At 34.2% G+C, this 57,671-nt stretch carries 47 protein-coding genes; 30 read left to right on the top strand and 17 right to left on the bottom strand.

The window, feature by feature from the left end; translation table 11 throughout:
• Positions 1–158: 158 nt before the first annotated feature.
• From LPB88_RS17945 to LPB88_RS17910, 8 genes are all read left to right on the top strand, one after another.
• The gene (locus LPB88_RS17945; RefSeq protein WP_230717019.1) at positions 159–818 is read left to right on the top strand and encodes a response regulator transcription factor; all 660 of its coding nucleotides are present in this window, start codon (positions 159–161) and stop codon (positions 816–818) included.
• Between the two features lie 164 nt (positions 819–982).
• Positions 983–2,461: a nitrate/nitrite transporter gene (locus LPB88_RS17940; protein WP_230717018.1), complete on the top strand. Its 1,479-nt coding sequence runs from the start codon at positions 983–985 to the stop codon at positions 2,459–2,461.
• Between the two features lie 89 nt (positions 2,462–2,550).
• A complete protein-coding gene (locus LPB88_RS17935) occupies positions 2,551–3,810 on the top strand; it encodes an alginate export family protein (RefSeq protein ID WP_230717017.1) in 1,260 nt (419 codons plus the stop codon).
• 136 nt (positions 3,811–3,946) lie between these two features.
• A complete protein-coding gene (locus tag LPB88_RS17930; RefSeq protein WP_089352575.1) occupies positions 3,947–4,312 on the top strand; it encodes a hypothetical protein in 366 nt (121 codons plus the stop codon).
• 239 nt (positions 4,313–4,551) lie between these two features.
• The gene (locus LPB88_RS17925; protein WP_230717016.1) at positions 4,552–5,265 is read left to right on the top strand and encodes an endonuclease/exonuclease/phosphatase family protein; all 714 of its coding nucleotides are present in this window, start codon (positions 4,552–4,554) and stop codon (positions 5,263–5,265) included.
• A gap of 3 nt (positions 5,266–5,268) precedes the next feature.
• Entirely contained in the window at positions 5,269–5,892 is a 624-nt protein-coding gene (locus tag LPB88_RS17920; protein WP_230717015.1) for a bifunctional 2-polyprenyl-6-hydroxyphenol methylase/3-demethylubiquinol 3-O-methyltransferase UbiG, read from the top strand.
• A gap of 236 nt (positions 5,893–6,128) precedes the next feature.
• On the top strand, positions 6,129–9,647 hold the full coding sequence (locus tag LPB88_RS17915; protein ID WP_230717014.1) for a nitrate reductase: 3,519 nt from the start codon (positions 6,129–6,131) through the stop codon (positions 9,645–9,647).
• Positions 9,648–9,738: 91 nt separating this feature from the next.
• Positions 9,739–11,169 carry a rubredoxin gene (locus LPB88_RS17910; RefSeq protein WP_230717013.1) on the top strand — a complete coding sequence of 477 codons (1,431 nt, stop codon included), beginning with the start codon at positions 9,739–9,741 and terminating at the stop codon, positions 11,167–11,169.
• 55 nt (positions 11,170–11,224) lie between these two features.
• Here LPB88_RS17910 and LPB88_RS17905 read toward each other — a convergent pair whose 3' ends face one another.
• Genes LPB88_RS17905 through LPB88_RS17895 form a run of 3 tightly spaced genes read right to left on the bottom strand, consistent with a single transcriptional unit; the run spans position 11,225 to position 12,560 of the window.
• Positions 11,225–11,683: a MarR family winged helix-turn-helix transcriptional regulator gene (locus LPB88_RS17905; RefSeq protein WP_230717012.1), complete on the bottom strand. Its 459-nt coding sequence runs from the start codon at positions 11,681–11,683 to the stop codon at positions 11,225–11,227.
• A gap of 14 nt (positions 11,684–11,697) precedes the next feature.
• Complete coding sequence (locus LPB88_RS17900; protein WP_230717011.1) at positions 11,698–12,144, bottom strand: EVE domain-containing protein; 447 nt, start codon at positions 12,142–12,144, stop codon at positions 11,698–11,700.
• Positions 12,141–12,560 carry an SRPBCC family protein gene (locus tag LPB88_RS17895; RefSeq protein ID WP_230717010.1) on the bottom strand — a complete coding sequence of 140 codons (420 nt, stop codon included), beginning with the start codon at positions 12,558–12,560 and terminating at the stop codon, positions 12,141–12,143. The genes LPB88_RS17900 and LPB88_RS17895 overlap by 4 nt, the downstream gene beginning before the upstream one ends.
• Before the next feature lie 246 nt (positions 12,561–12,806).
• Between LPB88_RS17895 and LPB88_RS17890 the strand changes: the two genes are divergently transcribed.
• Entirely contained in the window at positions 12,807–13,442 is a 636-nt protein-coding gene (locus LPB88_RS17890; RefSeq protein WP_230717009.1) for a hypothetical protein, read from the top strand.
• A gap of 103 nt (positions 13,443–13,545) precedes the next feature.
• Here the strand turns inward: LPB88_RS17890 and moaA are convergent, their stop codons facing one another.
• The 9 genes from moaA to glp form a co-directional block, all read right to left on the bottom strand.
• On the bottom strand, positions 13,546–14,553 hold the full coding sequence (gene moaA / locus LPB88_RS17885) for a GTP 3',8-cyclase MoaA (RefSeq protein WP_230717008.1): 1,008 nt from the start codon (positions 14,551–14,553) through the stop codon (positions 13,546–13,548).
• Positions 14,540–15,454: a bifunctional molybdenum cofactor biosynthesis protein MoaC/MoaB gene (gene moaCB, locus LPB88_RS17880; protein ID WP_230717007.1), complete on the bottom strand. Its 915-nt coding sequence runs from the start codon at positions 15,452–15,454 to the stop codon at positions 14,540–14,542. Before moaCB ends, moaA begins: the two co-directional genes overlap by 14 nt.
• Complete coding sequence (locus LPB88_RS17875) at positions 15,447–15,884, bottom strand: molybdenum cofactor biosynthesis protein MoaE (protein WP_230717006.1); 438 nt, start codon at positions 15,882–15,884, stop codon at positions 15,447–15,449. Before LPB88_RS17875 ends, moaCB begins: the two co-directional genes overlap by 8 nt.
• Before the next feature lie 197 nt (positions 15,885–16,081).
• Positions 16,082–17,152, bottom strand: a complete 1,071-nt coding sequence (gene moeB, locus LPB88_RS17870; protein WP_230717005.1) for a HesA/MoeB/ThiF family protein — start codon at positions 17,150–17,152, stop codon at positions 16,082–16,084.
• A 10-nt stretch (positions 17,153–17,162) separates the two neighbouring features.
• On the bottom strand, positions 17,163–17,399 hold the full coding sequence (locus LPB88_RS17865) for a MoaD/ThiS family protein (protein WP_230717004.1): 237 nt from the start codon (positions 17,397–17,399) through the stop codon (positions 17,163–17,165).
• Positions 17,399–18,190, bottom strand: a complete 792-nt coding sequence (gene cobA / locus LPB88_RS17860) for a uroporphyrinogen-III C-methyltransferase (RefSeq protein ID WP_230717003.1) — start codon at positions 18,188–18,190, stop codon at positions 17,399–17,401. Before cobA ends, LPB88_RS17865 begins: the two co-directional genes overlap by 1 nt.
• A 5-nt stretch (positions 18,191–18,195) precedes the next feature.
• Positions 18,196–18,768, bottom strand: coding sequence for a molybdenum cofactor guanylyltransferase (locus LPB88_RS17855; protein ID WP_230717002.1), 573 nt, complete (start codon positions 18,766–18,768; stop codon positions 18,196–18,198).
• 216 nt (positions 18,769–18,984) lie between these two features.
• The gene (locus LPB88_RS17850; protein WP_230717001.1) at positions 18,985–19,731 is read right to left on the bottom strand and encodes a sulfite exporter TauE/SafE family protein; all 747 of its coding nucleotides are present in this window, start codon (positions 19,729–19,731) and stop codon (positions 18,985–18,987) included.
• Between the two features lie 164 nt (positions 19,732–19,895).
• Positions 19,896–21,068 (bottom strand): gephyrin-like molybdotransferase Glp, encoded by a 1,173-nt coding sequence (gene glp, locus LPB88_RS17845; protein ID WP_230717000.1) that lies wholly within the window; start codon positions 21,066–21,068, stop codon positions 19,896–19,898.
• Positions 21,069–22,005: 937 nt separating this feature from the next.
• Between glp and LPB88_RS17840 the strand changes: the two genes are divergently transcribed.
• From LPB88_RS17840 to LPB88_RS17795, 10 genes are all read left to right on the top strand, one after another.
• Positions 22,006–25,137, top strand: a complete 3,132-nt coding sequence (locus LPB88_RS17840) for a TonB-dependent receptor (protein ID WP_230716999.1) — start codon at positions 22,006–22,008, stop codon at positions 25,135–25,137.
• A 17-nt stretch (positions 25,138–25,154) separates the two neighbouring features.
• Positions 25,155–26,627, top strand: coding sequence for a RagB/SusD family nutrient uptake outer membrane protein (locus tag LPB88_RS17835; RefSeq protein WP_230716998.1), 1,473 nt, complete (start codon positions 25,155–25,157; stop codon positions 26,625–26,627).
• Between the two features lie 27 nt (positions 26,628–26,654).
• On the top strand, positions 26,655–28,223 hold the full coding sequence (locus LPB88_RS17830) for an arylsulfatase (protein ID WP_230716997.1): 1,569 nt from the start codon (positions 26,655–26,657) through the stop codon (positions 28,221–28,223).
• A 79-nt stretch (positions 28,224–28,302) separates the two neighbouring features.
• The gene (locus tag LPB88_RS17825; RefSeq protein ID WP_230716996.1) at positions 28,303–30,228 is read left to right on the top strand and encodes an arylsulfatase; all 1,926 of its coding nucleotides are present in this window, start codon (positions 28,303–28,305) and stop codon (positions 30,226–30,228) included.
• Between the two features lie 410 nt (positions 30,229–30,638).
• On the top strand, positions 30,639–31,700 hold the full coding sequence (locus tag LPB88_RS17820; protein ID WP_230716995.1) for a sterol desaturase family protein: 1,062 nt from the start codon (positions 30,639–30,641) through the stop codon (positions 31,698–31,700).
• Between the two features lie 5 nt (positions 31,701–31,705).
• Positions 31,706–32,425 (top strand): thioredoxin domain-containing protein, encoded by a 720-nt coding sequence (locus LPB88_RS17815; RefSeq protein ID WP_230716994.1) that lies wholly within the window; start codon positions 31,706–31,708, stop codon positions 32,423–32,425.
• Positions 32,426–32,500: 75 nt separating this feature from the next.
• Positions 32,501–33,763 (top strand): YeiH family protein, encoded by a 1,263-nt coding sequence (locus LPB88_RS17810; protein WP_230716993.1) that lies wholly within the window; start codon positions 32,501–32,503, stop codon positions 33,761–33,763.
• Between the two features lie 174 nt (positions 33,764–33,937).
• Positions 33,938–35,581 (top strand): arylsulfatase, encoded by a 1,644-nt coding sequence (locus LPB88_RS17805; protein WP_230716992.1) that lies wholly within the window; start codon positions 33,938–33,940, stop codon positions 35,579–35,581.
• 181 nt (positions 35,582–35,762) lie between these two features.
• On the top strand, positions 35,763–36,683 hold the full coding sequence (locus tag LPB88_RS17800; protein WP_230716991.1) for a family 2A encapsulin nanocompartment shell protein: 921 nt from the start codon (positions 35,763–35,765) through the stop codon (positions 36,681–36,683).
• Positions 36,667–38,601 (top strand): family 2A encapsulin nanocompartment cargo protein cysteine desulfurase, encoded by a 1,935-nt coding sequence (locus LPB88_RS17795; RefSeq protein WP_230716990.1) that lies wholly within the window; start codon positions 36,667–36,669, stop codon positions 38,599–38,601. The genes LPB88_RS17800 and LPB88_RS17795 overlap by 17 nt, the downstream gene beginning before the upstream one ends.
• Before the next feature lie 148 nt (positions 38,602–38,749).
• Here LPB88_RS17795 and LPB88_RS17790 read toward each other — a convergent pair whose 3' ends face one another.
• Both LPB88_RS17790 and rocD read right to left on the bottom strand, forming a co-directional pair.
• The gene (locus tag LPB88_RS17790; RefSeq protein WP_230716989.1) at positions 38,750–39,754 is read right to left on the bottom strand and encodes a glycosyltransferase; all 1,005 of its coding nucleotides are present in this window, start codon (positions 39,752–39,754) and stop codon (positions 38,750–38,752) included.
• 279 nt (positions 39,755–40,033) lie between these two features.
• On the bottom strand, positions 40,034–41,287 hold the full coding sequence (gene rocD / locus LPB88_RS17785; protein ID WP_230716988.1) for an ornithine--oxo-acid transaminase: 1,254 nt from the start codon (positions 41,285–41,287) through the stop codon (positions 40,034–40,036).
• Positions 41,288–41,488: 201 nt separating this feature from the next.
• Between rocD and LPB88_RS17780 the strand changes: the two genes are divergently transcribed.
• The 4 genes from LPB88_RS17780 to LPB88_RS17765 all read left to right on the top strand — a co-directional run bounded on the left by LPB88_RS17780 (position 41,489) and on the right by LPB88_RS17765 (position 45,051).
• Positions 41,489–41,941, top strand: a complete 453-nt coding sequence (locus tag LPB88_RS17780) for an Lrp/AsnC family transcriptional regulator (protein WP_089352538.1) — start codon at positions 41,489–41,491, stop codon at positions 41,939–41,941.
• 131 nt (positions 41,942–42,072) lie between these two features.
• Complete coding sequence (locus LPB88_RS17775) at positions 42,073–42,846, top strand: dienelactone hydrolase family protein (RefSeq protein WP_230716987.1); 774 nt, start codon at positions 42,073–42,075, stop codon at positions 42,844–42,846.
• A gap of 170 nt (positions 42,847–43,016) precedes the next feature.
• On the top strand, positions 43,017–44,027 hold the full coding sequence (locus LPB88_RS17770) for a DUF3667 domain-containing protein (protein WP_230716986.1): 1,011 nt from the start codon (positions 43,017–43,019) through the stop codon (positions 44,025–44,027).
• Between the two features lie 7 nt (positions 44,028–44,034).
• Positions 44,035–45,051, top strand: a complete 1,017-nt coding sequence (locus LPB88_RS17765) for a M28 family peptidase (protein ID WP_230716985.1) — start codon at positions 44,035–44,037, stop codon at positions 45,049–45,051.
• 166 nt (positions 45,052–45,217) lie between these two features.
• On the opposite strand, the gene rho is transcribed toward LPB88_RS17765, so the two are convergent.
• Positions 45,218–47,089, bottom strand: coding sequence for a transcription termination factor Rho (rho, locus tag LPB88_RS17760; RefSeq protein ID WP_230716984.1), 1,872 nt, complete (start codon positions 47,087–47,089; stop codon positions 45,218–45,220).
• 183 nt (positions 47,090–47,272) lie between these two features.
• Here rho and LPB88_RS17755 point away from each other — a divergent pair, with 183 nt between their 5' ends.
• From LPB88_RS17755 to LPB88_RS17745, 3 genes are all read left to right on the top strand, one after another.
• Complete coding sequence (locus LPB88_RS17755; protein ID WP_230716983.1) at positions 47,273–47,680, top strand: DUF4293 domain-containing protein; 408 nt, start codon at positions 47,273–47,275, stop codon at positions 47,678–47,680.
• A 158-nt stretch (positions 47,681–47,838) separates the two neighbouring features.
• A complete protein-coding gene (locus LPB88_RS17750) occupies positions 47,839–48,501 on the top strand; it encodes a response regulator transcription factor (RefSeq protein ID WP_230716982.1) in 663 nt (220 codons plus the stop codon).
• A gap of 36 nt (positions 48,502–48,537) precedes the next feature.
• A complete protein-coding gene (locus LPB88_RS17745) occupies positions 48,538–49,458 on the top strand; it encodes a sensor histidine kinase (RefSeq protein WP_230716981.1) in 921 nt (306 codons plus the stop codon).
• Between the two features lie 7 nt (positions 49,459–49,465).
• On the opposite strand, the gene LPB88_RS17740 is transcribed toward LPB88_RS17745, so the two are convergent.
• Entirely contained in the window at positions 49,466–49,960 is a 495-nt protein-coding gene (locus LPB88_RS17740) for a metallophosphoesterase (RefSeq protein WP_230716980.1), read from the bottom strand.
• A 274-nt stretch (positions 49,961–50,234) separates the two neighbouring features.
• Positions 50,235–52,151: an SPFH domain-containing protein gene (locus LPB88_RS17735; protein WP_230716979.1), complete on the bottom strand. Its 1,917-nt coding sequence runs from the start codon at positions 52,149–52,151 to the stop codon at positions 50,235–50,237.
• A gap of 407 nt (positions 52,152–52,558) precedes the next feature.
• On the opposite strand from LPB88_RS17735, the gene truA reads away from it, so the two are divergent.
• The 4 genes from truA to lpdA all read left to right on the top strand — a co-directional run bounded on the left by truA (position 52,559) and on the right by lpdA (position 57,483).
• Positions 52,559–53,293 (top strand): tRNA pseudouridine(38-40) synthase TruA, encoded by a 735-nt coding sequence (truA, locus tag LPB88_RS17730; protein WP_230716978.1) that lies wholly within the window; start codon positions 52,559–52,561, stop codon positions 53,291–53,293.
• A gap of 69 nt (positions 53,294–53,362) precedes the next feature.
• A complete protein-coding gene (locus LPB88_RS17725) occupies positions 53,363–55,117 on the top strand; it encodes an ABC transporter ATP-binding protein (protein WP_230716977.1) in 1,755 nt (584 codons plus the stop codon).
• Between the two features lie 143 nt (positions 55,118–55,260).
• Positions 55,261–55,845, top strand: coding sequence for an NUMOD4 domain-containing protein (locus LPB88_RS17720; RefSeq protein WP_230716976.1), 585 nt, complete (start codon positions 55,261–55,263; stop codon positions 55,843–55,845).
• Between the two features lie 249 nt (positions 55,846–56,094).
• Complete coding sequence (gene lpdA / locus LPB88_RS17715; RefSeq protein ID WP_230716975.1) at positions 56,095–57,483, top strand: dihydrolipoyl dehydrogenase; 1,389 nt, start codon at positions 56,095–56,097, stop codon at positions 57,481–57,483.
• The last annotated feature ends 188 nt before the right edge of the window (positions 57,484–57,671 follow it).

Genomic DNA, 57,671 nt, shown 5'->3' with positions numbered 1-57,671 from the left:
AATTCCAAATTATCTAATTTTCTAATTCACTCATTATCTAATTGACAGATTATCTAATTTTCTAATTGACAAATTATCTAATTTAAAAAATTACGTATCTTAGCCTAATCTTTTTAGATGAATATACGTAAAAATTGAGAATCAAAATTAAGTAAAATATGAGTAATACTATTCGAGTAGTTCTGGCAGATGATCACGTTTTTGTAAGAGATGGAATTAAATCTTTACTGGAAAACGAAGCAAACATAGAGGTTGTAGGCGAAGCTATTGACGGAGCCGACGCTCTTGAAGTAGTTGCAACCAGCAAACCTGATTTACTTATAGTAGATATTCGTATGCCCAACTTAACCGGTATCGAGGTAGTAGAAAAACTTAGAAGCGAAAATAATACTGTAAAAATTATTATGCTTTCTATGCATGAATCTGAAGAATACGTATTAAAATCTATTAAGGCTGGAGCCGATGGATATTTACTAAAAGGTTCCAGTAAAGAAGAGTTCCTGAAAGCATTGCATACTGTGGCTGCCGGCGGAAAATATTTCAGCGGAGATATTTCTTCGATATTAATCAGTCAGCTCACTAATGCTTCAAATGCTTTAGAACCTAAGCAAAATTTAAGCGAAGAAATGATGATTACCAAAAGAGAAAAAGAAATTCTAACACTTTTATTATCAGGAAAAGGTAATAAAGAAATCGCTGAAGCTCTGGAAATTAGCAAACGTACTGCCGAAGTGCACCGTTTTAACCTGATGAAAAAGCTGAAAGTGAAAAATTTAATGGAACTTTCGAACAAAGCAACAGAATATTCACTTTTATAATTCTGTCTAAACGATAAAAATCGCCTTTTAAAATAGTATTTTAATAAAATAGAGAATCAATTTTGTGATGTTGGTAAATCTACTTCTTAAACACAAAATACTTAGTCACGATTACGTATTAATACTTATAAGTATTTATATTTGGTAAAACAAATCTAAGTACTATGAAAAATACAAACTCTTTATCACAATCACACAAGATTTTATTTTTGAATACTTTAGCCTTCACCGTATGTTTTGCTTGTTGGACATTAAACGGTGTATTGGTAACTTTTTTAGTTGACAATGGCATTTTTCATTGGAGCGTTGTACAAGTTGGCTGGCTATTAGGGATTCCTATTTTGACAGGTTCAATTATGCGTTTACCAATTGGTATTCTCACCGACAAATTTGGCGGCAAATATGTTTTTTCGCTTTTACTCTTACTCTGTTCTATTCCATTATTCTTATTACCTTATGCCGATAGCTTTTTAACGTTTGCAATACTTAGTTTTCTGTTTGGAATGGTTGGAACTAGTTTTGCTGTCGGAATTGGTTATACTTCAATTTGGTATCCAAAAGAATGGCAGGGGCGCGCTTTAGGAATTTTCGGAATAGGAAATGCAGGAGCTGCAATCACAACTTTTTTAGCACCGTCGTTATTAAACTATTTTTCTTTAGAAGACCCTCAAAATGGCTGGAAAACACTTCCTGTAATTTATGCAATTGCCTTAGTTATTATTGGAATTGCTTTTTTAATCTTTGCAAAAAACAAAAAGCTGGAGAACGATACCAGAACCGTTTCTCAAATGCTTCAATCTTTAAAATGTGCCAGAGTATGGCGTTTTGGAGCGTATTACTTTTTAGTTTTCGGATGTTTTGTAGCTTATTCACAATGGCTTTTGCCGAATTTCATGAATGTTTATCAAACCAGTCTGGTAATGGGCGGATTGTTTGCAACGCTTTTTAGTTTGCCATCTGGCGTGATCAGAGCTTTTGGCGGTTATTTATCAGATAAATTCGGAGCCAGAAAAGTAATGTATTGGGTTTTAAGCTCTTCTGTAATTTTAAGCGCTTTATTGATGATTCCGAAAATGGAAATTACAACGACAGGACCAGGAGTTTTAGCTACCAAAAAAGGTACAATAACTGCTGTCACCAATAATAATATTAAAATTGGAGAAACCGAATTTCCTATTGCACAAAAAAAAGAAAATGAAGCCGAAAATGCAATTTTCCCAACCAGCACATCCTGGCAGCAAGTTGTTGTTAATCAAAATCAAACTGTAAAGAAAAAAGAACTTCTTGCTAAAGGAATTACGGTAATTAAATTTGATGCAAACATGTGGGTATTTCTCACCTTAGTAATACTGATAGGAATTTCATGGGGAATTGGAAAAGCTGCTGTCTATAAACACATTCCGGAATATTTTCCAAAAGATGTTGGTGTTGTTGGCGGCATGGTTGGTATGATTGGCGGTCTTGGCGGATTCTTTGGCCCAATTATTTTTAGCTACTTATTGACCGCAACCGGAATCTGGTCGAGTTCATGGATCTTCATTCTCGTATTATCAGCTATTTGCCTGATTTGGATGCATTATACGATAACAAAAATCATGAACGAAAAGCAACCTATTTTGTCCAAAGTAATTGACAGAAATTAAAATTAAAAAAAATGGAGAATATGGTTTTTATCACAAAAACTTAAGTCTTTTTCCTATATTTTTACCTCGTTATTTAAATAAAACAAAATATGAAAAATCTAAAAATAATTCTTTTATTACTATTAGCAGGAATTGGCGTTGATAGTCAGGCCCAGGAATTAGATGTCAATTTACAAATAAGACCGCGTTTCGAATACAGAAATGGATACAAAACGCTTTTACCGGAAGGTCAGGAAGGAACATCGCAAATCTCGCAACGTTCAAGACTGAATTTTAACTATAAACAAGATGAGTTAACTGTAAAATTGACTTTTCAAAACACCAGAACCTGGGGAGATGTAGCAACAACTGCGCCTGCAGACAAAAATGGAGTGGCAGTTTTTGAAGCTTGGGCACAATACGATTTAACCAAAAAATGGAGCGCAAGAATGGGACGTCAGGTACTTTCATATGATAACCAACGTATTATGGGCGAAATGGACTGGGCGCAACAAGGACAAAGCCACGATGCATTAATAGTATCTTTTCATCCAGAAAACCATCAGCTTGATATGGGATTAGCGTATAACTCTAATGCCGAAAACACTTTTCAAACTCCTTATACTGTAGCAAATTATAAAGCTATGCAATATGCTTGGTATCATACCACATTTGATAAAATTGGAGCAAGTTTATTGTTCTTAAATACAGGTTATGAATATGCAAATACCGATGCTAAATTATTAGTAGATTACAAGCAAACCTTCGGAACTTACTTAACCTACAAAACAGGAAAAATTGACAGTAACTTAAGTTTTTATGGACAAACCGGAAAAAGTGCAGACAAACAGGTTAGCGCCTGGGATGCTGCCATAAACTTTGGATATAACATAACTGATTCTTTTAAAGCTGGTTTAGGTTATGAATTTTTATCAGGAAAAGATACAAATGATCAAAGTACCGTTATCAAATCATTCAACCCAATATTTGGAACTAATCATGGTTTCAATGGTTACATGGATTATTTTTATGTGGGTAATCACTTAAACAGTGTAGGATTACAAGATGCTTTTCTTAAATTTAACTATAACGTAAAAAAATGGCAATTTGCTTTGATTCCGCACGTATTCTTAGCTGCAGCTGATGTCGTAACGCCACTTAATGGAAAACTAGATTCTTATTTAGGAACTGAGGTTGACTTTACTGCTGGTTTCAATTTCAAAAAAGATATTACACTTACAGGAGGATATTCTCAAATGTTTGGAACTAAAACTTTAGAATTTATAAAAACTGGAGACGCTAGTCACACCAACAATTGGGCTTGGTTAATGATTTCTGTGAATCCTAGAATTTTTAGCTGGAAAAAATAGTTTTTCTTCAAATTTTACCTTTATATTTTACCCTTTTCCTATTTCGGAAAAGGGTATTTTTTTTATCCTTCCGAAAACTTGTTTTATGCTTTAATTAGCTATATTTGAATCGAATATGAACCCCAATTCTATCCCCATGAAACAACTTTTAAAATTATCGATGCTAACTTTTATTGTTACTCAAACAGGTTTTTCGCAAAAATATAATGACACCTTAATCTCGAAAGATTCAGAAATAAATTTTGCAAAAACACAAAAAAGAGGAATTAAAAAAAACAACATTATTTACTTTGTCGAAAATGACTTACAGACAATATCTGCTTACAAGAAAAACAAACTAAAATGGCAGACGAATGTAGTTTCTATCTGTGGAAAACCAAAAAACGGTGAACCTGAAATAAGATATGTCGGATTTAATACAAACAAACTACTTGTTGTTATGGGAAAGCATAATTTTGCAGAAGTTGACATAAATAATGGTTTAACAAGACTTGTTGGTTAAGATTAAAATTCTCGGCTAACGGGAACGGAATTGAAATAATAAAAAAGATATTTCTCCAAATCAAAAAATCCGGAGAAATATGATGCTCAATTCATGTTTAAAATTAAAACTGAATTAGAAAATAATACAGAAAATATACCAATCTCTGAAATGCAGAAATTAAAAAAATGAAAGTAACTTTAAACAAAATTTAAGTACGCTTAAACCATGTATCAAAATTTTGTTTAAAACTTCATTCAATGAAAATCATAGCTTGGAATTGCAATATGGCTTTTAGAAAAAAGGCAGAATTTATTCTGGCCTTTGATCCGGATATTGCCGTTATTTCTGAGTGCGAAAATCCCGAAAAATTAAAATTCGACATTGATACCAAATTACCCACAGATATACTTTGGTACGGTACAAATCCACACAAAGGATTAGGGGTTTTCTCTTATAGTGATTATAGATTTCAATTGTTGGATTGCCATAATCCAAGTTTCAAAAATATACTTCCAATTGCTGTAACTGGCGGAAAAATTGATTTTACCTTATTTGCCGTTTGGGCTAATAATCCCGAAGATAAAGACGGACAATACGTTACTCAGGTTTGGAAAGCTATTAATTATTACGAAGATCTAATCCAGGAAAATAAAACAGTTTTAATTGGAGATTTTAACAGCAATACTATTTGGGATAAGCCCAGAAGAGAAGGAAATCACTCGACTGTTGTAAACAAACTGGAAGCCAAAAAAATCTTTAGCACTTATCACAAATACTACAATCAAGTACAAGGCAAAGAAGAACATCCAACTTTGCATTTGTATCGTCACGAAAACAAACCCTATCATCTTGATTATTGCTTCGCTTCAAATGATTTCATTGAAATTATGGAAAGCGTCGAAATTGGAAATTATCAAGACTGGACTTTACACAGCGATCACACACCTTTAATAATTAATTTTAATATATAAACAATGAACAATTCCTGGACTGAAAGATGGAACGATCGCTACAGCAATGAAGAATTTGCGTATGGCGAAGAACCCAACAATTACTTTAAAGAACAAATAGAAAAATTAAACACCGGAACAATTCTTTTTCCTGCCGAAGGCGAAGGTCGAAATGCAATTTATGCCGCCAAACTAGGCTGGAAAGTCTCGGCTTTTGATATCAGCGAAGAAGGAAAAAACAAAGCCTTAAAACTTGCCAAAGCCAACAATGTAACTATTGATTATCAGGTTGGAGAATTAGAAACATTAGATTATCACACCGAACAATTTGATGCAATTGCATTAATTTATGCTCATTTTCCGGCAGAAATAAAATCAGCCATTCATACAACTCTTGAAACTTATTTACGCAAAGATGGAATCATCATTTTTGAAGCTTTCAGCAAAAAACATTTAGAATATCTTGCCATAAACGATAAAGTTGGCGGACCAAAAGATATTGAATCCTTATTTTCTATCGAAGAAATCCAAGCTGATTTTCCAAATTATGAAATCATTGAATTAACAGAAAAAGAAATCGAATTGAACGAAGGTTTATTCCATAACGGAAAAGGTTCAGTAATTCGATTTATTGGAAGAAAAAAATAAAATATAAATACCCATTGTAGAGACGCACTGCTGTGCGTCTCTACAGAACTGCACCAATACAATACTCCTCCATTTTACCTTTCACAATCCTCTTTTTACTTTTTATACAAAAACTTAAAATAAAATTTCAAAAATTACGTATTTATACGTAAAAATACTTATTTTTGTACTACATCAATATACGTGAATCATCTTAGACTAAGTAAATTCATATTGCGTATTCAAAAAAAGTTGTAATGCAAAATACCAAAATCAAAACTACTTGTTCCTACTGTGGCGTTGGCTGCGGAATTATTGTAACCAATGATGCTAAAAATGGCGTGATGGTTACGGGCGACAAAGATCATCCTGTCAATAAAGGAATGTTATGTTCTAAGGGAATGAATTTGCATTACGTAGTCAATGATACTTCAGACAGAATTCTATATCCCGAAATGCGCGGCAGTAAATCTTATCCGCTCGAGCGTGTGAGTTGGGATGCTGCACTTGATCGTGCTGCTGCAGTTTTCACTTCCATTATAAAAAAACATGGTCCGGATAGTGTCGGTTTCTATATTTCAGGACAATGTTTGACAGAAGAATATTATCTGGTAAACAAATTGGTAAAAGGCTTTTTGAAAACCAATAATATCGATACCAACTCCAGACTTTGCATGAGTTCGGCGGTTGTGGGTTATAAAAAGACTTTTGGTGAAGATTCTGTTCCAATTGCTTATGACGATATCGAACTCGCAGATACTCTCCTGATTACCGGAGCAAATCCGGCTTGGTGCCATCCTATTTTGTTTAGAAGAATTGAAAAACACAAAGAGAAAAATCCGAAAATAAAAATTATTGTAATAGATCCAAGGCGAACAGATACGGCAGCTTTCGCTGATTTACATCTGCAAATTATTCCCGGATCTGATATTATCCTATATCATGCAATCGCAAAACGCATTATCGAAAAAGGTTATGCAGATCATGATTTTGTAAAGAATAATGCGGAGAATTTCAAAGAATATAAAAACCTGGTTTTAGGAACTTCATTAGAAAAAGCCTCAAAACTATGCGGAATTTCGGTAAACGATATAAAACTTGCCGCAGATATTATTGGTAAAGCCAAAGGATTTATTTCGCTTTGGGCGATGGGATTAAATCAAAGTGCTGTTGGTGTTGATAAAAACACCGCTTTACTGAATTTATCTTTATTAACGGGACAAATTGGAAAACCGGGTTCAGGACCTTTTTCATTAACCGGACAACCCAACGCAATGGGCGGACGAGAAGTGGGCGGAATGGCAACTTTACTCGCTGCACACAAAGACATTGCAAATCCGGAACATCGAAAAGAAGTCGCCGATTTTTGGGGCATAGATTCTATTTCAGACAAACCCGGTCTAACGGCAACCGAAATGTTTGAAGCATTAGAATCCGGAAAAATGAAAGCTGTCTGGATTATTTGCACTAATCCGATGGTGAGTTTACCGGACTCTCGTCGTATCGAAAAAGCTTTGCAAAATGCTAAATTTGTAGTTGTTCAGGATATTTCGCATAATGCAGATACTTCAAAATATGCAGATTTATTATTGCCCGCCGCTGGTTGGTTAGAAAAAGAAGGCACAATGACCAATTCTGAGCGCCGAATTTCTTATTTGCCTAAAGGAATTAATGCGCCCGGAGAGGCTCTTCCCGATATTGAGATTTTAATTCGCTTTGCTAAAAAAATGAATTTCCATGGTTTTAATTTTAATAGCGCCGAAGAAATTTACAAAGAACATTGCGCGCTGACCAAAAACACCAATATAGATATCTCCTTCTTAAATTATCATCGTTTAAAAACCGAAGGAACTTTTCAATGGCCTGTTCCAGATTACGGACATCCCGGAACTCCCCGCCTTTTTACTGATAAAAAATTCTATACGCCATCGCAAAAAGCAATTTTCAATTTACCTACAGCGATCGAAAATACATCAGAACAACCAAGTCCGCAATTTCCCTTTATATTAACAACAGGAAGAGTTCGTGATCAATGGCATACGATGACCAAAACCGGAAAAGTGTCGAGATTAATGACGCATACACCTAGTCCTGTTTTAGAAATTAACCCGATTGACGCTTATAAAAACGATATTAAAAATGGTGATATCGTTGTTGTTTCCAGCAAAAATGGAGAAGTTCGCGTAAAAGCAAAAGTAACAGATTCTATCAAAGAAAAAGTCGTTTTCCTGCCAATGCATTGGGGGAAGCAACTCGAAAATGATTTAAATAGAACCAATAATTTAACGAATACAGTTGTTGATCCTGTATCAAAGGAACCTGATTTTAAATACACTACGGTTTCAATTACCAAATATATAAAACCTTTTCAAAAAATTGCCATTATTGGTGCCGGAGCAGCTTCTTTCAGATTCATTCAAAATTATCGTGAATTTAATTCGACTGATGAAATTATTGTTTTTTCTAATGAAATGAATCCGTTTTACAATCGCGTTTTGCTTCCGGAATACATGACAGGCGAATTTACGTGGGAACAGCTTTTGAAAGTTAAAGATGGTGAAGCATTAAATAAGCTAAAAATCACCATGAAAGCCGGCGTGGCGATTGATAAAATAAATGCTAATGAAAAAACGATAACTGATAGTTTTGGTGAAATACATACTTACGATTCATTAATTATGGCAACCGGAAGCCGCCCTTTTGTTCCTGAAAACGCTCAGCTTCATTTACCCGGACGATTTACAGTGAGACGAAAAGAAGATGCTGACCGTTTAAAAAAACATCTTGATAGTACTAATTTACCGCCCGAAGAGCAACATGTTGTAATTATTGGCGGAGGTTTGTTAGGTTTGGAATTAGCCGCTGCATTAAAACATAAAAAAGTAAAAACTACCATCGTTCAAAGAGCTTCCCGACTGATGGAGCGTCAGTTGGATTTAATTTCGAGTAAATTATTGGCCGAGGAAGTTCAGCTTCGTGATATTCAGATTTATTTTGATAATGAAGTTAGTACCGTTTTTGAAACTGATAATCCGAATGAGGTCGAAATCGCCTTGAAAAGTGGCAGAATAATTACTGCAAATGCGATTGTTTATACTATCGGAACAATTCCGAATATTGAAATTGCACGCGAAACAGGACTTGCCTGCGGTCGTGGCGTAAAAGTAAATCAGTATTTACAATCATCAAATCCAGATATTTATGCTATTGGCGAAATAGCAGAATTCAACAATAAATTATTCGGAATCACATCTGCCGCCGAAGAACAAGCCGATATTCTGGCCAATTTTATTGCAGGCGATATTAGCAGTTATTACAAAGGTTCAATTTTAATGAATATTCTAAAATTAGAAGATATTAACCTGTGTAGTATTGGCGATATTGAAATCCCGGAAAATGATGATTCTTACGAAGAAATTGTCTTTGCCGATCTGAAAAAACGCTATTACAAGAAATGTATTGTAAAAGATGATTTGCTTGTTGGAGCAATTTTAATGGGAGACAAAAATGAGTTTGCCGAATTTAAAACGATGATCGAAAGCAAAATCGAATTATCGGACAAACGAAATTCATTGTTAAGAGGAAGCTCAAATGCAAAACCTGTTTTAGGAAAATTAGTTTGTTCCTGTAGTCAGGTTGGAGTCGGAAATATTGAAGAAACCATTAAAAGCGGCGTAAACAATTTTACGGATTTATGTAAAAACACCGGTGCCGGACTAGGCTGTGGAAGCTGTAAAACTGAGGTCAAAGAGATACTTGCGAAATGTAAAATTTAGTTTCAAGTTTCAAGTTTTTTTTGTTTCAAGTTTTAAACACGATCCAAAGAAACTTGAAACTTGAAACCTGAAACTAAAAAAACTAAATGAAATGGAGTTAACGAGATTAATAGTAAAAGGAGGCGTTATTTCGCCGGGAGAATTACGAGAAGTAGTTAATATCGCTATGGATCAGGGTTTAGATTCTATTTCTTTTGGTTCAAGACAAGATATTATTTTCCCAAAAGGGTTAAAATCTTTAGATAAAGAAAAAATAGGCAAGCATCATTTTGTGTTTCCTGATCAAAAAAGCGGTAATAATATCGTTTCTTCTTATGTTTCAACTGATATTTTTAGAAATACGAATTGGTTAACCGGAAACAAATTTTTATACGTTTTAGAGCAGTTTAAAGAACAGCCAAAACTAAAAGTCAATATAAACGACCCAAAGCAGCAGTTGGTTCCAATGTTTACAGGGCATTTAAATTTTATAGCTTCAGAACATGAAGACTATTGGTATTTGTACATTCGTTTACCAAAATGGGATCGTATGGAAGTTTATCCTGTTTTAATTTATAGCTGGGATATTGCCAAGTTTTATTATGAAATCGAGAAAATTACAAATGAGGAATCTCTTGATATTGAGGTACTTTTTAGTTTAGTCAGTGAAAATTTAGATACTAATAACAGAACAATTGACAAACCATTAAATATTCCGTTTTATCCGTTTCCATATTATGAAGGTATGAACAGAATGGGAATTGATCAATATTGGCTTGGATTATACTGGAGAAATAATCTGTATGATTTAGATTTTCTGAAAGAAATGTGCGATTTATGTTTTGATTGCAAAATTGGAAAAATATGCATCACGCCTTGGAAATCGTTTATTATAAAAGGAATCCCAAAGGATCGAAAACTGGAATGGGAAAAATTTCTGGGTAAAAAAGGAATCAATGTTCGCCATTCTTTGTTAGAACTGAATTGGCATTTACCTGTTGCAATGGAATGGGCTTTGAATCTTAAAACTTTTCTGGTTCGTACACTTGATCAATTTGACATTAGTACATACGGATTAACTTTTGGAATATCTGAATACAATCGTGACGGACATTACTTTACATCGGTTGTTGTGGAGAAAAATGAGTTACCGGCTGCTCTTGAATCCATAAAAATCAGAGATACTTATAATGTTTTATTTGCGAAGAATTTCGACCCAAATACGAGAGAATACATTGTTCATTCGCAAGACATTGATAAACTAGAATTACCAAGTATTTTAATTGAATTGAGTCGGAAATATTTTGATGAACTCGGAAACTCTATTCCAGAAACAACAGAAAATTCACAGAAAAAAGAAAAGCCGCAGCTGGATATTTACCAATGTCTGGAATGTTTGACGCTTTATAAATCAGAATACGGAGATGAAAGTCAAGGTATACCTAAAGGAATTTCATTTACAGATTTACCAGAAACCTACTGCTGTTCTTTGTGCGAATCTCCGAAGAGTAATTTTAAAATTTTAGAAATCTTAGTAAATTAGTTTCGATTTCGCCCAGCATGAAAATATAATTATGTTGGGTAGAATTGATAAAAATTTACTTCTGATCTAATAATTCGATCAAATTTTGATTCAAATCTTTTGTTTTTACTCCGATAACTGAGAAGAATTTTTTATCAAAGCTTTCGACAGTTACAATAGCCTTTTTCGTAATTTCTTTTCCTTCATTGGTAAGTACAACAACTTTCGCCCTCGTGTCTGTGGGATGTTCTTTTCTTTGTATCAGTTTTTTTTGTTGCAAAGTTCTTAAAACCGTCGAAGTTGTCATTGGGTCAATTTTAGTATGTGCCGAAAGTATGATTTGTGTAACTTCTTGTTTATGAAGCGTAAGCCAGTGTATACTTGCCATCAAGACAAACTGTGAATGCGTTAAATTGTATTGCTCCAATGCTTTTTTGATTTCGCGCTGCCAAAGATTGGTTACTTGCCACAACAAAAAACCAGAACTTTCTTCTGGTTTTTCAACACTAAATGTATTATCTTCTGATGTACTCATTTTTACTTTCTTTATTATGAATTGCCAACAATGCTTGCTTTACAAATCATTTTTGAAGTTATAAAGTTAAAATCATTTTCGTTGATTTCAAAGAAACCATAACGAAACGGATATCCCCAAGACTTTTTATTGGGTATAAATTCAAGATTTTCGATTAACGGAATTATTGAAACCTCATTGCATTCTACAAATTGAATATTTCTTCTAAAAGGTACAAAATTTTCGGTCATCTGAAAGGAGTAAACCTCATCATCTATGACTTTTCCCAGAGCCGTAAAAGCCTGACACTTTTCATTTCCTTCCATAGTTATTTTTGAAGAGTATATTAATAAACAATCTTCCTTTTGCATTCGTTTTAAAGGAGCTTCTTTTCCATGACAAACCTGAATAAATCCGCCATTTACTCCTCTTTGTGTATGTTCTTTTGAGATTGTTGCTATCCAATACTTTTTTGCTCTCATAACTTAGAAGCTGCTTTAATCTGTTCCTGAACATCAATTGGTAAATTATCAACGATTTTTTTCGCTACTAATTTCACCCAAAGAAAACCCAATAATCCTTTTACAGTTATACTATTTGTAATTTTTAATCCATCAGGAGTTTCTTCAAATAGATGTTCATCATACATTTTGGCTAAAGGGAAATTCGTTACATCAAGAAATCTTTTATTTTCGAGAACTTCCAGTAATTCTACTTTTACATTTGGACCACCTTTTGGTCTAAGTAAAAAGTGATTTCCTTTTTCAAATTTACCTTCTAATTTGGCATATTCAATACCAGTATCCCAAGTATGCCAATTATTTACATCTGCAAAGAGATTCCACATTTGTTCTTTGGTTACAGATTTTGTTGTTACAGAATGAGATTTCGACCACATATTCTTTTAAATTAAAATTAATAAGTACAAATATAATAAGTACACATATAATAAATAAAAAAACTTATGTTTTTTTTCAGAATATTTTTATTTCCTTAATATCAGTCATAGAAAAACTTAACATTGGAATAGTTTTAAATTACTTACATTTACGTAACCGACAGTTAACAATTTATTAACCTCCTAATCTGACTTCATGGAGATTAACTAAATGTCGAATGTTTTATTAATAAAAAATTGTAAGATATGACACAACCAACATCAGAAAACAGTCCTGAACAAACTCCTGTAACTACGCCTGTAGAACCAGTTACTCCAACAGAGCCGACTGCAAAAAAAACTGCACCAGTAAAAAGAACTCCTGCTGCAACCGTAAAAAAAACTGCAACACCAGCAGTTAAAAAAACACCTGCGCCTGCAGTACAAAAGACTCCGGTTGCTACAGTAAAAAGTGTCACAACTACTCCGGTTAAAAGAACAAGGACTGCACCGGCAAGAAAAGTTACTCCTGCTGCTACTGAAAAACCAAAAGAAATAACCACTCCAAAAGTTATTATCGGAGAAAAAGGAGAAAAAAAGGAAGACGCAGCATCAGAAATCAAAACTGACGAAGTAACTGACGCTAAAAAAGATAAATCAACAGATAAAAAGAAGAAAAAAGTGAAAGACAAAGACAAGGACAAAGAGAAAAAGAAATTAGCTAAGAAAAAAGAAAAAGCTAAAAACGACAAAAAGAAAGAAAAAGCTAAAAAAGCAAAACAAAAAGCCGCCGCTAAGAAAAAAGAAAAAGCGAAAAAAGCTAAGGATAAAGCGAAAGCGAAAAAAATAGCAAAAAAGAAAGCTAAGTCTCAGAAAAAGGCAAAAGCTAAAAAGAAAAAATAATATCAAAGAAAGGTTTGACTTAGAATTAAGTTGAACCTTTTTTTTATGATTTAGTTTTTAGTTTGTCATTTCGAGGAACGAGAAATCACAAGATTGAGCAAACTTAACCTCCAATCGCAATCATACTTCGATTGCCTAAATGCAGTTCCGGATTGTCAATTTCAGAAACCGTAACCATTCCGGCTCTGACTTTCTTTTTATTTTTGATTGATTCTGAAATCAAATCTGTAATAGATTCTCCGTTTCTAAAAGGCGTTAGCAGATCCGTCTCAAAATTAGAGAAAAGACAGTTTTTTATTTTTCCGTTTGCCGTCAAGCGGATTCGGTTGCAGCCATCACAAAACGGATTTGTAATAGAACTTATAATTCCAAAATCGCCTTGAAAACCTTTTATTTTATACGTTCTGGCTGTGAAGTGTTTTTCGTCTTCCAGCTTTTGAATTTTATCCAAAGAAAAACTTTCTTCTACTTGCGATAATATCTCGTTTTGTGATACCATTTTACTTCTGTCCCACTCGTTTCCGGCAAAGGGCATAAACTCAATAAAACGAATTGAAAGCGGAAGAAATTCGGTTAGTTTAATAAAATCAATTATCTCGTTTTCATTAAAGCCTTTCATCAAAACCACATTTACTTTTACCTGAAAATTGTTATTCAGCAATAAATGTAAATTATCAATTACTTTTTCAAACTGATTTCTAAGTGTTATCGAATGAAATTTAGAAGCAATTAAAGTGTCTAAACTCAAATTAATTTTTTTGATATTAGATTGCTTCAAAATATCGATATGACGGTCAATTAAAATACCGTTTGTCGTTATTGAAAGAGAGATTTCTAAAGTTGATAATTTAGAAACAATCTCTGGAAAATCCTTTCTTAATAAAGGTTCTCCTCCGGTTAGTCTTATTTTATCAACCCCATTTTCTACGAAAGTCTGAGCCAAAGCAAAAATCTCATCTGCCGTCATTAAGCTGGCTTTTGGAGACAATGCGATTCCGTCAGCAGGCATGCAATATGTACAACGCAAATTGCATTTCTCCAGTAACGAAATACGCAAATAATTGTGTTTTCGCCCAAAATCATCCGTTAAAATGGTTTTAGAGGGTGTCATGATTTTTTCCTTTTAAAATATGAAAAACGTGCAATAAATGTGGAAAAACCGCATCCATAGATTCTCTGGCTCCGTTTGTTGATCCAGGCAAAGCCAAAATTAAACTTTTACCCAATGTTCCCGCAACCGTTCTGGATAACATGGCATACGGCATACGCTGTTGCCCGTAATTACGAATCGCTTCTTCAATTCCCGGGATTCTACTTTCTAACAATGGTGACAAAGCTTCCGGTGTAACATCTCTTGGCGATAATCCCGTTCCTCCAGTAAAAATAACCAACTGATTATCTTTGGCAAAAGCCTTAGTTCTTTCCTGAATAATATCAATTTCATCAGGAATAATTTCGTAATGCGTTGTTTCGACGCCACAGGCATCTAATTTTTCTACTATTACTTTTCCGGAACGATCTTCTTTATCACCTGCAAAAATAGAATCAGAACAAACAAAAACTGCGGCTTTTATCGTATTCGGAAATTTATTTTTGAAAGACGATTTCCCGCCTTCTTTATTGATCAATTTAATTGTCGAAATTTCAATTTCTTTATCAATTGGTTTCAACATATCGTACATTGTCAACGCTACAATCGAAGCGCCGTGCATAGCCTCAACCTCAACTCCGGTTTTGTAAACGGTCTTTACATTGAAAATAATTTCAATAGTTAAACCTTCAATTTTATATTCTACCGAAGTAAATTCAATTGGAATTGGATGACAATCCGGAATTGATAAATGCGTGTTTTTTACCGCAAACAATCCGGCAGTTTTTGCCATTTCAAGCACATTTCCTTTTGGAACCAAATTATTCACCACAGCATCAATTGTTTCCTGCTTACTTACTTTGACAATTGCTGTTGCCGTTGCGGCTCTTAATGTGTTTATTTTATGCGTAATATCAACCATTATTATTTTGTTTCCAAGTGAATGTATCGTTCTCAAACATTTCTTTACCAAAAATTGGCACGTCAGTTTTTATCCAGTTTACAATAGCTTCTGTGGCTTCATAAACTTGTTTGCGTCGTGTTGCCGAAACAAATACGAACAAACAAATTTCACCCGCTTTTACCACGCCCAAACTATGATAAATATGCATACAAGTCAGGTCGAATTTAGCGAAAGCTTTTTCACGAATTGCATACAAAGCTTCGTTCGCCATATCCGTATATGCCGAATAATCAATTGCTACAACCGTATTGTCATGAATAACATCAGCACGAACCTGACCCAGAAAAATATTATGCGCACCAATTGTATGTTTTGATTGGTGTTTAGCGATCGACTCAGCTATAAATTCAGGAGAAATTGGTCCTTCTACAAATACATTTTTACTCATTGTTTATGTTTTTTTTGCCACAGATTATATTCATTAAAATGATTTTTCTTTTGCCACGAATTACACGAATTTTCACTAATTTTTTATCTTGGTTACAAAAATTCAAACTTTATAATTAGTGAAAATTCGTATGATTCGTGGCGAACATTTTTTTGCACAATCTTCAAAAAAATCATTTTAATCTGTGCAATCTGTGGCTATACTTTTTCTTTTACTAATTGCATTAATGCTAAAGCACCGCCAGTAATACTTTTTGTATTTTTAAATTGATGCTTTTGTAATAATTCAACAGCTATTTTGCTTCTGATTCCCGATTGACAATACACATAAATAGTTTGATTTGGATTCAATTTTTTGATTTCATTTTCTAAATGCAACAATGAAATCTGAAATCCATTTTTGAAATTAATCTTTGGAACTTCTTCTGCATTTCTAACATCCAGAAAAAGAACCTCATCATTATCAATTTCATTTAAAATTTCTTCAATCGCAACTTCTTCAATCTGATTTTCAACTGCATTATATTTTTTCTGAAAAGCTTCTAAATTCATTACAATATTAGTGTTCTTCTCAAAATCATATTTTTGCTGTTCATTATTCAAAATATTATAAACTAGTATTTTACCACTTAGCACCTCTCCTATTTCCAGAATCATTTTGATAACTTCATTCGCCTGAAGCATTCCAATAATTCCAACTGAAATCCCTATTACTCCTGCATCTTCACAATTGGCAGATTGTGTGTTTTCATCCGGATATAAACACCTGTATGTTGGTCCGTTTTGATAATTAAAAACCGATACCTGACCCTGAAATCTAAAAACAGATCCATAAACCATTGGTTTATTTGTAATTATACAGGCATCGTTAATCAGATATTTTATGGCAATATTATCTGTTGCATCAACAATAATATCATATTGTTCAAATAATGAAATGGCATTTTTTCCTGATAATTTTTCTGCAATTGTCTCAACTTTTATAGTTGGATTCAATTCGGTAATCATCAATTTAGCTTCGTCAACTTTATGTTTTCCAATTGCCGAACTTTTATAAATTACCTGACGATGCAAATTCGAAACTTCAATAACATCATCGTCAACAATTGCAATTTCTCCCACTCCGGCCGCAGCCAAATAAGGCAAAATAGCAGCGCCCAAACCGCCTGCGCCAATTACTAAAACTTTTGCTTTTAATAATTTTTGCTGACCGTTTTCTCCTATTTCCGGAAGAATTATTTGTCGATTATAACGTATTGAATCATTCATAAAAATTCATTTATCCTCCTGCAAAAGGAGGCAATAAAGCTACAACATCGCTTGTTTGCAATTTATAGTCTGTTGTTTTTGGCACTATTTTCTGGTTGACCGCAACGCTAAAAGAAAGTGATTCAAATTGGTATTTTATCTCAAGATCCCGCAATAATTTTTGCAGTGAAACCTCAGAAGAAGATACTTTTTCGAAAGCGCATTTTGTCTTTTCTGCGACAGCTCCAAAATATTTAATCTCAATCATTATTTTAAATTTAAATTCTGAAAAATAAATTCATCATCAAAATGCTCCTGAAAATAAGAAGTTAATCTTGAAGTATTTTTTACGACTTCTCCAATCACAATAATTGCCGGAGATGATATTTTATTTTCGGATACTAATTTAGTAATCGAACTTATAGTTCCAACTACTTTTTGTTCTGTATTTTTTGTTCCGTTTTGAATAATTGCAATAGGCAAATCATCCGTGCGGTTCTCCTGATAAATAGCGATAATTTCATCCAATTTATGCATACCCATTAAAATAACAACGGTCGCAGCCGATTTTGATGCTAAACGAATATCTTTAGACAATTCATGATTAGATGTTGTTCCGGTAATTACCCAAAAACTCTCTGCAATCTGGCGTTGTGTCAAACTAATTCCAACCGAAGCCGGAACGCCTAAAGCAGATGAAATTCCAGGAACAATAGCAGTTTCTACACCGTATTGTTCTACATATTCAATTTCTTCACTTCCTCTTCCAAAAATAAAAGGATCACCACCTTTTAAACGCACTACATGACCGTACCGATTGGCCATCGAAACTATCAATTCGTTGATCTGATCTTGTGTGTAAGCATGACATCCTAAACGTTTGCCCACAAAAACAATTTCTGCGTTTGTCGCATATTGCAATAATTCTTCGTTGACTAATGCATCGTATAAAACAACATCTGCAGCTTCTAATGCTTTTATTGCTTTTAAGGTAATCAATTCAACATCACCCGGACCTGCGCCTACAATCGTTAATTTTGGTGTTTTAAAATTTCGCATAACTTTTAACTTAAATTGATATTCAGGTCATTTAATTCGTCAACCGAATTAATATTGGTTAAATGAAAGTTTTCACTTTCGTCAATATTGATGATTTGATGGGGAATTTTCGCCAGTAAATCTATCATTTTTAGTTCGTCGTTATCAATTGCGCTTTTGATAACTGGTATTACTTTTTTAGAATAAATTCCAATTAAAGGATGTAATCTGCTTTCTGAAGCAAAAACCGTAATTTCGGCTACGTCATTATGTTTTGAAATTAACTCTGATAATAATCCAGTTGAAATTAACGGAATATCACAACTCAAAATCAAATTAAACTCGGTTTCAGAAGATGTCAATGCCGTATAAATTCCTCCCAACGGACCTTTATGTGAAACAATATCGGGTATTTTCTGATACGGTAAATAATCATATTCTTTAGTCGCCGTTATCAATTTTATTTTATCTGTAATAGGCAAAATTGCCTGTATAATATGTTCTATAAAAGGTTTATCCTGAAACAGAACCAATCCTTTTTCTGATTGCATTCGGGAGCTTTTTCCGCCGCAAAGAATAAATACTGTTAGTGTTTCCATGATTAAACTTTTTTGTTTCAGGTTTTCTTTGTTTCAGGTTTAAATGAGAAAAAATTTTACCGCAAAGTGCGCTAAGTTTTTTTCTCATTTGGTGTGTTTTAAATTAAGTTCGCAAAGCTGAATAAATACAAAGCTTTGCGAACTTTACTTTGCTATTTCTATAAACTGCTTTTACAAAACCTTGCGTACTTTGCGGTTAATTCAAATTTATTACTTTCAAGGAAAAATCAATTTTATGCTTGCCATTAAAATCACGGTTCCCAAAACAATTTTCAGTGTTTTATTAGAGAAATAACCGCTGCCATAATATCCTCCCAAAACACCGCCTAAAACAGCAATCGGAACCAAGTAAAAACTTTCTGTCGGAACTGTTTTTCCTCCTAAAAAGAATCCCATGATTCCGGCAAATGAATTCACAAAAATGAATAAACTCGAAATCGCCGCTGATTCCTTGATTGAAGCCCATCCTAAAAACAATAGAATCGGACTCAAAATAATTCCTCCGCCAATACCCAACATTCCGGATAATAATCCAATAATAAATCCTATTGTCAAGGCAAACGGAATGTTTATTACAACTGCTTCTTTTTCTTTAAAATTAAATATTCCGAACAATCGAAGCGCCGCAAAAACCAAGACTATTCCTAAAATAATTTTATAAATCGTGTTATCTAATGTAATAAAACCGCCAATAAATGCTGCCGGAATTGAGGCTATTGCAAAAGGATAAAACAATTTAGGCTTGAAATAATTCATCTTATAATAAAAAAAAAATGAAATGCTCGAAACAAACAAATTCAGTAATAAGGCCGATGGTTTCATTACCGAAATTGGAAATGCAAAAATGGTCATCAAAGCCAAATATCCCGATGCTCCGCCGTGTCCAACACTCGAATACAAGAAGGCTATCACTACTAAAGCGATACTGAATAAAAGAATATTTTCGGAACTAAGTAATTGCATTTTTTTTGTTTCAGGTTTATTTTGTTTCAAGTTTCAAGTTTATACTGTCTGTTTCATGTTTTGTTTGTTTCGAGTTTATGCTGTGTGTTTAATTTTACATACCGCATTTTACATTTCATTTTCAAATTATCTAATTTCCTAATTGACTAATTTTCTAATTATCTCTAATCAATTGGTAATAATGTTACTAGTTGACCTTTTTTAATTGTTTCGGTGTCATTTGGAACGATTAATAAACTATTGGCCATTGCAAATGTATTGAGCATTGCTGAGCTTTGTCCGTCTAAAACCGTTACATGCGTTTCGTCATATATTGCTTTTAAAAACAATGTTTTTCCCGTTGTATTGGTAAAACCTGAATTTATTTTTCGGACCAGTTTTGGCAAATGTGTATCAGAAAATCCCATTCTGTTTTTAATAGCCGGATAAACATAAACATAAAAATTAGTTAGTGACGAAGCTGGATTTCCTGGCAATGCAAAAACTAAAGTATCCTTTTTAGATCCAAAAAACATTGGCTTCCCTGGTTTTTGATTGATTTTATAAAACAGTTCTTCCACTCCGTTTTCTAATAAAGCTTCTTTTACAAAATCATAATCTCCAACAGAAATTCCACCGGAAATTAAAACTATATCATATTTTTTTAAAATGCTCTTAAGTGCCTTTTTAGTCGCTTTCAGACTATCTTTTACTTTATTAACTTTTATTTTTTTAATTCCGATTGTTTGAAGCGCTGCCTCCAGCATAAGTGAATTACTTTCGTAAATTTTTCCTTTACCCAGTTTTTTACCAGGTTTTACCAATTCATTTCCGGTTACTAAAATGGCAACTTTAGGCTTTTTATAAACTTCAATTTCGGTAATTCCTAAACAAGCTAAAAAACCAATTGCGGCAGGTGTAATTAAGGTATTAGCCTCAAAGACAACATCTTCTTTTCCTATTTGTTCTCCTTTATTTCGAACATTAGTAAACTGTTTTGGCATGTTAGTAATCAAAATCGATTTATCATTTGCCATAACATGTTCCTGCATTACTACAGTATCAGCATTATGAGGCACAAAAGCACCTGTAAAAATGCGGACAGCTTCGTTTGGATTCAGGTTTACATTAGAATGATCACCGGCTTGCGAAATACCAACAATATCATACTGATGTCTTTCGCTGTGAATAAAAGCATATCCATCCATTGCCGATTGACGGAACGGCGGCATATCAATTGGAGAATACAGCGTTTCTGCCAAAACAAATCCCAGTGCTTTACGAACTAGTATTTTTTGAACGGGCATATTCGAACTGTTTTCGGCCACAATCTTTAAAGCTTCACTAACTTGTATCATTTTTAAAAATATAAACTAAGTAAAAATACTTATTACAAATATAAGTATTTACTAATAGGATGAATAAAAAATTTCAATTTATTTTAATATCTATAAAATTAGTCTAATTTCTTCAAAATCAACTTTAAAAAGGAATGTAGTTTTGGATTAAAATTCATCTTTATAATTTAAAATTGAACTTCTCTAGACGTTTTAGGCTCCATTTTACTTTTCTCAAAGCAATTAACAAATAAAAAACCAAGTAAAAAATACTACATTTTAATGTTTTTCAGCAATGCTTTTTTAACAATTATTCAAATAGAACTAAAACATTTAATTGATTAATAATCAGCAATATAAATACTTGAAATTCAGTTTAAAATGTACCAGAAGCCTCCCTCTGAAAAAAAAACTTCTGAAATTTTTGGATTTTATTATATTAAAATTAACTTTGTCTATAGGATTAGTAGAGTTTAAAATAATATTTGAAACCAAAAAAACTAAATTTTGAAAACAACCACAAGCATATCGTATAACAATCTTCCTGAAAACTATACTTATAACACTTTATGTTATATGTGCTTCTGTTGCTAATTCCCACCACAATTTATTCGTTATCTGATTTCCTTATTTACAAATCAGATTTAAAAATCGAATCTCTTATATATCAAAAATACCTTATTACTGAAAATAACAAAAGTCTGTTTAATGCATTAATCTGTATTAAAAAGATACTTGAAACCATACCTATACAATTAAAAGAAAATGACTAATAACTAAAACAAAACTAAAATGAAAAAGATGCAAAGCTGCTGCTGTAAATAAAAAAAGCCATTTCTGCGGCAACAGAAATGGCAAGGCTTAAAGAACATTTATCACTAAATCAAGAATACCATTAGAGAGTTGAAAATTCAACTTTCAAGGCGCCTTGTTAATTACTTAAAACCATTACAAAGAAATGAAAAAAAAATTAAACATATACTCATTGCTTTTTCTCCTTCTGCTGTCAGCAGGAATTAATGCCCAAGATACCACTCCGCTTATACAATCTAAACTTGACGGAACTGTTGTTGATGATGTTACAAATCAACCCGTTATAGGTGCTTCTGTTATTATTAAAGGTACAACACACGGAGTTCAGACAGATGCTGAAGGAAAATTTTATTTTCAAACAGGTCAAAAATTTCCTTACACTTTAATAGTAACTTACATTGGATATAAAAAAACCGAAATAATTGTTGACAAAAACCCTGTTACGATCAACTTAAAAGAAGAACGTCAGGAACTGGATGAATTAGTAGTTGTAGGTTATGGTTCTCAAAAGAGAAAAGATATTACTGGCTCTGTAGCATCGGTTCCAAAAGCTAATTTATCGCAAGTTACCTCATCTGCAGATAATCTGTTGCGTGGTGCTATTCCTGGAGTGGTAGTTACACAAAGTTCCGGGCGTCCGGGAGCTTCGTCAAGTGTACGTATTCGAGGCGGAAACTCTATTACAGCCGGTAACGAACCGCTGTATGTTGTAGATGGAGTTTTAATTTATAATGACAATAGCAACAGTACTGCGGGAGTTTCTTTTGCAGGTGCGACTGTCAATGTTTTATCGACTATAAATCCGGGTGATATTGAATCTATTGAAGTTTTGAAAGATGCTTCGGCAACTGCAATTTATGGCTCTCGTGGTGCAAATGGTGTTGTACTTATTACGACTAAAAAAGGAACTAAAGGACAGGATAATATCTCGTATCAAGGCTATTTTGGAGTGCAATCAGTTTCAAAAAAACTGGATATCATGAATGCTTCGCAATGGGCTAGTTTACGTAATGATGTTCAGGCAAGCATTGGTCAGGCACCGTCGTTTACTCCGGCTCAAATTGAGACTTTTAAAACTTCGGGAAGTTATGACTGGCAGGATGCACTTTTTAGAACTGCAGCACCGGTTCAAAATCATCAATTGACCTTCTCGGGCGGAGATGATCGTTCAAGATACGCAGTTTCGGCAGGATATTTTGATCAGGAAGGTGTTGTGATTGGATCTGATTTTAAGCGTATTTCGCTTCGTGCCAATTACGAAAGAAACTATTCTCAAGCATTTAAATTTGGTGTAAATGCCAATTACAGTAATTCAGTAGCAAATGGAATAGGAACAAATGGCGGAGGAAGTTCCGGCAGACAGCCAAATCCTATTGTTACGGCTTTATTAACGGCCCCCGTAGTATCTATTAAAAATGCTGACGGAAGTTATAATGTAACAAACAATCCTTACGCAACATCGGTTAATGGCTATATTCCCAACCCAGTTAATGATTTGGAAAACACAACCAATGAAACTAAAATCAATAGAATCCTGACGAGTTTATTTGGAGAATACAAAATCACTAAAAAACTGGTTGCAAAAATTGCCGTTAGCGGTGACGTTATCAACACCAAACAAAATTATTATGCTCCGGCAAATACCACAAACGGTGCGGGAACAAAAGGTTTAGCATCTGTTGGAGACAGATTGGTAAGTTCTGTATTGAATGAAAATACGTTGAACTACAATACCAACTTTGGTGAAAATCATAAATTCTCGGCTTTGGGTGGATATACGCTTCAGTACACACAAGGTGAAGTTGTTAATGCAGGTGCTCAAACATTTGTTAATGATTCTAATACCTACAATGCTTTGCAAGATGGTGTACCGGTGAAACCTTATAGCGATGCATTCGAAAGTGTTTTGAAATCGTGGTTGGCCAGAGTAAATTATTCTTATAAAGGGAAATACAATTTTACATTATCAACTCGCGCCGATGGTTCGTCAAGATTTGGATCTGAGTCACTTTGGGGTTATTTCCCGTCAGCAGGTTTCTCATGGAATATTACCGATGAAGAGTTTGCAAACCACATTAAAGGTGTAACCGAAGCTAAACTTAGAATTACCGCGGGAACAACCGGAAATCAGGAAATTGGAAATTACCTTTCTCTTGCTCAAATGGGTTCTGTAAACTACGCTTTTGGAGGAACTTTACAAACTGGATTAGCTCCTACCCGATTGGCAAATCCTGATTTGAAATGGGAAAAAACCAATCAATATAATATTGGTTTAGACTTATCCTTATTAGATCGAAAAATCAATTTTGTTTTTGATGTCTATTATAAAAAAACAAAAGATTTGTTAATCAATGTTCCAATTCCGTTGACTTCTGGATATGCCACAGTGCTTCAAAACATTGGAGGTGTTGAGAATAAAGGGATCGAAATTGGTTTGATTACGGAAAACATCAAAACAGAAAACTTTTCATGGAATTCTAACTTTGTTTTCTCTGCCAATAAAAATAAAGTAGTTTCTATAGGAAACGGAGTTGACCAATTTTTTCCGGTAGTTCCTAATGGTTCATTATTACAGCAACAACCTGTAACTGTAAAAGTAGGATTGCCTTTGGGAACTTTCTGGGGATACAGAACCGCGGGTATTTTCCAGACTCAGGAAGAAGTTAATACACAACCAAAAATAAACAGTCTTGCCAATACTAAAGTTGGGGACAGAAAATATGTTGATACTAACGGTGATGGTGTAATTACAGCACTTGACAAAGGAAATCTTGGAAGCTCTCAGCCAAAATTTGTTGGAAGTTTCAGCAACACAATTTCTTACCATGATTTTGATCTTAATTTTTCTTTTCAGGGATCTTATGGCGGAAAAGTATTTAATGCACTAAATCAGCAATTAGAAATTTCAACTCTTGGTACAAATGCTGCATCAACGCTTAATGATCGCTGGACACCAACAAATCCAAGCAATGAAATCCCAAGAGCCTCAAGTTCTCCTTTAGGAATCGTTTCTGAACGTTATGTCGAAGATGCTTCTTTCTTGAGATTAAAGCTAATCACTCTTGGTTATACACTGCCTAAAAGCCTTTCGTCTAAACTGGGAACTAAAAGTATCAAATTCTATGTATCGGCGGAAAACCTGATTACATGGACAAAATATACAGGCTTTGATCCAGAGGTGAGCTCTTATGAACAAAACAACTTATATCCGGGAATTGACTTTGGTTCTTATCCAAATTCCAAAACATTCATTTCGGGCTTGAACGTAACTTTCTAAGTAAAAAAATATACACAATGAAAAAGATTATAATAACAATCATACTAAGTGCCGGTTTATTTGGATCGTGCACTGATCTGGAGGTAACACCAACCTCTTTTGTAACCGAAGATAAATTCTTCAACACGCAGGATGACGCAATTGCAAGTGTAAATGCTGTTTATGCTTCGCTGAGTTTAGATCCGGGAGAGCAAAGTTTATTTGGACGAAATCTATATTTCCTTACCGATATGGGATCTGATTATGCAGCAGCGGGAGTTTCGGCAACGAATCCTCAGGTAAGAGCAATGAGCAGTTTGACACATGATGCGACTAATGATCGTGTTCAGGTTGCTTGGCGCCAAATTTACAACGGTATAAACAGAGCCAATGTCTCAATCGATAACGTTCCTAAAGTAACCGGAAACGATGTTATAAAAACAAGATTGATTAATGAATCAAAATTCATCAGGGCATTATTATACTTCCAAGCTGTTCGTCTTTGGGGAGGAGTTCCAATTGTTTTGCACGAGCCAACTTCTATTCAATTAGAAAGTTTAAAAACAAAAAGAGCCACTGTAGACGAAGTTTACGCACAAATAATTTCTGATTTGAAAGATGCCGAAAACCTGCCTGCTACCTATCCTGCAACTGATGCCGGACGTGCCACTTCAGGAGCTGCAAAAGCTATTTTAGCCAAAGTATATCTGACTAGAAAAGATTGGCCAAATGCAATTCTGAAGGCTCGTGAAGTTATTAATGGAGGTTATGGTTATGCTCTTTTTGAAAATTTTCAGGACATCTTCACTAAAACAAAAAAGAATGGAAAAGAACATATTTTCTCTGTTCAGTTTGAGCCAAATCAAGCCGGAAACGGATCTAGCGGAAGTACTTTTCAAGGGACATCTTTTACAGGATTTACAGCTACAGAACCAGCAGATATAATCTCTGATGTTGCTTTATTCTACGATATATATGCCGCAGGAGATACAAGAAGAGATGTAAGTTATGCTAAACAATTACTTAACCCAACGACTGGAACGCTTTATACTTTTCCGAAACCGATCTTCAAGAAATACTTAGACTTAACCAATCTCGCTACTCCAGGAAATGTGGCAATTAACTTTCCTCTAATTCGCTATGCTGATATTTTATTGTCTTTAGCGGAAGCGATAAATGAGCAGGGAGCACCAACACCGGAAGCTTATGAATTGATCAATCAGGTAAGAAGAAGAGCTTTTGCAAAACCAATCAATACCCCAGATCCAACAATAGATTTAGTAGGATTAACGCAAACAACTTTCAGAGCTGCCATTCAGGAAGAACGCAAAAAAGAGTTTGTTCAGGAAGGACAACGCTGGTTTGACTTAGTACGTTGGGGAACTCTTGTTACCGAGGTAAAAAAAGTAACCGCTAAGAATTCGGTTTCAGAAAGAAACAATCTGTATCCAATTCCGCAAAGCGAAAGAAACATTAACCCGGACGGCTTACCGCAGAATCCTGGCTATTAATAAAAAGCTTACATACAAGTAAATAAAATGATTAAAAAACTGCTCATTATTGCCCTACTGGTTGTTGTACAATCTCAGCTATTTGCACAGAAAAAACAACCTAACATTATCGTCATTTTGGCGGATGATTTAGGTTTCTCAGATATTGGTGCTTTTGGTTCAGAAATTAAAACGCCAAACTTAGATAAGCTCGCTAAAAACGGGCTTATTCTAAAGCAGTTTTATAATGCAGGGCGTTGCTGTCCTTCTCGGGCTTCATTGCTCACGGGTTTGTATCCGCATCAGGCAGGCGTTGGCGATATGGTTCAGGACAAGGGATTTCCAGCCTATCAGGGATATTTAAACGACCATTGTATCACAATTGCGCAAGCACTCAAACAGGCAGGATACAATACTATTGTTTCCGGAAAATGGCACGTTGGTTTAGTACCATCAGCTTTGGCGGTTAATAGAGGGTTTGATGATTCTTTTACTTTACAAAACAATGGAAGCAGTTATTTCAACTCGGAACCTTTGTATAACGACGGTAGAAAAATTACTTTTTTGAAAGGAGATAAAGAAATTATTCGCACGGATACTTCGTCTTATCTGACTCAGGAAATTACCAATTTTGCTCTTAGTTCTTTAGAAAAACAGCGCAATCAGCAACATCCTTTTTTTCTATATTTTGCTTATAATGCTCCACATTGGCCCATTCAGGCATTACCGGAAGATATTGTAAAATACAAAGGCAAATACTTAGAAGGCTGGGATAAATTGAGAGCAAGCCGTTTTAAAAAATTAAAAGAACAAAACATCATTGATAAAAATTGGGACCTATCAAATCGTTTTGAAAAAGTACCGGATTGGGAAAAACTAAGTACTGAAGAAAAAGACAAATGGGATACCCGAATGGCAATTTACGCCGCAATGATCGACCGAATGGATGCCGGAATTGGAGAAATCCTGCAGAAAGTAAAATCTTTGGGGGAAGAAGATAATACGCTTATTCTTTTTCTTTCGGATAATGGAGGAAGTGCTGATGATGTGAAAAACTGGAATTATGTTACACAAAAAAATGGAACACCAGGTTCAGTTGCTTCGATTGATAGTTACGAAAGTCCGTGGGGAAATGTGAGCAACACGCCTTTTCAATTATTCAAAAAGAACACCCACGAAGGCGGTATTGCTTCCCCTTTTATTGCTTATTATCCCAAGCATATTAAGGCAGGAACAGTAAGTAACAGAGTAAGTCATTTGATTGATATTTTTCCAACTTTTCTGGAGTATGCCGGGTTTCAATATCCCGATTCTTTTCAAGGAAAAAAGCTAACACCCTTAGAAGGTATTAGCTTAAAAAAGGAATTTGAAGGACAACAATCTAATGCACATGAAGCTTTGTTTTGGGAACATGAAGGCAGTAAAGCAATACGAAAAGGCCAGTGGAAAGCGGTAGCCGAAAACAATCAGCCTTGGGAATTATACAATCTTGCTACAGACCGAACAGAAACAAAAAATCTGGCAAAATTAGAACCAAAATTGCTACAATCGCTGATTGAATTACATCAGCAATGGTCAGCAAAAGTAGGTGTCGAAGATTGGAATAAGATAAAATAACATACAGTTAAGTAAACAAGTTTAATCTAATATTTATTGCAGAAATTCTATAACTAATGATAATAAAAAAATAATAATTATGAAAAATTTCAAATACAATGGTAAAATCAAAAGCGCTAATAAAGGGCTTTTGATTACTGCATTACTTGTTGCACAATTTGGTTTTGCACAAGAAAAGCAAGAAGAATTTAAAGGTGTAATCGGTAAAACATTAGCCGATTCTAAAGAGTATTGGCCAGAGCCGGTAAAAGCTCCGGCCGGCGCACCAAATGTTGTCTGGATTCTGTTGGATGATGTAGGATTTGGCGCTTCAAGTGCTTTTGGAGGTTTGATCGAAACACCAACTTTTGACGCTTTATCCAACAATGGTTTACGTTATACTAATTTTCATACCACCGCTATTTGTGCTCCTACCCGAGCTGCATTATTAACCGGAAGAAATTCAGGAAGAGTACATGTAAGCGGATTTTCGCATACTATTTTATCTGCAGGTTTTCCTGGTTGGGACGGAAAAATTCCATCAGATAAAGGAACAATTGCAGAGATTTTGCGTGATAATGGTTATAACACCTTTGCAGTTGGTAAATATGGCGTAACTCCAGACGAAGATGCTACAGATGCAGGACCGTTTGACAGATGGCCAACCGGAAAAGGATTTGATCATTTCTATGGTTTCTTAGGATCACAAACAGATCAATACAATCCTGATTTAGTAGAAGATCAGGTACATATAAAACCAGATGGAAGACATTTAAGTGAACTTATTACAGACAAAGCGATTAGTTACATTCAAAGACAGCAAAAAGCAGCGCCTGGAAAACCATTCTTTTTGTACTATGCACCAGGAGCAGCGCATGCACCACATCAGGTAGCTACAAAATGGAGCGATCCATACAAAGGAAAATTTGATGAAGGTTGGGATGCTTACCGCGAAAAAGTAATTGCAAACCAAAAGAAATTAGGTGTAATTCCAGCCAATGCTGTTTTACCGGAACGTAATCCATTAATCACAGATTGGAAAAAACTGACTCCGGACCAAAAGAAAGTATATGCACGTTTTATGGAAGTTTACGCAGGATTCCTGACCTATACAGATTACGAAGTGGGAAGAGTTGTGAATTATCTAAAAGAAACAAATCAATTGGATAATACCGTAATTTTTGTAGCCATTGGAGACAACGGTGCCAGTAAAGAAGGAACTACTGAAGGAACAATTAATCAAAGTTTGTTTTCTCAAGGAACTTCTGACGATGAAAACCTGAAGAAAAACTTAGCAAATATCGACGAAATTGGAACCCCAAAAGGTCTTAATACCAATTATCCTTTAGGATGGGCACAGGCAACAAACGTACCTTTTAAAAACTGGAAACAAGACGCTCAATCTGAAGGAGGAACACACAACCCGCTGATTGTTTTTTATCCAAAAGGAATTAAAGAAAAAGGCGGAATTAGAAATCAATACAGCCATGTAACAGATTTATTGCCTACAACTTTGGATATTGCAGGAATTAAAGCGCCGGAATATATCAAAAATGTGAAACAGGATATTATTCAGGGTTCGTCATTATACGCTTCATTGAATGACGCTAAAGCGGAATCTTTACACAAAGTTCAATACTACTATATTTTTGGAAACAGAGCGATTTATAAAGATGGCTGGAAAGCCGGAGCTGCACATTTACCGGATGCATTTGCTGTAAAAAAAGCATTGGGTAAAAATGAAAAACCTGTTGAAAGTAATTTTGATACAGATGTTTGGGAACTATATAATCTAAACGAAGACTTTAACGAACGCAATAATCTGGCAAAAAAATATCCTGAAAAATTAGCAGAACTTAAAAAAGTATTTGATGAGCAAGCCAAAGAAAACAATGTTTATCCGCTTATCGACTGGCAAGATGTATACAACAGAAGAATACACAATACCGGAGCCGACAAAGGAAAAACGCTTCAGGATTTGATAAAACAAGTAACAAAACCAGGAAGTGCAGGAAGTTCTAACTAATAAAGTTTTCAACCTTCAAGATTGGCAGCACATTTTAAAAACAACGTGTTCACAAGAAAAATAAATAAAAGTTTTCGGGCTATTATACAAGCGCCAAAAGTGTTCTTAATAGCCCGGATCTTAAATTCAAAAATAAAAACTGTAAACTATTGTAACAAAATTCTACAATAATATTAAATTAAACTCTACTAATTTTATAGAATTAATAGTTTTATTTTTAAATTTACGACTTAAAATAATTCAAAGAGTTTTAAAAAACATACAACCATATAATATACATTAAGATGAAAAGAGTAGACTATGAAATTATAGGGAAAAAAATCATCGTGGGAGCGACCGTTTTTTTAGTTCCGCTAGTCATATTAGCGGGAGGTTTAGCATTAATTAATCAATTTTTAAAATAAGAAATCATGGCAATAGTTCAAAGAGAAAAACTTACAAGAGATCTAATTATCAGTCTTTTTATTTACAGTTTGCCTGTAGTGGCAATTTTCCTTTATTTTAAACTAACAAATGGTGTTGTAGCAGAATCGCATATTACATTACCATCATTTTTAGAATTTTCGAAACCCGCATTCGAACACATCAGAACTTGGGGATTAACCGTTTTTATGTTGGTTTTGGGTATTATCGAATTTGGCGCAGGTTTATATGATGATCAATGGACCGGTCAGGAACGCAAAGTAGATATCATTTGTTTCCTTGCTCCAAAATTGCTTTTACCACCGGTAATTGCTTTTTTCAGCTTAACAGCTTTACCATATTTAATCCCAAATTTGGCTAACACGCTTTCATGGGTTCCGTTTTGGGGAGGTTTTTTCCTTATCGCAATTGCTGATGATTTAACGCAATACTGGTACCACCGTTTACATCATCAGGTACCGTTTTTATGGCGTTTTCATAGAACACATCACTCGGCTCCATACATGGGAATGGCAATGGCTTCAAGACAAAACTTTATTTATACAGTATTCTTTTCGCAAATTTACTTAACAGCAACTTTAACGTATTTAGGTTTAGGATTACCGGCATTATTTGTTTTAGTAATTAAAAGTTTTATCACTTTGGGAGCGCACTCAAGTATTGCTTGGGACAAACCGTTTTACAAATACAAAGTTTTGCATCCTATTGCGTGGGTTTTAGAACGCCTAATTTCAACTCCTGCAACGCATCACGCACACCATGCTGATACAAGTGGTGACGGTGTTGGGCACTTTAAAGGCAACTTCGGAAACATGTTTTTCCTTTGGGATGTTATCTTCGGAACCGGGTTAATCACCCGCAAATTCCCGAAATCATACGGCACTAAATCATACAAACAAGAAGAATGGTATGCTCAGTTTTTATGGCCAATATTCAAATCTAAAAAAGAAGGAAGTCCACTTGCCGAAGGTGTATTATCATTGCCAATAAAAGCAAGATCAGAGAATGTTACACCAAGTCCGGTTTATTACGAACAGGCTCAATCTTAAAAATCATGAAGAAAAATAAAACAATCAAAAACAGTATTACAATGTTAATACTGTTTTTATCTATAATTGGTTTTGCTCAAAATGAAAAATCAAACACCGTTTCGCTTGAGGTTTTTTACACGAAAATTCAGAGTCAAAAAAATCCGCAGGTAATTGATGCCAGAGGTCCCGAAGAATTTGCTTTAAACCATATCATTGGGTCTATAAATTTTAACTCACAATCAGCCGATTACAACAAACAAATTGCTAAATTAGATCAGTCAAAACCAGTATTTATCTATTCGATTGGAGCAGGAAGAAGTGTACAGCTTGAAAAAGAATTACTGAAAATCGGTTTTTCAGAAGCATATACTTTAGAAGGTGGAATTGCCAATTGGATTGGTGGCGGGAAACCATTTTTTGCCAATTCGAAAAGTAAATTAACTTTAGCCGAATACAAAAAAATCATTTCTGAAAATAATGATGTTCTGGTTGATATTGGTTCTAAATATTGTGGCGCCTGCAAAAAAGTAAAACCAGTTTTAGAAACCATCAAGGCACAATATGGAGATAATTTAAAAATCGTAGAAATTGATTTGGAAGATAATCCGCAAGTAATCGCTGATTTAAAAACAGTGAAGGTTTTCCCCACTTTAATTTTGTATAAAAAAGGAAAAATAGTATTTAAAAAAGATGGCTTAGGTGACTTGAAAAATGATGTTGATGTGGCTTTAGCTTCAAAATAACAATTTAAAATCATTGATTTAATCTCCTGCAAGGTTTTGAAAACCTTGCAGGAAAACAAACTAATAAACATAAAAATGTCGACCCAAACAAAACAATTTACCCTTCACGAAGATTGGACAGTCGTTATTCTGGGTTTTATCATAATCGGAATTTCTCTTTTTATTTTTCTTCCTGAAATCCCCATATTCAAATGGTCAACCGGAACAGATTTACGTAATGATGTCTTTGATTCCATAAATCTAAAAATCATTCTATTACAATTTATATATTTCATTTCTATTGGAACAATCGGTGCTTTTTTAGTTGGAAAATCGGTTAAAAACTTCCTGTTCGTTTTCCCTATAATCTATATACTAACAATTCTTGCTTTAATTATTGCAGGAAACACAACCATAAAAGGGCTCAATCTCGAAGCCGTAATTTTTAGTTTGATTATCGGTTTGGCAATTGGTAATTTTTTCAAACTTCCTCAGTGGTTTCGCTCAGCACTTTCCACAGAAGTATTTGTAAAAATCGGATTGGTTTTATTGGGAACCAGTGTTATTTTTTCAGACATTCTAAAAGCTGGTTCTTTGGGATTATTTCAGGCTTTGATTGTGGTTTTATCCGTTTGGTATTTTGCTTTTTGGTTGTGCAAAAAACTAAAAGTCGACGACGAATTGACAATGATGATTTCCAGCGCTGTTTCTATCTGTGGAGTTTCTGCAGCAATCGCAACATCTGGAGCAATTAAAGGAGATTCTAAAAAACTATCGTATGTTATTTCGATTGTCTTGGTAACCGCAATTCCCATGATGACTTTAATGCCCATAATTGCTAAATATTTCAACTTTCCAGAAGAAGTTACCGGAGCCTGGTTGGGCGGAAGTATTGATACTTCGGGCGCAGTTGTCGCATCTGGAACTTTGGTTGGCGAAACAGCATTGAAAATTAGTACCATTGTAAAATTCTCTCAAAATGTATTGTTAGGATTAGCCGCTTTTGCCATTTCCGTTTATTGGACTTATACCCATAATAAATCGGTAGAAGCTGTTGAATCAAAACCAACTCTCGGTGTGATTTGGGAACGTTTTCCAAAATTTGTACTTGGATTTATCGCTGCTTCATTAATTTTCTCTTTTCTACTTACGCCAGAAGTTAGAGATGAAGTAAAAGACAGTTTAAAGAATATTCAGGGAATTTGGTTTGCTTTAGCTTTTACGAGCATAGGTTTAGAAACCAATTTTAAAGATTTATTGAGTAACAACAGCCGAAAACCTTTATACGCCTTTTTGATCGCACAATTATTCAATGTAATTATCACGCTGATTATTGCCTTTTTGCTGTTTGGTAAATAATCATATCTATAATCTTTGTCATCCTGAACGAAGGACGGATTAAAATCCATCCCTACAATATAATCCGTTCCTCCGGAACTCTTTATAAAATTCCGGAGAAATGATAAATTTTGTAGCAAGGGATTTTAATCCCTTGAAACGCAATGATTTCGACAAATTAAAATATCAATCATAATGAAAAAAACACTTATTACATTCAACCTTTTATTAGCCTTAAGCTTTACAATTCATTCGCAAAATCAAACAAAACCCAACATTGTTTTAATTATGGTGGATGATATGGGTTATTCTGATTTAGGGAATTATGGCTCGGAAATCAAAACTCCTAATCTGGATAAATTGGCTCAGGAAGGTTTGCGCTTACGCGAATTTTACAATAATTCGATCTGTGCGCCTACAAGAGGGTCTTTGTTAACAGGACAATATCAACACAAAGCCGGAATGGGATTTTTTGATGTAAATCTGGGATTGCCAGCCTATCAGGGATATTTAAATAAAGAATCATTGACCTTAGGTGAAGTTTTTCGTTCTGGTGGTTACAGCACTTTGCTTTCGGGAAAATGGCATGTTGGGTCTGAAGATCAGGCGCAATGGCCGAATCAGAGAGGTTTTGATAAATTTTATGGCATTTTAAAAGGAGCTGCAAACTATTTTGACACTAAACCTTTGCCTTTCGGAAAAACACCTTATCCGGTAAAACTAATCAGAAACAATGAAGAACTGCATCCAAAAGATGATTCGTATTATTTTACAGATGAGATTGGAAACAATGCAGTGACTTTCCTGGACGAACAAAACAAAGAAAATAAACCATTCTTTTTGTATTTAGCATTTACGGCTCCGCATTGGCCCTTGCAGGCAAAACCTGTTGACATTGCCAAATACAGAGGGAAATTTGATGAAGGCTGGGATGTTTTAAGAGAAAAAAGAATTGAAAAACTAAAAGCAAGCGGCATTTTACCTGCTGACCAAACTATAGCGCCAAGAGATCCTGAAGTGCCGGAATGGAGTAAATTGACTTATGACGAAAAACAATTCTGGAAAGCAAAAATGGAAGTTTACGCTGCAATGGTCGACAACATGGATCAAAATGTGGGGAAGGTTTTGGAGAAATTAAAAGCGCTGAAAAAAGACAAAAATACATTGATTATTTTCATTTCAGACAATGGTGCGCAAGGAGGTTTTAATACTTATAATCCGCTAAATCGTGGTTTGGTTCGAAATGACGGACCTGTTGGAACTTCGGGATCATTTGATTATCAAGAACAAAACTGGGCTTATTTATCAAATACTCCCCTTCAGCAGTATAAAAATAATATGCACGAAGGTGGCTTCAGTTCTCCTTTTATTGCTTGGTTTCCCTCTAAAATTAAAGCGGGCAGAATCGATAAAGGAACCGGACATATCATTGACCTCGCTCCTACTTTCTATGAATTGGCCGGAATTGAATACCCAAAAGAATATAATGGTGTGACGACAAACCCCTTGGTTGGAAGCAGTTTGTTGCCTGTTTTATTTAATAATGTTTCGCAGGTCGATAGAGGCGCACCATTATTTTGGGAAAGAGCCGGAAACAGAGCCGTAAGAGATGGTAAATGGAAATTAGTATCGACATATCCATCCTACGAATGGGAACTTTATAATATAGAAACGGACAGAGGTGAAACCACAAATGTGGCACAGCAAAATCCCGGAATTGTAAACAAACTTTCGGCTGCTTATTTTGATTGGGCAGATAAAACCGGAGTTGTAGAATACAGTAAATTCAAATTAAAAACGGAAGTAATGCCTGGTGGAGCACTTTTAAAAAGACAATAAGTAAAGACTCTTTAATTCTAACTATCAATAACTTATAAATTATTTAAAGTAAATTAAACCTCATTTATTTTTGAGCGCTTTTATTTTTAACATAAATTTACTTATAGCATAAAATAGGACTTTGTCACTTGAAACCTATTAACATCTTAAAACAAAAAAATAACCTTTAAAGCATTAAATCATGGCTGAATCAAAACAACAACAGACCGCATTAGGCGATGTAGCGGCAAGACAATTAGCAATTGCAACACGTACAGTTCCTCAAATTGGAACCATATCTCCACGTTGGCTAACGCATCTTTTGCATTGGACACCGGTAGAATCTGGTGTATTTCGTTTGAATAAAGTAAAAGATGCAAGTCACATAGAAGTAGATTGTTCTACAAGAGACGAAAAAGTTTTACCAAACACTTTTGTCGATTATATTGATAATCCACGAGAATACAATCTAGCTGCAGTTCAAACAATTGTAGAAGTTCATACACGTGTTTCTGATTTGTACAGTAAACCATACAATCAAATTTCAGAACAGCTTCGTCTGGCAATTGAAACCATCAAAGAACGTCAGGAAAGCGAATTAATAAACAATAAAGATTATGGCTTGTTGAGCAACGTTGCTCCTTCGCAAATTATAAAAACAAGAACTGGTGCACCAACTCCAGACGATTTAGACGAATTACTGACTAAAGTTTGGAAAGAACCGGGTTTCTTTTTGTTACATCCTTTGGCAATTGCTGCTTTTGGCCGTGAGTGTACACGTCGTGGAGTTCCGCCTCCAACAACTTCTTTATTTGGATCACAGTTTTTAACATGGAGAGGAATTCCGCTAATCCCATCAGATAAATTGCCAATCGTAAAAGGAAAATCAAAAATCATTCTTTTAAGAACAGGCGAAAGCCGTCAGGGTGTAATCGGGCTTATTCAACCTGGATTACAAGGGGAACAATCTCCTGGATTATCGGTTCGTTTTATGGGAATAAATGAAAAAGCTATTGCTTCTTACCTTGTATCTCTATATTGCTCATTGGCAATTTTAGTAGATGATGCCATCGCTGTTCTTGAAGATGTAGAAATAGGAAAGTATCATGAGTACAAATACTAACAACAACGGTTTACCAAACATTGACGATTTGCAAAATTTAGCAAACGAGCTGTTCAGGACTTTACCCAATGAGTTTCCGAAAGAAATTTCGTTGACTCCAGATAAAAGTGAACATCCTCGTGCGACTAAAATTGCAGAAACGTTATTGCAGTCCGGAAATGTAGGTAATACAATTCCGATTTCTGCACAAGATCCGTTGAATATTCAGCCAACCCAAAATTCATTTAGCGGTTTTGGAGCGACTCCAACTGTTGCTAATTATAGCAATACGGGAGCCTCGGCTTTATATCCAAATGCCGGAGCCGGATTTAATCCCCAAAGCGGCGTTACAACATCAGGAGTTCAGGAAGATTATAATGTTAATATGAATAATCCGCATACCGGTTTTCATGATTCTAATTTAAAAAATGGAGAATCGCTACAATTGAACGAAGACTCGTTTTTCTCTCAATTATTGTTGAACAACCAATATTTGCCATTTCAAACGGAGAATTCTTCTTTTGAAATTGAATTACAAACGGCTTTAGCAACAGTTGATACACAATTTAAAAGACGCGACATTTCTCCATTAAATGGAAATGGACTAGGAAACAACTATTATTTCTTAGATCAGAATCCTTTTGCTTTTGATAAAAAAAGTCCAAATGCAATCGTAGGAAGTACTTTTGGTTCTAAAGAAATCAGTGGTGCTACAGGTTCTCATTTTAATGCAGAATTAATCAAAAAAGATTTCCCGATTCTAAGAGAAACCGTAAATGGAAAACCTCTGGTTTGGTTTGATAATGCAGCAACAACTCAAAAGCCACAATCGGTAATTGATCGTATTGCGTATTTCTACGAACATGAAAATTCAAATATTCATCGTGCAGCGCATGAATTAGCGGCACGAGCTTCTGACGCTTATGAAGACGCACGCGAAAAGGTAAAAACCTTTTTGAATGCAGGTTCTGTAAATGAAATTGTATTTGTTCGCGGCGCAACTGAAGGAATTAATTTGGTAGCACAAAGTTGGGGCGATCAGAATTTAGTTGCTGGAGACGAAATCATTGTGAGTAATCTGGAACATCATGCGAATATTGTTCCGTGGAAACGATTGGCTGATAAAAAAGGATTGAAACTAAGAGTGATTCCGGTTGATGACGACGGTCAGATTCTGCTTGATGAATATGCGAAACTGCTGAATCCGAAAACACGTTTGGTTGCTTTTACCCAAGTTTCAAATGCATTAGGAACTGTAACTCCTGCTAAAAAAATTGTCGAAATGGCACATTCCGCTGGAGCGAAAGTTTTAATCGACGGCGCACAATCCGTTTCTCACATGAAAGTGGATGTTCAGGATTTAAATCCGGATTGGCTTGTTTTTTCGGGACATAAATTATTTGGTCCAACAGGAATTGGCGCATTATACGGAAAAGAAGATTTACTAAACGAAATGCAACCATATCAAGCTGGCGGAAATATGATTCAGGATGTGACTTTTGAGGAAATCAAATACCACAAAGCACCCAATCGTTTTGAAGCAGGAACAGGAAATATCGCTGATGCAATTGGTCTTGGAGCTGCTATTGATTATGTGACAAAATTAGGAATTGACGCAATCGGGCAATACGAACATTATTTGTTAGAATATGCCACAAACCTCTTAAAAGAAATTCCTGGCGTAAGATTAATTGGAACTGCAAAAGATAAAGCAAGTGTACTTTCTTTTAATCTTCAAGGTTATTCAAATGACCAGGTTGGTCAAGCGCTTAACAAAGAAGGTGTTGCCGTAAGAACCGGACATCATTGTGCACAGCCAATTTTACGACGAATGGGTGTTGAAACAACTGTTCGTCCTTCGCTGGCATTTTACAATACCACTCAAGATGTAGATACGTTTATTAAAACCTTGTGGGAACTTAAAAAAGTTAGGTTTTAAAATAAAAAAAGAGTCAATGCTTTATAAACATTGACTCTAAAGAAATAGTTACTTTTTTTGATATTTTAAGTAATTATAACCAGAAGGCGTTCGCTGTGGCGAACGCCTTTTTATAGTATAAATATAACGATTTAAACTTTCAATATATTTAATGTTTATACTCTTTATAAAAAAAATCTTTAGATCTTTCCTTATTAAAAAATTCACGATTATGTAGAACCGATTCATGTTTATCTTTAAATTTCCCTGCCATTTCATTATAGTAAACAGCTTTTTCAATATCACCATTATTGTAATAACAAACTGCTAACTCTATAGCAGGAACAAAGTTCCAAGAGTCAACCATAATTATACTAGCATCATTAGGAATTTTCAACGTTAATATATGTTCATACAAATAAATGGCTTTTCGATAATCTTGATTTTCTTTATAAATAGCTGCTATTTCACAGCAAGATTCTGCTCTGGGAATATCATAAGAAAAACTTTGGAAAAAATATTTCAAGGCATTATCATTATCCCCTAATACCTTATAAATTTTACCAATTTCTAAACAAGCATTTATATTATCACCAGGGGCACCTTGTTTTGTATCTAGAAATTTATTAAAGTATTCAATTGCTTCTATATGTTTGTTGTGATCTCTTAATTCTCTTGCATAATAGTATAATGATCTTGAAGAAAAAGGTATTTTTTTACGAAGCTGTTCTTCATAAATTTTTAAATTTCTATCTGAAAAGACATCTATTTTTTTATGTGTTACAGCAATTTCAGATATTAAGTAATTGTCACGATATTCAATGTATTCATGAACAGGATCATTCCATTGATAATTATTAAGTCTCTTTAGTAATCTTTCTCTATGAAAAGAATATATCGGATTATTATTGTTGTCAACGACATAGTTATATTTCATCAAAACTATATCAATTTCTGGGCTAAGTGTCTTCTTTAAATCCAAAAATGCTGCTTTATCCTTTTCAATTATAATATCGTCTGCATCTAACCACAACTGATAATCCATTGTGGCTTTAGAAAAGGCAAAATTTCGTGCTGCAAAATCATTTATCCACTCAAAGTCATAGACTTTATCAGTAAATGAATAAGCTATTTCTTTCGTTCGATCATTAGAACCCGTATCAACAAATTTCATCAACAATTTCCTTTACAGAATTAAGGCAATTTGCTAATGTATCTTCTTCATTTTTTACGATCATACAAAGACTTATTGTTACCATATCTTATCCGAATAAATTAATAATTTGCTTATTTGTGATTTTTTTTTGCAAAATTAATTCACCTAACAAGTTCTTAATAGCCTTCAAAAGGTTTAATTATGTTAAAATAGTACTATTGTTTTAAAGCAAAAAAAAAAACATATTCGACGTTCCGAATATGTTTTTTAAAGTTTTATAAACTATGCATTTATTAGTTAATCTCTAAAATCGTTCAGTGATTTCTCGATAATTTCAAGACATTCCTGAATTTGTTCTTCTGTCATTACTAATGGCGGTGCCAAACGAATTTTATTCCCGTGAGTTGGTTTTGCTAATAATCCGTTATCTCTGAATTTTAAGCAAATTTCCCAAGCCAAATCAGAATCCTCTCCACAGTTAATTACAATAGCGTTCAATAAACCTTTTCCTCTAACTAAAGTAATTAAGTTATTGCGTTCTTTAATTTCGTTTAATCCTTTTCTTAAAATAATTCCTAAACGTTCAGCGTTTTCTGCTAAATTTTCTTCTTTAACCACTTCAAGAGCCGCAATTGCAACAGCTGCAGCAACAGGATTTCCTCCAAAAGTAGATCCGTGTTGTCCAGGTTTAATTACATTCATGATTTCGTTATTTGCCAAAACTGCCGAAACTGGATAAACTCCACCAGAAATTGCTTTTCCTAAAATCAAGATATCCGGTTGTACATTTTCGTGATGAACGGCTAATAATTTTCCGGTACGCGCAATTCCCGTCTGAACCTCATCTGCAATAAACAATACATTATGTTTCTCACACAACGCTTTTGCTTTCGCCAAATATCCTTCTGATGGTACATAAACTCCTGCTTCACCCTGAATTGGTTCTACTAGGAATCCTGCTATATTTTTTGATGATTCTAAAACTTTTTCAAGAGCTTGAAGATTATCATATTCTATTTTTATAAATCCTTCTGTAAATGGACCAAAGCTTTTACGGGCAGTTTCATCATTCGAAAAAGAAATAATTGTAGTTGTTCTTCCGTGAAAATTATTCTCGCAAACAATAATTTGTGCTAGATTTTCGTGGATTCCTTTTACTTCATAAGCCCATTTTCTACAAAGTTTCAAAGCCGTTTCAACCGCTTCTGCACCAGTATTCATTGGTAATACTTTATCAAAACCAAAATAATTGGTTACAAATTCTTCGTAGTTTCCTAATTTATCATTGTAAAAAGCACGAGAAGTCAAAGACAATTTCATTGCCTGATCCGTCATTGCTTTTACAATTTTTGGATGGCAGTGACCTTGATTTACTGCAGAATAAGCCGATAAAAAATCATAATACTTTTTTCCGTCAACATCCCAAACATATACTCCTTCTCCTCTTTCTAACACAACTGGAAGTGGATGATAATTGTGAGCTCCGTATTTGTTTTCTTTTTCGATCAAAACCTCAGACTTTGATGAAAGTACTTCTTGCTTATGTCCCATGATAATTTATTTTTATTGAAGCAAAAATATAAAATTTATTTATTTAAATGCAATAATCAACATGTTTTAACTCAGTAATAGCTTTTATAAAAACAAAATCACTTATTTTAACACAATTACAAGTCATTTTACCTTTCATATTTAAACAACAAATGATAGTTATTTTTATCTTTACATAAATTAAACGAAAAAAAATATTGCATGGATATCTTAGACGAGTTTGACATTAAAATTATAAAGGAATTAGAAAAAGATGGGCGAATTGCATATTCTACCATTGCTACTAATTTAAAAATTTCAAATACTATGGTCCACCAACGTATTAACCGTTTATTTGAACAAGGAATCATAACAGGCATCAAGCCTATTTTGAACGAAAAACAAATTGGTTACGATTGGGCTTCTTTTACGGGTATTACACTAAATAAGGATTCCGATTCAGAGCGAATTATAGAAGCGTTAAAAGAAATACCTGAAATTACAGAATGTTATTTTGTAACAGGATCTTTTACACTTTACCTTAAAATTACAGCAAAAAACCACGAACACATGCGTAGAATATTATATGAAAAAATTGATAATATTCCTGGAATTGCTAAAACAGATTCAATGATTGAATTAGGTTGCGCTTTTAAACGAAATATCACTTTATAAGCATTCACAATAATTTAAATTTCAATAGATTATTAATTCCGAAAGCCAAATGTTAGAAACCTCAGAAGAAATGACTTTTGAGGTTTTTTTGTAACATATTATTTCTGATATTTGTTAAAAATTGTGAAAACATGAAAAATTCTGCCCTACTCATTTTTGCTACTATATTGTTTTCTAACACTATAGATGCGCAATTAAAACCTGTAAAATATGCCGATGGTACTCAGGTATTAAACGGTTTATCAATAAAATCAGCTAAGAAAAGCACTAACAATCCTGGTATTCTGCTTATACCTGCGTGGCTTGGAATCGATAAAGCTTCAAAAGATATTGCCGAGAATTTATCAAAGCTGGGCTATACCGTTTTTATCGCTGATATTTATGGCGAAGGAAACTATCCAAAAAATACAACAGAAGCGGGAAAAATATCCGGTCACTATAAAACTAATTATGCCGAATATCAAAAACGTATCAATCTGGCTTTACAACAATTGATAAAATCTGGCGCAAATGCTGATAATATTGTAGCTATTGGATATTGTTTTGGAGGGACAGGAGTTCTTGAAGCAGCCCGCGGACATTTGAATCTAAAAGGTGTTGTTTCATTTCATGGAAGTTTAGCCAGAGATGCAAGTCGCCCTGTAGAACCAATTACTACAAAAGTTTTAGTTTGTCATGGTGCTGATGACCCATACGAATCTAAGGAAGAAATTACTGCTTTTCAGCAAGAAATGCGTGATTCAAAAGCCGATTGGCAAATGATTTATTACGCAAATGCTGTTCACTCTTTTACAAATCCCGAAGCAGGAAACGATAATTCTAAAGGCGCTGCCTATAATGCTGTAGCTGCAAAAAGATCATTCGAACACTTACAGCTTTTCCTAAATGAAGTTTTAAAAAAATAAAGTTTAAGCCCACAGGTTTAACGGGTTAAACGGATTTACACAGATTATTTTAAAAAAGTGATCCCACAGGCTAAAAAGAAACCAGCGTAAACCCGTTTAATCCGCATCATCCGTGGTCAAAAAAAACATAAAAACTAAACCATAAACCACATCAATCAATAAAATAACCAATGTCACACAGTCCGATTAGAAAAGACAAAACCTGCTTAAATTGCAGACATGTTGTCGAACAAAAATTTTGTCCAAATTGCGGACAAGAAAATACAGATAGCAGAAAAACATTTCATCACTTATTTATCCATTTCTTTGAAGATTTGACGCATTATGAAAATGCTTTTTGGAAAACCATCAAAAACTTACTTTTCAAGCCTTCTACTTTAACCAAAGAATATCTGTCAGGAAAACGATTGTCTTATCTGGCTCCTGTCCGTTTGTATATTTTTATAAGCTTTATTACTTTTCTTTTAATTGCCTTATTTCCAAATAAAGTAACTGAGAATCTTAACAAAAGTGAAAAAGAAATCAGCTCACAAATTGCCAAATCCAGCAAAGACGAAACTAAAAGTCACAGTGATAAAAACTACTTGCAGGAAAAAACGATGAAACAACTCGATAAAAAATACTTTAAACTAAAGTCGATGAAAGAAATCGATTCGATTCAAAAGTATGGCAAGGAAAGTGAAAAACTTACAGAATTTCAATATTGGATTTATGAAAAAGCTACACATGTCACTGAACATAATACTAAAAGGGAAATTATTGAAAAATTTATAGAATCTTTTATTCATAATATTCCAAAAATTCTATTTATTATAATGCCATTCTTTGCCTTCTTTTTATGGATTTTTCACAACAAAAAGAAATGGTTCTATTTTGATCACGGGATTTTCACGTTACATTATTTTTCATTTTTACTTTTAATTTTTCTGATTTTATTTATTATCACCAAAGTAATTGGCTTATTTGGAGAAGACACTCCACTTACTGCGGTAGGTAATATTATTAATTTCGTAGGTATTCTCTGGATGTCATATTATTTTTATCCAGCACATCATCGTTTTTATGGAGAAAGCAGAATCGTTTCATTTGTTAAAAGTTTTATCTTATTTTTTATAAACTTCTTTTTTATCCTATTTTTACTCGTTTTTTATATGCTATATATATTTATCAACTTACACTAACTAATCAATGAAAAAAATTTTAGTTCTATTATTAATTGCGTCTGCATTTTCATGTTCGACTACGAAAGACGCAATCCCTAAAGACAACTCAGATCCAACAAAATATGTGAAATCTATTTCGGAAAAAGATCTAAAAAAAATGCTTTATATTGTAGCTTCTGACGAAATGGAAGGCCGCGAAACAGGGTCAAAAGGTCAGAAAAAAGCAGGTTTGTATATGATCGACCAATACAAAAAAAATGGTATTTCGTTTCCTAAAGGAGCAACTGATTATTACCAACATGTTCCTGCCGCATTCTTAAATGCAAAACGCAATGAAAACTTACCAGATTCTGAAAACATTTGGGCTTATATAGAAGGTTCTGAAAAACCGAATGAAGTTTTAGTAATTTCAGCACATTACGATCACGTTGGAGTTAAAAATGGAGATATTTATAACGGAGCTGATGATGACGGATCTGGAACTGTAGCAGTTATGGAAATAGCAAAAGCATTTGCAAAAGCTAAAAAGGAGGGTCATGGTCCAAAACGTTCTATTTTATTCCTTCATGTAACTGGTGAAGAGCACGGTTTACACGGATCTCGTTATTATTCTGAAAATCCATTATTTCCAATTGCTAATACCATTACAGATATCAATATTGATATGATTGGTCGTCGCGATGTAGAACACGCTAAAACAAACAATTATGTTTACGTAATTGGTGCCGATAGATTATCTACTGATTTGCATAATATTGTGGTGGCTCAAAATGATAAATACACCAAACTAGATTTAGATTTTAAATTTAATGATCCTAAAGATCCAAACCATTTTTACGAGCGTTCTGATCATTATAACTTCGCAAAAAACGGTATTCCGGCAGTTTTCCTTTTCAACGGAGTTCACGAAGATTACCACGGTAAAGGCGACGAACCTCAAAAAATTGAATACGACGCTTTGACAAAAAGAGCACAACTGGCTTTTGTCATTGCCTGGGATTTAGCAAATAGAGAGAATAGACCGGTAGTTGATAAAAAATAGGCTCAAAGGTTCAAGTAGCAAAGGTTCAAAGTTTTTTTTATAGATAAAGTCTATTTAGAGCAAAACAAAAAGGGATGAGTTATTAAAACTCATCCCTTTTTTTATTTTTATAGATTTCCAAAGGAAACCTAAGAACCTTTGCTACTCTGAGCCTTTGTCCCTTTCTCTAGTCATTCATAGAAATCAAAAACTCTTCGTTGTTTCTGGTTTTTTTGAAACGGTCGTTTACAAAATCCATAGATTCTACCGGGTTCATATCTGATAGATACTTACGCATAATCCACATCCTTTGTAAAGTTTTTTCGTCTAATAATAAATCATCACGACGTGTACTTGACGAAGTAAGATCGATTGCAGGGAAAATACGTTTATTAGCGATTTTACGATCCAATTGAAGTTCCATATTACCGGTACCTTTAAATTCTTCAAAGATAACCTCATCCATTTTAGAACCTGTTTCAGTCAATGCAGTTGCGATAATACTTAATGAACCACCGTTTTCTACATTTCTTGCAGCTCCAAAGAAACGTTTTGGTTTTTGTAATGCATTTGCATCAACACCCCCACTTAATACTTTACCAGAAGCTGGCTGAACAGTATTATAGGCTCTTGCCAAACGTGTAATAGAATCTAATAAGATTACAACATCATGCCCACATTCTACCAAACGTTTTGCTTTTTCAAGAACAATATTAGCAATTTTTACGTGCTCTTGTGGCTCTCTGTCAAAAGTCGAAGCAATAACTTCACCACGCACGCTGCGTTGCATATCTGTAACCTCCTCAGGACGCTCATCAATCAAAAGAACAATAAGGTAAACTTCAGGGTGATTTGCAGCAATTGCATTTGCAATGTCTTTTAACAACATTGTTTTACCCGTTTTAGGCTGAGCGACAATCATACCACGTTGTCCTTTTCCTATTGGAGAGAATAAATCGATAATACGAGTTGAAACTGAACTGCCTTTTTCGGCTAATTTGAATTTTTCAGAAGGAAAAACTGGTGTCAAGTGTTCAAAAGAAACTCTGTCGCGAACAACTTGCGGATCGTGACCATTGATTTTAAGTACACGAACTAAAGGGAAAAATTTCTCGCCTTCTTTTGGAGGACGAACCACTCCTTTTACAGTATCTCCGGTTTTAAGACCGAATAATCTGATTTGTGAAGTTGATAAATAAATATCATCCGGAGAAGCTAAATAATTATAATCTGATGAACGTAAAAATCCGTATCCGTCGGGCATCATTTCAAGAACACCTTCACTTTCAATAATTCCGTCAAATTCAAAGTCTGAATCTCTGAAATTACTCTTTTTATTTTTATGATTTGGGTTCTGATTTCCGCTACTCACATTTCCATTTCCATTTGGATTTTGGTTTGGGTTTTGGTTCGGATTCGGGTTTTGGTTTGGATTCTGATTTTTATTCTGGTTCGGATTTATCTTTTTTACCGGAGCAGTACCTTCTGTTTTTTCTGCGAATTCTTTCTTTTCTTCTACTGGAGCCTGAGCCTCAGGAGCTGTTTCTCCAACTTCTTCAGAACCTACTTCTTTTGCAGCTTCTTTTTCTTTTTGCAAAGCAACCTTTTTCTCGTAAGCTGATTTATTAAACTTAACAATTTTAGGCCCTTTTTTCTGTATTTCTTTATTTTCAGAATCTTCCTGAACTTCTTGTGTTTCTTCTTCCTTTGAAACTTCTTCTGCTTTTGGGGCTTGTTGAGCCTTTGGATTTGCTTTTGAAATCACAGGAGTTTTAGGTTTTTCAGGAGCTTCCTCTACCTTATCAAATTCTAAAACAGGAGCATCTTTTGAAACTGCTGTTTTTTTTGCCGGAACAATTCTTGCTCTTTTCGGTTTATCATCCTCCACTTTTTCGGCCACAGCATTAACCGGCGGCGCTACAGTCGATTCCTGATGTGCTAAAATCTGACTTATTAAGGTCTCTTTTTTAACGCCATTAAACTTTATAGTTTTAGCTAACTTAGCTATTTCTTGAAGCTCAGAAAGCTTCATTTCTTTTAATGCAGAAATATCAAACATGAATGTTCTATGAATTTAATTATTTTAAAGGAAATACTGTAAAAAGAATAGGTAGATATTTTATTTCAATTGCCCGCAGTATGAAGTGCTTACGGTATTATGATGCAATAATACGAATAAAATTTAATCATACAATAGTATTTTAAAAAAAGAAAATATATTTTTGTAAAACAATTTTAGATCATGATACAAAGAATTCAAACTATATATTTACTTCTTGCATTTTTAGTGACAGGAGTTTTAATGTTTTTTATTCCGCTTTGGACATTAAACGGTAAAGCATTTTATTTTATGCAGGACCAATTTTTCACCATTTTATTAGGTCTAAGTACGATGCTTACTATTGTTAGTATCATTTCATTCAAAAAAAGACAAAATCAGTTTGTGATGAACAGACTGAACATAATATTAAATTTAATTTTATTAGGATTATTTGTATATCGCTCTCTAAATTTATCTGGAGAAACTAACGTTTCTGAGAAAGGTATTGGGATGTTTCTTCCTATTGTTGCTATCGTGTTATTAGTTTTAGCTAATAAAGCCATCAAGAAAGACGAAGATCTCGTAAAATCTGTAGACCGTTTGAGGTAAACCTATAAACTTAATTTTTTTGTGCGAAGAGAACCCGAATTTTATATTCGGGTTTTTTTGTGCCTTTTTTATACCTTATAAAGACATAAATTAATCCTATAAGGCAATTCTACAGGAGAATTCCTTTCTAAATTTGCCCATTATTTCCACAAGTACCAATGAAACATAAAATAAGGATACATCTTGCCGATGATCATCAAGTACTTATTGATGGGTTAACCAACTTATTATGTACAGTCGATAACTTTGAAGTTGTAGGTAATTCTAAAGATGGAACCACTATTTATGAAGATGTTGTACAAAATAATGCTGATATTTTGGTTTTGGATATAAGCATGCCCAAAAAAGACGGTATCGAAGTCTTAAAAGAATTTAGCCAAAAGAGATTTCCTTGCAAAGTAATTATTCTGTCCAGTTATGATGATTTAAAAATCATAAAAGAAGTAATGAAATTAGGCGCTAATGGGTATCTCACAAAAAAATGTGCCGGCGAAAATATCATCGAAGCAATTGAAGCTGTTTATCAGGGGCAAGAATACTTTTGTGATGCTGTAAGAGAAAAAATATTCAACACATTTACTCAAAACAATCCCAAATTAAATAAAAACATCTATACTGAGAATCAGATTTTAAGTCCTAGAGAAATTGAAATTATTACACTGATTTCGCTTGAATACAGCGGAAAAGAAATTAGCGAGCAACTTTTCATAAGTATCAATACCGTTGAAACCCACCGAAAAAATATCATGAAAAAATTACAAACCAAAAATACCATTGGTCTTGTAAAATATGCTTTAAAAAACAACTTGATTAATCCTTGAATTTGAACCCAAAGGATTTTTCTTAACTACTATTTTATGCCTTTTTTTAGAGTTTTTATATCACTCCTTATACTTATTTCTCTAAATGAAAACCTTGCATTTGGCCAGCAAAATAAAGCACCAAAAGAATCAGGTAGTTTATCATCTGAAATTATCAAAAAAAGAAATACAGCTGAGTTTCGAAAGCTTGATCAATTAGGCAATAAAAAAGTGATTAGCTTGTCTATTATACTTGTAATTATCTTGTTTTTTCTATTCTATCTTTATTATCAGAATAACAAATTAAAACAAAAAATTAAGCGAAAAGATACCAAACAAAAAATACTCCTTAATGTTATAAATGCAGGAATCGATACTCAGGAAATCGAACGAAAAAAAATCGCATCGTTTTTACATGACAATATCAATTCCTTATTATCTTCTGCAGGATTACATCTAAACGCTTTTACAACGCAAAACAACGTAAAATCTGAAGAAATTCAGAAAGCAAAAAGCATTTTATCAGAAGCTCATGATCTTTTACGTGATATGTCAGATGACTTAGTTCCTACTTTATTACTGCGCTTTGGTTTAATTTATACTTTGGAAGATTTATGCGAAAGAAATTCTAATTCAAGTATTCTCTTTGAATATTCAAGTACTATTTTGACCGAAAAAAGATATACTGAAAAATTTGAAATGAAACTTTATTTTATTGTAACCGAATTATTCAACAATATCATAAAACATAGTGACGCCAAAAAAGCAAAAATTTCATTGTCTGAAAAACAAAATCATTTCACAATTATCATTCACGATGACGGCAAGGGTTTTAAAACTCAAAAACTAAAAGAAGTCGAAGGCTTTGGTTTAAACCGAATTAGAGCAAGAATTAAGAAATATAAAGGAACGATTTCTATTGTTTCTAACGAAAATGAAGGAACTAAGATCAAAATACTAGTTCCTTTACCACATTAAATCATTATTATTTTTTACCAATTTCGACAATTTCAAGATCTTTGATTTTATCGTCATCAATTACAAATCTAAGCATTGTACGAACTTGATGAAAACCGCTTTTTCCTGCTGCACCTGGATTCATGTGCAATAAATTGTTCTTTTTATCGAAAATCACCTTTAAAATATGTGAATGCCCGCAAATAAACAATTTAGGCGGATTCAAGGTCATTTCTTCTCTTATCGCCGGATTATATTTTCCCGGATAACCACCAATATGCGTGATCCAAACCGATACATTTTCACATAAAAATCTGTTGTGCAACGGAAATTCTAATCTTGCCTGTGCATCATCAATATTTCCGTAAACGCAACGTAAGGGTTTTAACTTTTTTATGGTATCCGTAACATTCAAATCGCCAATATCTCCCGCGTGCCAAACTTCATCAGCCTGTACTACATATTTTAAAATGGTATCGTCGATATGACTGTGAGTATCGGAAAGTAGGAGGATTTTTTTCATTTTTTTTTAAAGGTACAAAGGCTTAGAGGTGCAAAGGTACAAAGGTTTTCTTTAAAGTTACTAAGGTTCTGAGATACTAAGACTCTAAGTTTTTTTTACTTGTCTTTTTTGTTAAACATAAAAAAATCCGATCTGCTTTCGCAAATCGGATTTTTAAATTGGGTGTTAGATACACTACTGTGCATCTCTACGTTTTACATTTTATGCTTTTACGTCAAACATTTTACAATTAACATTTCACATCTAACCTCTAACGTTTCACACCTATAAACAATTATTGTTTTTTAGGACCTTTACCGTCTTTGGAATCTTTAGTGTCCATCATTTCCATTAGCTTTAAACCTAATAAGCCACTTATAGAACCATCAGAACCACCGTTTCCAGAAATTAAAACATCAGGAATTACTTTGATGTTTCCTTTACCAATTTCTTCGGTTACTTTATATCTCGTAAAGTTATCTCCACCCATTGCGCTAACCTGAAGTTGGTACGATTCAGCAGTAGATTTACCAATTGCCATAATTTTCTCCGCTTCAGCCAAACCTGTTTTTGAGATTCTTTCAGCTTCTGCACTTGCGTTTAGTTTTGTTGCTTCTGCCTGTGCCCCCGCTCTTGCTTTTGTCGCTTCGGCTTCTGCATTTGCGCGCATTTTTGTTGCTTCCGCTTCAGCGTTTACATTCAGTTTTAAACTGGTTGCATCTCCTTCTGCTTTTTTAACTGTTGCATCTGCGGTACGTTGTGCAATTTCAACACTTTGCGAAGCGCGAACAATTTCTTTTTGCATATCTGCAATCGCCGTTTCTTTCTCCATTCCCTGACGTTGTTCCTGCGCCATCCTTTGCGTTTGATATGTTTTTTGCTCTTCTTCGGCTAATTTTCTATCTGTCAAAGTTTTCATCAACGAATCTGGCGGAACGATATCTCCAATCAATGTATCAACGGCATTTACATTATACTCATCAAGTACTAACTTAATATGATTTTTAGCCGATTCTTGACGCTCTTTTCTGGTAGACAAGAAAGAAATAACATCGCTGTCTTGTGCCGAGTTTCTAAAATAGTTACCAATTGTAGGTTCTAAAACCTGAGAAACCAAATTGTTCATGCTTCCAAAACGTGCAATTACTTTTGGCGCTTCAGCTGCAGGAACGTGGATAATCTGAGCTACGTCAAGATTAAACGGGAAACCGTCTTTTGAACGAACTGTAATCGTAGAAAGATTTTTATCTAAATCATGCGATTCACTTCTCGCATTTGCCCAGTTTAGAACCAAGTTTGTTGTTGGAACAGCTTCCAACTTAGTTGTGTATTTATTCAATGCATATTTTCCAGGCCCAAGTGGTTCCATCCAAACACCGCGTTGTCCTTTTGAAACAATATTTCCGTGTTTAAAAGTATCTCCGGTCACATCTTGTCCGTCTTCACCGATATACGAAATCACAACACCAACATATCCAATAGGCACATCAGTCATTGGGTTTTGCTCGATTTGTACTCCCCATGTATTAATGTAATATGATCCTGCCAACATTACCTGAGGTTGTAAACCACGATTTCCGCCAGTATCCAAGAACTTGTCAAAATCCTGAAAGTTATTATGTCCTTCAACAAATTTTCCGGCAATTTGTCCTTGCGGAATTGGTTCTCCATCAAGAGCTGTTACGATCCCAATCATGTTCTCATAAATCTTGATTTGGTCTGCGATTACAATTTCAAACAAAAACGTATTAATACGATACGAACCTGTTGTAATAAAAGCAGTCTGACGCCCTTTTTGCCCACCATTGTCTAAGAAAAAAGTAGCATCCTGAAAATTATCACTGTCTACTTTTCGGGCTAAGATTCGTCCTGTTGGAATTTCCTGTCCGTCTTTACTTAAAACCAATCCAATTTTTCCTTCCGGAATAACGGTAAATCCAGACATATCGATTGAATATTGCCAGATCCACATTCCCCAGTATAAACCCGGGGCAAGCGTTTTTGCCTGATAACCAGCTTCGCCTTTTGTTGCAATAATACGCCCATCCGGAAGTGACTTATCGGCTCCAAACAAAACAAATTTCTTGGTTACTAAACCAATTTTATCCTCAGGAACCATTACCATTCCGAAGAAAACACGCAAAATAAACTTGTAAAAAATAATGGAGAATAAGATTAAAATTATCCACCAGTAAGAAGTAATTTCATTCATAGTTTTTGATATTTAAGCTACAAACATAGGAGAAATATTTCCTATTAAAATGAAATATTTTCAAAATTAACTTTTGCCAATTTTTCTTAAAAAATGTTAAAAAAAGACTCATTTTCTAACGTTAGAATTGTCAATTTCTGACACGATTTTTTGCTGGATAAACTATGATTGGTATTTTGGACGTTAACAGTTTTTAAGAGAGATTCAAAGGCTCATAGAGGCAAGGGCTCAAAGGTTTCTTTTGCGCAAAATAAAAATCGCCTCTTATATTTTTCATCCCGAATGTTAGACGCACTGCCGTGCGTCTCTACCATAAAAAACCTTTGAACCTTTGTACCTTTGCGACTTTGAACCTATAAAGAAAAAAATCTTTGTACCTTTGCATCTGAGAACCTCTGCACCTTAAAATGAGATATTTTATTCAATTTGCTTATAACGGAACACATTATCACGGTTGGCAATTTCAGCCTAATGCTTCTTCTGTTCAGGAAACTTTAAACAAAGCACTTTCGGTTTTATTAAGTACACCTATAAATGTTATGGGCGCCGGACGAACGGATACTGGTGTTCATGCGCAGGAAATGTATGGTCATTTTGATTTTGAAACTCCAATTGATGTTCCGAATTTAGTGCACAAACTGAATTCGTATTTACCAAAAGACATTGCAATCTTTGATCTTATCCTGGTTCATAACGATGCGCATTGCAGATTTGACGCTACTAAAAGAACGTATGAATATCATATCAACACTGTTAAAAATCCGTTTTTGGAGGAATTGAGTTGGTACTTTAATCAAAAATTAGATGTAGCTTTGATGAATGAAGCGGCAAAAATTTTATTGAAACATACCGATTTTCAATGTTTTTCGAAAGTTAATACGGATGTCAATACATTTGATTGCACGATTTTTGAGGCTTGTTGGAAACAAGAAAACAATAAGCTGATTTTTACCATATCGGCAAATCGTTTTTTACGAAATATGGTTCGTGCCATTGTGGGAACTTTGGTAAATATTGGTTTGCATAAAATCACTCTGGATGATCTTGAAAATATCATCGCAAGCAAAAGCAGAGAGAAAGCTGGGTTTTCGGTTCCGGCACACGGATTGTATTTAACCGAAATTTATTACGATTATATATAGCTATAAGCTATAGGCAATAAGCAGTAAGCCTTATGCCTAAAGCCTAAAGCCTAAAGCTTAAAAAACTAAATGAAAGCAAAAGCATTTGATACCGGATTATTCAAACGAATTTTAAAATATACTAAACCTTATAAATGGCGCTATTATGGCGTTATTGTTTTTGCAGTTTCCCTTTCGATTTTTGCAGCACTTCGACCTTATTTATTAAAGCAAACAGTTGACGGTTACATTAAAACGCATGACAAGCATGGTTTATTAATGTACATTATATTAATGGGCGTTGTGCTTTTATGTGAAGTATTCTCTCAGTTTTATTTTGTGTTTTGGGCAAACTGGCTTGGCCAGGATATTGTGAAAGACATTAGAACCAAACTTTTCAAACATATTCTAAGTTTTAGAATGAAATATTTTGATTTGGTTCCGGTTGGACAATTGGTTACCAGATCAGTTTCGGACATTGAATCGATCGCGCGTATTTTCAGTCAGGGATTGTTTATGATTATAAGTGACTTAATGAAAATGTTGGTTGTACTTATTTTTATGTTTTACATGAACTGGAAACTGACCTGGATTGTGGTTGTTGCCATGCCAATTTTGGTTTATATCACCCGAATTTTTCAACGCAAAATGCAGGTTGCTTTTGAGGAAGTTCGTACGCAAATTGCCAATATGAACTCTTTTGTGCAGGAACGTGTTACGGGAATGAAGATTGTTCAGCTTTTTAATCGTGAGAAAATTGAAGCCGAAAACTTTAGAGTTATAAATGACAAACACAGAGTTGCGTGGATAAAAACGATTCTGTACAACTCGATATTTTTCCCTATTGCTGATATTATTTCGTCAATTACTTTAGGATTAGTTGTCGTTTATGGCGGATTTAAAATCCTAAACGGAGATCATTTTACAACTTTTGGAGATTTATTCTCTTATACTATGTTTATAGGTATGTTGTTTAATCCATTACGTCAAATTGCAGATAAATTCAACGAGATGCAATTAGGAATGATTGCTGCCAATCGTGTTTTTGATATTATCGACACGCAAGATCATATTCAGGATACCGGAACAATTGAAGCGCCAATTTTTAATGGAAGTATTGAATTTAAGCAAGTCCGTTTTAGTTATATTCCTGAGGAGGAAGTTATAAAAGGTATTGATTTATCTGTCGATGCGGGACAAACGATTGCAATTGTTGGATCGACAGGAGCAGGAAAATCTACCATTATTAACTTATTGAATCGTTTTTACGAAATCAATAGTGGTACAATTTTTATTGACGGTCATAACATTGAGAACTATACTTTGGCTTCTTTACGAAAACAAATTGCGGTGGTTTTGCAAGATGTATTTTTGTTTGCCGATACGATTTACAACAATATTACTTTGCACAATCCTGAAATTACTCGCGAACAAGTTTTGAATGCTGCCAAAAAAATTGGCGTGCATGATTTCATTATGAGTTTACCTGATAATTATGATTTTGATGTAAAAGAACGTGGTGTAATGCTTTCGTCAGGACAACGTCAATTGATCGCCTTTTTGCGTTCATACGTGAGTAATCCAAGTATTTTGATTCTGGACGAAGCTACTTCGTCAATTGATACTTATTCTGAAGAATTGATTCAGCGCGCAACAGAAACGATTACTAAAGGAAGAACTTCGATTATTATCGCGCATCGATTGGCAACAATTGTAAATGCTGATAAAATTGTGGTCATGGATAAAGGTTTGATTGTAGAACAGGGAACACATCAGGAATTACTGAATAAAGTCGACGGTTACTACAAAAACCTCTACGACTCGCAGTTTTCAGTAGCCAACTAGGTTTTCAAATGCTAAAAAAGTTCTTAAAAAAGTTAAATTAGCGTTATAGGAATCATAAATGTGAGGGTTCAGAACCAGCACGATAGCAGTCTTTTTTATTTGATTCTTTATCTTTGAGAAACAGAAATCAAATGTAAAAGAAAATGCCACAAAACAGATTTTATCCAAACGAACAATTTAAAGAAATAGAAATAAATGCTTCATTACAATTACGTTATGCCATTTCAAACAGAGGCCGATTAATAAGCTTTACTGATGAAATTGAAAACGGACGTCTCTTAAAAGGCGGATTAAGTGATGGATATCCAACTTTCAGATTTAAAGTTAAAAAAGACGACAAGATTGTCAACAAATATCTCTTTTTATACAAATTAGTTGCCCAGTATTTTATTCCCAAACAATCAGAAGAACAAACTTATGTATTGCATCTGGATTACAACAGAAGTAACGATGATGAAAAAAACCTGCGTTGGGCGACAAAAGCCGAAATGATGGCACATAGTCGTAAAAGCCCACGTGTAATTCAGGCAAAAAAGAATCTGATTGAGCATAATTTAAAGGCTGACGGACGTAAATTGACGACCACAAAAGTCATGCTGATCAAAAAAATCCTAGCCCGCCCGGAACAAAAAACACGCCTTAAAATGATCGCTAAACAATTTGGCGTAAGCGAAATGCAAATCAGACGAATCGCCAGCGGAGAAAACTGGGGACACGTTAAGGTTTAATTTTTTTTAAAAATGTAAATAGTAAAATGTGAAATGTGAATCCAAAATTGGGTTCCATCTCACATTTTACTGTTTTTATTTCACATTTCATATTTACATTTCACATTTTACAATGAACATTTTACATATCTAAAGTGTTTTTTAAAATAATTCCTTAAATTCGCAATCACAAATAACAAAAGAATAAATCGGAAAATGAGTTTCGGAATTAAACCTCATTTTCGGTATTAAATACTAAAAACCAAAAAAATGAAATACGACGTTATTGTTTTAGGAAGTGGTCCTGGCGGATATGTAACAGCGATTAGAGCTTCACAATTAGGCTTTAAAGTAGCTGTAGTTGAAAAAGAAAACCTTGGTGGTGTATGTTTAAACTGGGGATGTATCCCAACAAAAGCATTACTAAAATCAGCTCAGGTTTTTGATTATTTAAAACATGCATCTGACTACGGATTGAAAGTTTCTGAATTCGATAAAGATTTCCCTGCAGTTGTACAACGTAGCCGTGGTGTTGCTGAAGGAATGAGCAAAGGAGTTCAGTTCTTGATGAAAAAAAACAAAATTGACGTTATTGAAGGTTTTGGAAAACTAAAACCAGGAAAAAAACTTGACGTTACAGATAAAGATAATAAAGTTACTGAATATAGCGCTGACCATATTATTATTGCAACTGGAGCTCGCTCTCGTGAGTTACCAAACTTACCACAAGATGGTGTAAAAGTAATTGGTTACCGTCAGGCAATGACATTACCAACACAACCAAAATCTATGATTATTGTAGGTTCTGGTGCAATTGGAGTAGAATTTGCTCACTTTTATAACTCAATGGGAACAGATGTTACTATTGTAGAATTCATGCCAAACGTTGTTCCTGTAGAAGACGAAGATATCTCAAAACAATTTGAGCGTTCTTTGAAAAAAGCCGGAATTAAAGTTATGACTAACTCATCTGTTGAGCGTATTGACACAATTGGTGCAGGAGTAAAAGCATTTGTTAAAACTGCAAAAGGTGAAGAAGTTCTTGAAGCTGACATCGTACTTTCGGCAGTTGGAATCAAAACAAACATCGAAAACATAGGTTTAGAAGAAGTAGGTATCGCTGTTGACAGAGATAAAATCTTAGTAAATGCTTACAATGCAACAAATATCCCTGGATATTATGCCATTGGAGACGTTACTCCGGGACAAGCTTTGGCTCACGTAGCTTCTGCTGAAGGAATTAACTGTGTAGAGAAAATTGCAGGTTTACACGTAGACCCAATCGATTACGGAAACGTTCCTGGTTGTACTTACGCAACTCCTGAAATCGCTTCTGTTGGTTTAACTGAAAAACAGGCTAAAGAAAAAGGATACGAATTAAAAATTGGTAAATTCCCATTCTCAGCTTCAGGAAAAGCTAAAGCTGCCGGAACTCCAGACGGATTCGTAAAAGTAATCTTCGATGCTAAATACGGAGAATGGTTAGGATGCCACATGATTGGTGCTGGTGTTACAGATATGATTGCTGAAGCAGTTGTAGCTCGTAAATTAGAAACTACAGGTCATGAAATCCTTAAATCTATTCACCCTCATCCAACAATGAGCGAGGCTGTTATGGAAGCTGTTGCTGATGCTTACGGCGAAGTAATTCACTTGTAATAATTTAAATGTAGTGGTGCAAAATAATGCATCTTCTATATTAGGTTACATATAATTTTCAATTTAAAAATCCGATTTGTGAAAACAGATCGGATTTTTTTTTACACAATTCTATAAAAATAAATTTAATTATGATAACAATCCGAAAGCTGATTTTTAATAATAAAGCACTAATTTTGCAGCGCCCA

It is taken from the genome of Flavobacterium sp. JAS (genome assembly GCF_020991455.1).
Lineage (GTDB): Bacteria > Bacteroidota > Bacteroidia > Flavobacteriales > Flavobacteriaceae > Flavobacterium.
Note: the sequence above shows the minus strand (reverse complement) of the source record. Positions and strands in the feature narration are given on the sequence as shown.

Coding starts and splice junctions, on each gene's coding strand:
- LPB88_RS17945 (WP_230717019.1), top strand. CDS start 159: ATGAGTAATACTATTCGAGTAGTTCTGGCAGATGATCACGTTTTTGTA.
- LPB88_RS17940 (WP_230717018.1), top strand. CDS start 983: ATGAAAAATACAAACTCTTTATCACAATCACACAAGATTTTATTTTTG.
- LPB88_RS17935 (WP_230717017.1), top strand. CDS start 2,551: ATGAAAAATCTAAAAATAATTCTTTTATTACTATTAGCAGGAATTGGC.
- LPB88_RS17930 (WP_089352575.1), top strand. CDS start 3,947: ATGAAACAACTTTTAAAATTATCGATGCTAACTTTTATTGTTACTCAA.
- LPB88_RS17925 (WP_230717016.1), top strand. CDS start 4,552: ATGAAAATCATAGCTTGGAATTGCAATATGGCTTTTAGAAAAAAGGCA.
- LPB88_RS17920 (WP_230717015.1), top strand. CDS start 5,269: ATGAACAATTCCTGGACTGAAAGATGGAACGATCGCTACAGCAATGAA.
- LPB88_RS17915 (WP_230717014.1), top strand. CDS start 6,129: ATGCAAAATACCAAAATCAAAACTACTTGTTCCTACTGTGGCGTTGGC.
- LPB88_RS17910 (WP_230717013.1), top strand. CDS start 9,739: ATGGAGTTAACGAGATTAATAGTAAAAGGAGGCGTTATTTCGCCGGGA.
- LPB88_RS17905 (WP_230717012.1), bottom strand. CDS start 11,683: ATGAGTACATCAGAAGATAATACATTTAGTGTTGAAAAACCAGAAGAA.
- LPB88_RS17900 (WP_230717011.1), bottom strand. CDS start 12,144: ATGAGAGCAAAAAAGTATTGGATAGCAACAATCTCAAAAGAACATACA.
- LPB88_RS17895 (WP_230717010.1), bottom strand. CDS start 12,560: ATGTGGTCGAAATCTCATTCTGTAACAACAAAATCTGTAACCAAAGAA.
- LPB88_RS17890 (WP_230717009.1), top strand. CDS start 12,807: ATGACACAACCAACATCAGAAAACAGTCCTGAACAAACTCCTGTAACT.
- moaA (WP_230717008.1), bottom strand. CDS start 14,553: ATGACACCCTCTAAAACCATTTTAACGGATGATTTTGGGCGAAAACAC.
- moaCB (WP_230717007.1), bottom strand. CDS start 15,454: ATGGTTGATATTACGCATAAAATAAACACATTAAGAGCCGCAACGGCA.
- LPB88_RS17875 (WP_230717006.1), bottom strand. CDS start 15,884: ATGAGTAAAAATGTATTTGTAGAAGGACCAATTTCTCCTGAATTTATA.
- moeB (WP_230717005.1), bottom strand. CDS start 17,152: ATGAATGATTCAATACGTTATAATCGACAAATAATTCTTCCGGAAATA.
- LPB88_RS17865 (WP_230717004.1), bottom strand. CDS start 17,399: ATGATTGAGATTAAATATTTTGGAGCTGTCGCAGAAAAGACAAAATGC.
- cobA (WP_230717003.1), bottom strand. CDS start 18,190: ATGCGAAATTTTAAAACACCAAAATTAACGATTGTAGGCGCAGGTCCG.
- LPB88_RS17855 (WP_230717002.1), bottom strand. CDS start 18,768: ATGGAAACACTAACAGTATTTATTCTTTGCGGCGGAAAAAGCTCCCGA.
- LPB88_RS17850 (WP_230717001.1), bottom strand. CDS start 19,731: ATGCAATTACTTAGTTCCGAAAATATTCTTTTATTCAGTATCGCTTTA.
- glp (WP_230717000.1), bottom strand. CDS start 21,068: ATGATACAAGTTAGTGAAGCTTTAAAGATTGTGGCCGAAAACAGTTCG.
- LPB88_RS17840 (WP_230716999.1), top strand. CDS start 22,006: ATGAAAAAAAAATTAAACATATACTCATTGCTTTTTCTCCTTCTGCTG.
- LPB88_RS17835 (WP_230716998.1), top strand. CDS start 25,155: ATGAAAAAGATTATAATAACAATCATACTAAGTGCCGGTTTATTTGGA.
- LPB88_RS17830 (WP_230716997.1), top strand. CDS start 26,655: ATGATTAAAAAACTGCTCATTATTGCCCTACTGGTTGTTGTACAATCT.
- LPB88_RS17825 (WP_230716996.1), top strand. CDS start 28,303: ATGAAAAATTTCAAATACAATGGTAAAATCAAAAGCGCTAATAAAGGG.
- LPB88_RS17820 (WP_230716995.1), top strand. CDS start 30,639: ATGGCAATAGTTCAAAGAGAAAAACTTACAAGAGATCTAATTATCAGT.
- LPB88_RS17815 (WP_230716994.1), top strand. CDS start 31,706: ATGAAGAAAAATAAAACAATCAAAAACAGTATTACAATGTTAATACTG.
- LPB88_RS17810 (WP_230716993.1), top strand. CDS start 32,501: ATGTCGACCCAAACAAAACAATTTACCCTTCACGAAGATTGGACAGTC.
- LPB88_RS17805 (WP_230716992.1), top strand. CDS start 33,938: ATGAAAAAAACACTTATTACATTCAACCTTTTATTAGCCTTAAGCTTT.
- LPB88_RS17800 (WP_230716991.1), top strand. CDS start 35,763: ATGGCTGAATCAAAACAACAACAGACCGCATTAGGCGATGTAGCGGCA.
- LPB88_RS17795 (WP_230716990.1), top strand. CDS start 36,667: ATGAGTACAAATACTAACAACAACGGTTTACCAAACATTGACGATTTG.
- LPB88_RS17790 (WP_230716989.1), bottom strand. CDS start 39,754: ATGAAATTTGTTGATACGGGTTCTAATGATCGAACGAAAGAAATAGCT.
- rocD (WP_230716988.1), bottom strand. CDS start 41,287: ATGGGACATAAGCAAGAAGTACTTTCATCAAAGTCTGAGGTTTTGATC.
- LPB88_RS17780 (WP_089352538.1), top strand. CDS start 41,489: ATGGATATCTTAGACGAGTTTGACATTAAAATTATAAAGGAATTAGAA.
- LPB88_RS17775 (WP_230716987.1), top strand. CDS start 42,073: ATGAAAAATTCTGCCCTACTCATTTTTGCTACTATATTGTTTTCTAAC.
- LPB88_RS17770 (WP_230716986.1), top strand. CDS start 43,017: ATGTCACACAGTCCGATTAGAAAAGACAAAACCTGCTTAAATTGCAGA.
- LPB88_RS17765 (WP_230716985.1), top strand. CDS start 44,035: ATGAAAAAAATTTTAGTTCTATTATTAATTGCGTCTGCATTTTCATGT.
- rho (WP_230716984.1), bottom strand. CDS start 47,089: ATGTTTGATATTTCTGCATTAAAAGAAATGAAGCTTTCTGAGCTTCAA.
- LPB88_RS17755 (WP_230716983.1), top strand. CDS start 47,273: ATGATACAAAGAATTCAAACTATATATTTACTTCTTGCATTTTTAGTG.
- LPB88_RS17750 (WP_230716982.1), top strand. CDS start 47,839: ATGAAACATAAAATAAGGATACATCTTGCCGATGATCATCAAGTACTT.
- LPB88_RS17745 (WP_230716981.1), top strand. CDS start 48,538: ATGCCTTTTTTTAGAGTTTTTATATCACTCCTTATACTTATTTCTCTA.
- LPB88_RS17740 (WP_230716980.1), bottom strand. CDS start 49,960: ATGAAAAAAATCCTCCTACTTTCCGATACTCACAGTCATATCGACGAT.
- LPB88_RS17735 (WP_230716979.1), bottom strand. CDS start 52,151: ATGAATGAAATTACTTCTTACTGGTGGATAATTTTAATCTTATTCTCC.
- truA (WP_230716978.1), top strand. CDS start 52,559: ATGAGATATTTTATTCAATTTGCTTATAACGGAACACATTATCACGGT.
- LPB88_RS17725 (WP_230716977.1), top strand. CDS start 53,363: ATGAAAGCAAAAGCATTTGATACCGGATTATTCAAACGAATTTTAAAA.
- LPB88_RS17720 (WP_230716976.1), top strand. CDS start 55,261: ATGCCACAAAACAGATTTTATCCAAACGAACAATTTAAAGAAATAGAA.
- lpdA (WP_230716975.1), top strand. CDS start 56,095: ATGAAATACGACGTTATTGTTTTAGGAAGTGGTCCTGGCGGATATGTA.